Source organism: Enterococcus sp. AZ163 (assembly GCF_050498925.1).
GTDB classification, from domain to species: domain Bacteria; phylum Bacillota; class Bacilli; order Lactobacillales; family Enterococcaceae; genus Enterococcus_A; species Enterococcus_A ferrettii.
Genome location: NZ_JBIPAO010000001.1, coordinates 3,747,423 through 3,805,093, shown reverse-complemented (window position 1 = coordinate 3,805,093; position 57,671 = coordinate 3,747,423). Strand labels below are relative to the sequence as shown.

The window sequence follows — 57,671 nt, the reverse complement described above, 5'->3', positions numbered from 1 at the left end:
AATGTAATGGTTTTTTTGAAATTTTTAACAAATAGCAGAAAGCGTTTTAAACAGTATTGTATCAGACTATGTGACTATTTTTATAGGGAATATACGTTCGTTTTTTAGTCATGTCACTGATACATTGACATCATTCTGTAAAGGTATCTAAAGGAAATCACAAGAAATTTTAGGCTTTTAGTGTATAAGAAAAGTTTAAGTAACGGGCTTTTATCAAAGTTCATCCGGTAAAGCTTTAAACGTTAAATTATTTAAGTAGTTTACTTAAGGATAGTAGGAAATAATTAGTACTTCATAATGTGGCTGAAAAAAGAAAGCGTTTATTTTTTATTGGAGATAGCAAATGGTAGAACAACAATAACTTTACTTATAAAAGACAAATCTATTGTTAGGAGATGATCTGGTAAACACGTTGTATTTTAGATTGTTTAATGGAATTTATCTGCTCTGTACTGTATTTCATTTGATCCTAAATAAATTTTTTAACTATAAAAATTTTTATCGAATAGAAAAGTTTCCGAATTAGTTTTGGGAGGATAGGATCTTTTAGTCAGGCAACTTGTTATACATTCTTTAGAGTAAGTGATGGGGATTTGTCGTTTTAAGTTAGTATCAACACTTTGACAGCAGATAATTTTGAAGCGTGGACGATACACGTCGTATTTAAAGAAAATTATTGGCAGAAAGGATAGTTGCTTTTGCTTTGATGAGTTCTAAGGAAGATCAAATGGTAAGAAGAATATTTAGGCATTGCCCAAAAAGTTTCTAGTATACGAAACTCTATTTTAATGAGTGAAGATAATCATGGTGTTTGTTTAGAAAAGAGAGTGAAAAAAAGAATCTTGAGAAGTCAAGATTCTTTACAGATCATATTTTGAAAGTAAAAAAAAAACCTTGATCTCTCAAGGTTCTTAGAAGAGCCACCTGTCGGGCTTGAACCGACGACCTCCACCTTACCATGGTGGCGCTCTACCAGCTGAGCTAAGGCGGCATCTTATTGAACACAAGATATAGAATACCGAATATATGGTAGGTTGTCAATATTTTTTCTCTTCTTTTTTAAATGAAAGTGAAGATAGAAAGTGGCTAATTTGGGAATAATTTGACACTATCAGGTGTGAGGCTGCTTTTTAAATAGAAAGGAAGCGGGAATGTCTTCACATTCTGTGCTAAAGCCTTATCTGTCAAACTATGTTTAGAAGCAAGTGATGAGATGTGAATACCTATATGTGAGATTTATTGGAAAGTGTGAGGAAGCACTCTCGAGATATACAAAGATCTTTGGTGATTCGTTACAGCATCGATCTCTCTATGAAAATGGTGAGATAATGTATGCTTATACAGAATTAGATGAACTTAATGGAATTAGCTGTTGGGACAGGAAAAATTTGGTGGAAAGCGGCGATAGAATTGCTTTGCGGGTAGATCTTGTGAAACGGCAAAAGGCAGAGGAGATTTTTGATAGGTTGATTCTACTGGAAAGGAATAATAAATGATACGAACTATAAAGAAAGATCCTTGTGACAAGGTCTAATCTGTATAGTTCGTATCATTTTTTTAGTTATAGGTTGTTTAGAATTTCTGTGATTTGTGGATAATTTTCATCTTGCAAAATCTCGTAGCCTAATTTTTGATACAGTCTAACAGCTGGATGGCTCCAAGTTTGGGTGGTTAAGTATGGCTTTTGGTTTGGATGCAGTTCGTAGAGTAGCTCTGTTACACGAATTGCCAGTGCTTTGGCTAAGCCTTTTCCTTGTTCCTCAGGCAGTACAGCTAACCAATGAAGTCGCGGCTTGTGAGTATCATTTGATCGCCAGGCGGTAAAGGTGGCTACTTTTTTTCCTGTAGAATTTTCGATGAACAGCATCCGATGCGGCAGTTCACTGGAGAAAGGCGCAAAGGAGCTGTGGAAATAGTTCAGAGCCTTTTCTGTAGAATCAAATTCGGCTACTGCGGTTTCAATGACTGCCCAAGCTTGCTCATCGCCAGGTTTGTAGAAAACAAAACGATAATTTTCAGGTAGCTGATAGCTGGGCAAGGGTAGGGCATCAAATTCTCGAGTCATGGTAAAAGGAATGTAGGGAACTGATTTGTCTAACATAAAACTCCTCCTAATAATTTTTAATTATCTTTATCCTATCATGTGCATCCATTAGGAACTAGCGGAGGTTGACAATTTATTGCTGGCGGTTGTTTCGTCTGCTTGGACCAGCTGATTAAACAATTGATCGCCTAATTCATTAAAAGAAGTATTTTCGATATGCTTATTTGATAAAAGGATTATAGCGTTTTGTCCATCCTTAGAGTAATTAACAATTGTTTCAAAATTGGCCTTTACCCCCCGGCTATGGTAATGATTGGACATGTTATAAATTCCAGCAGCATATTGTTCATTTGGATAATTTCCCCACAATGTCTCCCGGTCCTGTGTAGCCAGCTTTTCGCCAGAAAGAAGACTGTGGAAATACAAAAATAAATCGCCGGCAGACATAAACACATTACCCGTTCCCAATTCAGAAGCATAGCTGGCTGCTGATTCATTCGTAAAAGTGTCTGTTCCGTTAGTTTCTTGATAGGAACGTGCTTGTTCTTCTGAATGATCCTGAGCAAAGCTAGTATGGCTTAGTTGAAAAGATTTGGTAATCTGCTGATTAAATAGGTCGTAATAATCTTTACCAGTTACTTGTTCGATGATCCCGGTCAGTAAAACGTAATTGATCGGTTGATAGGAATAGACCTTTTCACCGACCTCGGCTTGCAGTATTGCATGAGCCAATATATCTTTTTCGTCTGTAGTAGGCTCAGCTTTGATTTTATCGTTGAGCTTCAAACCAGAGCTCATATTTAGCATATCGCGCAAAGTAATTGTCTCGCTATTTTTGATTTGAGGGTAATATTGACTTAATTTATCCGTCAGCTGCACCTTTCCAGCTTTGACTGCTTCCATTAATAAATAAGCAGTTTGTCCCTTTTCAACTGAACCAATACAATATTGGGTTGAAACTTGATTTTGAAGCTGTTGCTCTTGATTTTTCCAACCATAGGCCTTGTTTAAAATTAAATGTCCATCATGATAGACTAGAACTGTTCCACTGAAATTTCTTTGAACTAACTGCTCCTGCAAGGAATCGGCCAATTTGTCATGAGGTTCGATCGTTTGCTGGGTTTCCACTGCTAAAGTAGTTGTTGGTTTGGTAATCGGTGGATTTGCTGCTTGCGGTACTGGGGCGACTGCCGCTTGGCGAGCAGATAAATATTCTCCACTAAGAAAGCCCACAGCAAGAACCAGGATGGCACCAGCAATGTAAATGGGATATTTTTTTCTTTTTCGACTATGACGATACATTTTGACACGCTCCTGACAAATAAAATGAGTAATAAACATAGAAAGAAATTGGATTAAATCTATTGCCATTCAAAATAAAAATTGGTATCATGAACAGGTATTCTTTTTCCGGCATAGCTCAGTTGGTAGTAGCGCATGACTGTTAATCATGATGTCGTAGGTTCGAGTCCTACTGCCGGAGTTGCTTGAGACAATTCGTAAAGATTGTCTCTTTTTTTTGTGACGAAAATAAGAAGTTTCTTAGATTGTTTTCAAGATTTCTTTCAAAAGAAAGATAAACCTTTTATACTAAATGTGAGGGAGGCGAATAGATGGCAAAACGCGACGCCTATTTTGACAATGCGAAATTATTCTTAATGATCTTAGTGGTTTTTGGACATCTGTTTCAACCATTTATCGAGGATAAAGGAATCTATAGCGATTTGTATTATTTTATCTTTACCTTTCACATGCCCGCATTCATTTTAATTTCAGGCTATTTTGCCAAAGGGCAACCGAAGCCGTTGAAAAAGCTGGTAAAAAAATTATTGTTGCCGTATATCTTTTTTCAGCTATTGTATTCGGCTTATTATACACTGATTGGATTGCAGGAGTCCTTTAGCTTCAGCATAACAACGCCACAATGGTCTCTGTGGTTTTTACTAAGCCTATTCTGCTGGAATTGCATGCTGTATTTATGTCAGCGATTTTCGGTTAAGCAAGTTCTGATCGGCAGTATCCTTGTCGCCTTGGTTGTAGGTTATATACCTTTCTTTGGTCGCTTCTTGGCTGTACAGCGTACCTTGACCTTCTTTCCTTATTTCATGGTAGGATATGCGTTACCTACCAACTGGATCGCAAGAATTAAGACGGCACCAAAAAAATGGGTAGCAATTGCTCTATTTGCAGGAATTTTTGTTTTGATCGAAACCAATGATTTTATTAATAAGTATTGGGTTTTTGGATCAAAGCCTTATGAAGATTATTTGAATCATCCTCTTTTAGGAGGACCGCAGCGCATGCTGTTCTTTCTTTTAGGCCTAATTGGTATTACGGCATTCTTCATGCTAGTGCCAAAAGGTCAGTATTTCTTCTCTAAGTGGGGGAAAAATACGTTGACAGTATACCTGCTTCATGGCTTTTTGGTCAAAGGATTGCGTGCTATTGGTGCCGATGATGTGGAGATGGGTATCTGGGGATTAGCAATTCTGTTTGCTTCCAGCGTTTTGCTAACAGCAGCGTTATCCAGCGAACGATTTGGAAAGTGGATTGAAAAGGGGAAGCAGAAAGTTTTACGTCCGGTTTTAAATTAATTGTCAAGCAAGTCTCTTAAGCGTAAAATGAGCGTGGAGGGGGCTTTTTTTATGACAAAAATTACGCAAGAACAGACTAAACATTATCGTGATAACTTTTTAGCTAATCAAAAACAGGTAGCATTGCAGCGAAGTGTTGTTAAAAACGGCATTAGTGCTTCAGCTGAAAACGTGGCTGCCCATGTAGAAAATACGCCAGTTTTCTCAATTGATCTAGCTACTGGTAAGGTTGCCAATCAAAAACAATCTGGTCGCTGTTGGATGTTTGCAGCGTTGAATACTTTTCGGCATAAGATGCTGCAGCAATTTAAATTGAAGGATTTTGAATTATCACAAAATTATACCTTTTTCTGGGACAAGTATGAAAAAGCCAACTTTTTTTATGAAAATATTTTAGCTACTGCTGATCAGAAAACATCCAGTCGAGAAGTGGCTTTTTTACTACAAACACCACAACAAGATGGTGGACAATGGGATATGATTGTTTCGTTGTTTAAAAAATATGGGGTAGTTCCTAAGACAATTATGCCAGAAAGCAGCAACAGCTCCAATTCAAGAGATTTAAACAAATATTTGAATAAATTGTTGCGCAAGCATGCAGTAGAGCTGCGCAAATTAGCTGCTGAAAAAGATAAAGCGACTATTGAAGCAAAACGTGGAGAAATGTTGCAGGAAGTATATGTTTTGCTAGCAACCGCTCTAGGTACACCACCTGAAGTATTTGATTTTGAATATCGGGATGAGGAGAAAAACTACCATATTGATCAAAAGTTGACACCTCAAAGCTTTTACGATAAATATATCGGAGTGAATTTAGATGACTATGTCAGCATTATCAATGCACCGACAGCTGACAAGCCTTACAATCGCAGTTACACGGTATCGATGCTGGGGAATGTTGTTGGAGGTTCAACAGTAAAATATCTAAATCTTGATATGAATACGTTTAAACAATTAGCTGTAAAACAGTTGGCGAACGGTGAATCGGTTTGGTTTGGTTGTGATGTTGGGCAGTCTTCTACTCGGGATTCTGGGATTATGGCTTTAAATGCCTTTGACGTAGATGATTTGTTTGAAGCTGATTTTACCATGACTAAAGCAGAACGCTTAGATTCTGGTGATAGCTTGATGACTCATGCCATGGTGTTAACCGGTGTGGATATGCTAGATGGCAAAAGTACAAAATGGAAAGTAGAAAACAGTTGGGGAGAAAAAGTAGGGGAAAAGGGCTTTTTCGTCATGAGTGATGACTGGATGGATGAGTACACTTACCAAATTGTTATTCGTAAAGAATATTTAACAACTGAACAATTGGCGGCTTTTGAGGCTGAGCCGATTGTTTTAGCGCCTTGGGATCCAATGGGAGCTCTTGCTTAAAGCAATTCTTTGTAATAGACTCATTCCGTTAGGGTGAGTCTATTTTTTTAAACAAAAATGACTATTCATCGCGTATAATAAAGCATAGGAATGTGAGGAAAAAAGATGAATAGAGTAACGGAATTACTAAAAGAAAAATTTGGCTATGACAGTTTCCGAACGGGTCAGGCAGAAATCATATCAAAAATTTTAAATCATGAGAACGTACTAGGAATTATGCCTACAGGTGGAGGGAAGTCAGTTTGTTATCAACTGCCAGCGTTAGTTTTGGAAGGCTTGACCCTTGTTATCTCACCTTTGATCTCGTTAATGAAGGATCAAGTAGACAGCTTAAATGAAATGGGTATTCCAGCGGCTTTTATTAACAGCTCATTGTCGAATCCAGAGATTCAACAGCGCATTCGTTTGGCCGTGGATGGCAAAATAAAATTGCTGTATGTAGCGCCAGAACGATTGGAATCAGCTTCTTTTCGACAATTGCTTCACTATGTACCAATCGAACTGTTGGCTGTCGATGAAGCTCACTGTATTTCCCAGTGGGGGCATGATTTTCGTCCAAGCTATTTGCGGTTAGCAGAAACAATCGAAGAATTGTCTCAACGACCAACGATTATAGCCTTGACTGCTACAGCTACTGAGCATGTTGCTGATGATATCCTTCAGTTGTTGCAGATTCCGACAGACAATCAAATCAATACTGGTTTTGCTAGGGAAAATCTAACTTTTCAGGTAGTTAAGGATGCTAAGGAAAGCTATTTGATGGAATACTTAAAGCTAAACAAAGGCCAGGCAGGAATTATTTATGCTAGCACTCGTAAAGAAGTAGAGCGATTTTATCATCTGTTGCGAAATCAAAACATCGCAGTGGCCAGCTATCATGGTGGAATGAGCGAACGTGATCGGTCGAAAAACCAGGAGGATTTTCTGTTTGACCGGGTGCAGGTAATGGTGGCTACCAATGCTTTTGGCATGGGAATTAACAAGAGTAATGTTCGCTTTGTCATTCATGGGCAAATTCCTGGCAATTTGGAATCCTATTATCAGGAAGCTGGTCGGGCGGGACGCGATGGTTTACCAAGTGAAGCGATCTTATTTTATGCCCCAAAGGATCTGCAGGTGCAAAAGTTTTTCATTGATCAGTCAGAGGGTAATGAAGAATATAAAAAAAATGAATACAATAAATTACGAGAGATGGATCAGTATGCTCATACGCAAATGTGTTTGCAGCGTTACATTTTACGTTACTTTGGTGAGGACAGTGAAGATTGCGGACGCTGCAGCAACTGTACAGATTCACGAGAAGTGATTGATATTACAACGGATGCACAAAAAGTGCTGTCGTGTGTAAAGCGTATGGGTGAACGCTTTGGTAAAGGGTTAGTAGCTAAGGTTCTGACGGGCTCGAAGGATCAGAAAATTACTCAATGGCAGTTCGAGCAATTGTCCACTTATGGTTTAATGCGGGACTGGAGCCAAAAGGAAGTTACGCAATTGATTGATTATTTGACTGCAGAAGGCTGCTTCACTTTAACAGAAGGTCAGTTTCCGCTATTAACAATTTCACCCTTGGGGATTAATGTACTGCTAGGGAAAAAGCAAGTCACCCGCAAGCAAAATGCGGTGAAAACTTTACAGGTAGATGATGAGCTTTTCGAAGAGCTGCGGAGTTTACGGACCCAGTTGGCTCAAGAACAAAATCTGCCTCCTTACATTATATTTTCCGACAAAACCCTACAGGAGTTGGCAGAGCAACAACCGCAAACCTCTTTGGAAATGCTGCAAATTAAGGGAGTAGGTCAAAGTAAGTTGGATAAGTACGGCACTGCCTTTCTAGAAATTTTAAAAAAACAGCTGCTGGTTCAGAGAAATAGAGAAGTGTAGGTGGATTGGATCTAATGAAGCAAACTCTCTACTTTACTTTCTGTGCTATACTTTAAAGCAAGAAAACGGCTCGGATAGGATTCTTGCTGTTTAGAGTTTGGCTTATTAAAACATTCAACAAGCGAATTTCGCTTGTTATTAATAAAAAAAGGAGGACGTAAAATGGGAGAGAAACTAGCAGTGAAGCGTGCTGAGAACATGCGTGAATTAGGTGGGTATCAAACCAAAGATGGTCGGACCGTTGCCAGGCAAAAATTGGTTCGTTCAGCTACGATCAATTTATTAACTGATGAAGACAAGGTTTACTTGGCTGACTATGGTATCCGAAAAGTAGTTGATTTCCGTTCACCAACAGAACGGGAGGAACAACCGGATCAGCCAATTCCAACGGCTGAAAATATTGCTTTGCCTATTTTTCCGGTTAAGGAGAAGGCAGTTTCAGCTTCCCCGTATGAAGTGATGATGAAGATGCAGCAGGGCTATTCTGCTCACGATCAAATGCTGGAGGTTTATCGTAATTTTGTAACTATGCCGCATATCCACAAGCAGTACAATCAATTTTTCGAAATTTTGTTAAAGAATGAAAAGGCGGATGAAAGTGTGCTGTTCCATTGTACAGCTGGTAAAGATCGGACTGGGTTTGGTGCTGCGATGATGCTAAGTGCTCTAGGTGTAGATCAGGAAACTATTTTTGCCGACTATTTAAAAACCAACCGATTTTTAGAAAAAAAAGTCGAGGAAATTAAACAGCAGGCTAAAAAAGCTGGAGTTTCAGAAGAAATGATGTACGGAATCGACGATATGATGAAGGCCAAATCCGAATACTTGAAGACCAGTTACCAGTTGATCGCTGAACACTATGGCGATATGGATGGCTATTTAAAGAATGGTATCGGACTAGGAAAACAAGACTTAAAAGATTTGCAGCAACTATATCTTGTTTAGGAGTTGAGGAGTGATGGAAAGCTTACTGAATTATTTACAGCTGAAGAATCGCCCGTTGCCCATTGGTGGCGGGGACATCAACCAAGCGTATCGGGTAACAGATGGTACCAAGGATTATTTCTTAAAAGTGCATCCCAATATGACAGAAGCTTTTTTTCAGGCTGAAGTAGAGGGCTTAAAAGAACTGGGAGAAGTAGTTCGTGTTCCGGAAACCTTTGCAACGGGTGTTCATAATCAAACAGCTTATTTGTTGATGGAATGGATCGAACCTGGACAAGGAGACCAAAGTGACATCGGTAAAGCATTAACTGCTATACATGGAAAAAAGCAGGAAACCTTTGGCTATGTAAAAGACAATTATCTAGGGCTGCTGCCTCAGATTAATACTCAAAGCACGAATTGGTGGTCCTTCTATTTTACTAACCGACTGGAAGTTCAAATTGAAATCGCCAAGCAACGAAATCATTGGACAAGTCAACGGGAGAAGACTTATTATGCATTAAAGGAACGGGTGCTTACTCAGTGGAGTAATCTGCAATTCAAACCCTCGTTATTGCATGGAGATTTTTGGAGCGGCAACACCCTTTTTGATATTCAAGGCCAGGCAATCTTTGTTGATCCGGCAGTTTCTTACGGTCATCGTGAATTGGATATTGCAATGGGGCAGCTGTTTGGCGGATTTCGTCAAACATTATTTGATGCCTATCAGGAAGTGTATCCATTGGAGCAAGGATGGCAGGAACGGATTCCCATCTATCAATTATATTATTTATTAGTCCACTTAAATCTGTTCGGCGAAAGCTATGGCGGTGCGGTGGACCGGATTTTAGGAGGAAAGTAATTGGGTAAAAAATATTCAATGCAACATGAAGTTACCTATTATGAATGTGATATCAATCAGACAATGACCTTTCCAGCTATGCTGAGCGTGGTTATCAAATCTTCTTCTGATCAAAGCGATGAACTGGAAAGAGGGACTGAGGCAATCAATCAATTGGGCTTAACCTGGGTAATTACTCAGACAGAAATTTCCATTGAACAGCTGCCTCGTGTAGGAGAAAAAATAACGGTTGTTACCGAACCGACAGCTTTCAACAAGTTTTTTTGCTACCGCAGCTTTTGGATTTATGATGAAGTCGGTACACAGTTGGTAAAAATAGATATGGCTTTTGTTTTGATGAAGATCAAGGAGCGAAAAATGAGCAGTGTTTCTCCAGATCTAATGGCTCCTTATGAAGCACCACAGGTAAAAAAAATCCAGCGTTGGGAGAAAATTGAACCAGTGTCAGATGGTGAAAGTCGATTGTACCATGTTCGTTTTTACGATTTAGACAGCAATCATCATGTAAACAATGCTATGTATTTTAACTGGATGATTGATGTATTGGGCTACGATTTTATGGTGAACCATATACCAGTGGCAGCCAAGGTTAAATTTGATAAGGAAATTTTATATGGCAACGATATTACTAGTGTTTATCAGGTGGATGAAGAGAACGGCAAAACCTTGCATGAAATTCGAGTAGGAGATCAACTGGCTTGCGAAGCCAATATTCAATGGAAAACGAAGTAAAATAGACCTGATGGGATGCTCCGCTGTGTGAAGCGAAGTGATCCTTCAGGTCTATTTGATTATTCCTCCATAAATTGCTTCAGTTGCTCCTGAGATAAGTTAGCATTCATGGCAATCAGCAGCTTGATTCGTGCTTTTTGACTATTGATACCTCGGCAGAAGATGACGCCTTTTTCTGCCAGCTCAATGCCACCGCCACGATAATCGTAGACTGGTTCAGCAATTCCGTTAAAACAACGAGAAACCAAAACAATCGGCATATCCTTATTTAATAGATTTTGCAGTGAAGGTAGCGTAGCAGGTGGCAAATTTCCTGCGCCCAAAGCCTCCACTACAACGCCATCAACTCCCATTGCATGGTCTAGCAGTTCAAAGAAGGTTCCCTGCATACCGGCAAAAGCCTTAATGATTGGAATCATGGCATCAATTGAAGCGACATCGTATCGAGTCGCTGTCGGCAATTCTTGCATAAAGAGGATTTTTGATTTAGTTACCAGACCAACGGGCCCTAAAGTCGGGGTACGAAAGGTGGCAACATTGGTAGTATGGGTTTTCGTTACATAACGGGCACTGTGGATCTCATCGTTCATAACCACTAGCACGCCTTGATTAACTGCATCTTCGCAGGATGCAACCCGAATGGCACTTTGAAAATTGTAAAGACCGTCACTACCTAATTCATTAATAGAGCGCATCGCACCAGTAAGTACGATAGGCATCAGATTTCCAATTGTTACGTCTAGAAAATAAGCGGTTTCCTCTAAGGTGTCGGTTCCATGAGTAATAACTACGCAATCAATTTCTTCGTTGACAGCTTTTTTGATGCGTTCCTTCAAATCAAACATGATTTCAACCGTGATATGAGGAGAAGGAAGATTGGAAAAATCTTCGACTACCAATTCCACATCTTTAGGAACATCCAGCTTCTGGCCGGCTGCCAGCAGGGGGTTCTTTTCATCAGGGCGAACAGCACCATGTTCATCTTCACTCATGGAAATTGTTCCGCCGGTATGTAAAATTAGAATACGTTTCATTTCATTCACCTGCTTTTTTTATTGTATATTAACTGTAGGAGAAAGCCACTTGCCACTAAATGTATCTTAGTATAAGAAAAGCCTTTTTCATTAGAATACTATTTTCTCTCTTTTTTTACTACGATTATTGTATACTATGTAGAAAAGAGTTTGGAGGTCTTTATGATTCGAATTGGATTAACTTCTTTTAATGAACATCAAACGTTGACTGGGAAACCCAGAACAACGCTGTTTGAATATGCAGGATTTTTACCATTGGTTGAGTTGGACACGGCTTATTATGGGTTACCTAGTCGTAAAACTGTCGAAAATTGGCTGTCTCAGGTACCAGATTCCTTTCGATTTGTGGTGAAATTTTATTCTGGTTTTACTTGCCAAGAAAAATGGCAGGATCATTATGGTTCAATCGATGAGATGCAGCAGCATTTCCTGGAAGTCATGAGTCCGCTAATTGAAAGTTCAAAACTATATTGTTTTTTAGCACAATTTCCCGCACAATTTAAATGTACCAAGGAAAATATTGCTTATTTGCAAACCTTGCGTCAGCTGTTTCCAGATTTACCGATTGCTGTAGAATTACGAGACTACAGCTGGTACAGTCCGGAATTCAAAGAAAAAACCTATCAGTTTATGAAAAAGCTGAATTTCAGCTTAACGATGGTGGATGAACCTGAGCTTCCCGATACAATTCCCTTAGATTTAACAGTTACCAATACAGCTTTTAGTTTGTTTCGCTTTCATGGAAGAAATCAAGCCTACTGGAAAAGTCGTGATCCCCAATGGCGTAAAAAGCGGACTTTGTACCGTTATAGTGAAGCCGAGCTTTCGGAGTTAGCTGATGCTGTTAGGAAGGTAGCGGACCATAGTGAGCAGGTTGCCGTCATTTTTAATAATAATTCAGGTGGCGATGCAGCAGAAAATGCTTTAAGATTAAGAGAACTACTAGATATTCAAGATGAAGGACTCAATCCTAGTCAATTAGGGTTATTTTAAAAAAGGAGCGGCCATGATCAAAGCGATTTTTTTTGATATTGATGGAACATTAGTTACTAAACAATCTAAAGCCTTGTACAGTACTCGCCTGGCTATCCAACAAGCCCGCAAAAAGGGAATAATGGTGGGGGTTGCCACTGGCAGAGGTCCCGTTCATTTAGCTGAACGGATAGACTGTCTGACGATGGATATGTTTGTGACCTATAATGGACAGCTGGTCTATCAGGGAGAAGAAGATATCTACCAGCATGCCTTTGAACCAGATGTGTTAAAGGAAATTGTGACCTTTGCTGATCAGGAGCACCGCCAAATTATTTTTGGCGGTCGCCGTCGGGTGGATGGGAGTTATATCATGCGTTTATCTCAGGTTGGTTGGGTAAAACGTGTGGCAACTATGATGCCAAGTTGGTTTCCGGTTCGAACGACTAAAGGATTGTTGCAATCCTTCAGTCCTAACCGCAGTAAAGAACGTTATGCTCGACTAAGTATTTTGCAGGAGCCAATTTATCAATGTGTATTATTTAGTGCTGAATCAGAAACAGAAAAACTGGAACGACGCTTACCGAATGTAACCTTCCAGCGTTCGAACCCCTATTCTGTTGATATTATTCCTAAAGGCGGCTCTAAGCTGTTAGGGATTCAAAAATTTTTGGAAGCCAACAATATTGCTTTTAGTGAAGTAATGGCATTTGGGGATAATCTGAATGATTTGGAAATGTTGAAGGGCGTAGGAATAGGGGTGGCTATGGGGAACGCAGAAGAAGAAACCAAAGCTCATGCTGATTACGTTACCGATACTAATGAGAACGATGGCATTTATAAAGCATTGAAATATTTTGAAATTATTTAGGAGGCAATATGGAGAATCAATTTGATCCTTACGAAATGACGAAAAATTTTCATCATGTGTTTGAACCGCAACCGCCTGAAAAGCCAACGCCTTTTTCATCTGAGCGGGCCGCTTTCCGAGCTGGCTTTAAAATCGAAGAAATCGTCGAATTTGTATACGGTGCAGCCAAAGGCGATCAAGTATTGTTTGATCAAATGATAGGTCAGTTGCACGAGAATATTGAGCAAGCTAAGACAAAGATATTGGATAAGCAGGAACCAGTAACAGATCAGTTGACCGCTGAGGTTGATGCTTTGACAGATTTGCTGTATTTTACTTATGGATCCTTTGCTCTGATTGGGGTAGATCCACAGCCGATTTTTGAGATTGTTCATCAGGCCAACATGGGGAAACTATTCCCTGATGGCAAACCTCACTATCATCCAGATACTCACAAGGTATTGAAACCAGAAAATTGGGAGCAGGATTATGCTCCTGAAAAATTGATTCAAGCTGAATTAGATAAACAAAAACGCCAAGATTTTTAAAAATCTGGCGTTTTTTTAATTTAATCAAAGAAAGTATAGTATAGGGAACGAACTGCTAACCGCTCTTGTTCTCCCTGAATAGCAAAGATAATACTTCGCTCATCGGCGCCTTGGCTGATCATGCGGAGATTAATATTTTTACGAGCTAACGCTGCAGAGCTTTCTGCTGTGATACCGGTATGAAATTTCATTCCTTCCCCTACTAAGGCAATAACGGAAATGCCATGTTCAATTTCAAGGTCATCAGGCTGAATTTTTTCTGTAATCTCCTGAATTAGTAGTTTTTCCAGCTCAGAATTTAACTGAGATTCTCTAAAGATGATTGAAACAGTATCAATTCCTGAAGGCATGTGTTCAAAGCTGATGTTCAGTTCTTCTAAAATTTGTAAAACACGACGGACAAAACCAACTTCGCGGTTCAACAAATATTTATTGATTGTGATACTGCAAAATCCGCGGTCACTGGCAACACCGACAACTCGATTAGGATTTTCTCGATCATAAGATTCTTTGATTAAGGTGCCAACACACGATGGGTTGTTGGTATTTTTAATGACAACAGGAATTTTCGCTTTAAATGATGGCATCAAGGCTTCATCATGGAAGACCGTAAAACCGGCATAAGACAACTCCCGCATTTCTCGATAAGTTAGTTGCTCAATTAAAGCTGGTTCATGAATATACTTAGGAGTTGCTGCAAAAATACCATCAACATCGGTAAAGTTCTCATAGATTTCTGCTTTTACACCTGCGGCGACAATCGAACCAGTAATGTCAGAACCGCCTCTTGAGAAGGTGCATAGTTTGCCATCTTTGGTGTAACCAAAAAAGCCAGGAATCACCAAAATTTCATCTGTATCATGCCATTGATAAATCTTATCATAAGACTCGTCCAAAATACGTGCATTGTGGGGTTCGTCGGTGACGATAATCCCTAATTCTTTTGGATTGACATAGCGAGCTTTCAATCCTTCATTTTGGAAATATGCTGCAATTAGCTGAGCATTTAAGTTTTCACCAGTTGCCAGGAATCTGTCTAAATCATACGGATTTTCTTCATTGAAGTTTTTCTGCAATGCGATTAATTCTGTCGCGAAAGCTTCACAGACGCTTGCGTCTAACCCTAGTTCCTGGGCGTTGCTGCCATAGCGAGCTGCAATTTCCTCAATGAGTGAAGTAGTATCTTGCTTAGTGGATACTTTTTCATAATAAGCAATTAATAAGTCGGTGACCTTCTTATCCTCATCGTGACGCTTACCAGGAGCAGACACCACGACAAAGCGTCTTTTGGGATCGTCTTTAACGATAGTTAAGACTTTTTTTAATTGCTCGGCAGAAGCTACTGAACTCCCTCCGAATTTGATTACTTTCACTCTGATCACCTCTTATTTTAATGTGAATCTAATAATAGCTGAAATTGACACGAACTTCAAGAGCTGTCTCCAAGAGAATCGCTGGAAATCATTTTTTTTGCAAAAAACTTAGTTAATTTCTTCAGTTGGAATAGTCACAGGAAGGAAGGCTTTTTTTCTGTAAGAAAATCCAAGTTTTACGAACTATTTAGTGATGGAACGAATAGTTTGTGCTATAATCTAGGTTAGATGTTTTTGCGAAAAAACGGATGAATAATCGAACTGTAAATAGTGAACGAACTTATTCTAAACGTCGAAAGGAAAATCATACATGGGAAGTAACGTTATCATTGGTATCGTCATTGGGATCATTATTTTAGTGGCAATACTATGTTTGATTGGCTATTTAATGAGAAAGAAGAATCAAGAACGGTTAAAAGAACTAGAGAAACGCAAGGAATCACTGTTTGATCTTCCAGTAGTTGAGGAAGTTGATGAAGTGAAGAAAATGCATCTCGTAGGTCAAAGCCAAAATACTTTTCGTGAATGGAACCAGAAATGGACGGATGTTTCGACTAAATCATTTGCTGAATTGGAAAGTCAGATTTTTGAAGTTGAGAGCCAGAATGAAACGTTTCGTTTCATGAAGGGCAAATCAGCTATCGAAAGTGCTGAACGAACCATGAAAGAAATGGAGGAGGAAGTTGCGGAAATCCGCGAAGGACTAAAAGAGCTGCGTGAAACTGAAGAGCGCAATTCTTTAGCCGTACAGCAAGCACTGGATGTCTTTGAGGAATTGAAAAAGGACTTAAAGGACAATCGCGAAAACTTTGGTCATGCTTTACCAGAGATTGAAAAGCAAGTGAAAAATGTAGAAATTGAATTCACTCAATTTGTTACATTAAATACCTCCGGTGATCCTGTAGAAGCACGAGAAGTACTCGACGATGCGGAAAAACACGTTTACGATGTTCAAGCCATCATGCAAAAAGTTCCAGCTCTTTACGAAGACTTGGAAAAAACCTTCCCGGCACAAGTTGAAGAAGTTGAAAAAACCTACAATAAAATGCTGGATGATAATTATGTCTTGCCCGAAGAAAACTTTGAAGCACGGATTGAACAAGTAAAAAAACGCATGAAGCTTTCTGCAGAAGATTTGGAAAAAGTAGAATTAGATACAGTTGAAGCGGCGAACAAAGAAACCGCCAATTTAATTGACGCCTTGTACGACACGTTAGAAAAAGAGTTCGAAGCGAAACAATACGTTATTACTAATCGCAAAACAGTCAGTGAATACATTCAGCATGCATCACGCAATAATCATCAACTAATGATCGAATTGGACCACACCTCCCAAAGTTATACGTTGAACAACAACGAGTTGGGGCGGGCCCGTGGCTTCCAAACAGAAATTGAAGAATTAGAACGCCGCAATCGCAACATGGAACCCTTGATTGACAAGCATGACGTTCCTTATTCTGAGATTCAAAATTTCTACCAGGATGCTTTCAAAGTTCTAGATGACATTGAAACCAAACAGGTAGAAATTGATAACGACTTGCAAGATTTGCGCAAGGGCGAACGTATTGCTCTTGAACGAATTGATACGTATGAATTCCAGTTACGTAACCTGAAACGTTACGTAGAGCAGCAACGGCTGCCCGGACTTCCTGGTGACTATTTAGAGTTTTTCTTTATCGCAACCGATCGAGTGGAAGAATTGAGTAAGTCATTGAACCGTATTCGAATCAATATGCAAGAAATCAATAAGTTGGTTAGTCTTTGTGATGAAGACATGGAGTTATTGGACCAAAAAACCAATGACTTAGTTGACGCCGCTGCATTAACTGAACAAATGATGCAGTACGCGAATCGATACCGTCATACTCATCCTGAGATAAAAACTGCTATTGAAAACAGTCTAGAACTGTTTAACAAAGATTATCGTTATCAAGATGCGCTAGATGAAATTGGTACAGCATTAGAACGTGTTGAGCCAGGTGCGTTCAAACGTATCGAAGATTTCTACTTTAATAACCGTGAACTTGCTTAGCCAGACGCTTGTCGTCTGGTTTTTTTGTTCTTAAAAAAAGTTAGCGCAAATTAAGATGTGTAAAAAGGTGTCTTTTTGAAAAATAAACAAAAAAATACGACCTGATAAAAGGTCGTATTGTGCTATTTAAAAATGTTAAGCAGGAACAATCCAGCGGCCGAAAATAGGCATAACATACCGATAATGCGTAAGAGTAATACTAAAGAAGAACTCTGTTTCCTTCGAGTACTGACTATGGATTTTTTAGCTGGCAGTAGCAGTGAAATAAGCAATGAGACCAATCCTATCACCACAATAGCAATTAAATGGAAAGGCTCGTTCATAGTGGAGGCAGTTTTTCCTAAAGTTTCTGGCAGACTAGGACGTTTAGCTTCCTTCAAGGGTTGGGTTCGTTCAATAGCCTTATAACTCGTTGCCAACTTTGGCATAGTATCGGCTGCTTGATCTAAGCCTTGATCTAACACCAGTTGATCGTCTTGAATCGACACCACTGGCTGAGCATCCTTTTTAGTCACAGCATAAAAATCTTCTGCCAACTGAATATCTTTGCCATCAATTGTGTGGCTTCCCTTAGGTAAAACTAGCTGATATTCGTATTCTTTAAAGGCCTTTTCAAGGAGGGCATTCCCAAATGGGTGACGGTAATATTCACCATCTTGATCAGACCAATCGCCGACTCCTAAAATAACTTCAATTAAACGAGTATTTCCACGCTTAGCTGTTGCAATATAATTGAAAGCACTGCTTGGACCTGAACCGGTTTTCAAGCCATCGACGCCTTCAATCCCATATTTAGCACCGGGTAAAGAATAATTATAGGTCTCAAAACTTTCTTCATATGGGGTGCCAGTCATCGTGGTAACGTTCGGTTTATTAGTAAATTCCAATACCTCAGGATGGTCATTCACCAAGTAAAAGACCATAGTAGCCAAATCACGGGCTGTAGAAATATTGCTGCCATAAGGATCAAATCCTGCTGGATTGTAAAGACCATCAAAGCTGGCAGCTGAAGCGCCGCTGCAATTATAGAAGGACGTTTGTTTCATTCCGATTTTTTGAGCTTTTGCATTCATGCTGCGAACAAAGGCCCCGGCATCATTTTCAGATATGGCATTTGCTAACATTACAGTGGCTACATTCGAAGATGGAACGGTGACCATCTTTAATAATTCTTTGACCGGATAATCAACACCTGCGACAATTTTACTATTACTAATAGCATAGAGCTGGCTGATAGCCTGATCATTTTCCGTGGCCTTAATAGTAGTATCCAACGTTAATTTACCTTCTTTTATTGCATCAAAAACAAGAAAAACGGTCATCATTTTTGAGATACTGGCAGGTTCTCTGGCCATATCAGGGTTTTCATTCCATAAAATTTGTCCATGTGTACCATCAATCACAATCGAAGCTTTAGGTTTATTAATTTCTAAGGCTTCTGTATATCCAGCCTGCTGTGTAATAGTAAAAATATCTTCTTCAGCAAAGGCTGGTGACGCCAAACTGGCTAAACCAACTAAAACGAGTAATGCTAAAACTTTTTTTATCACAGATTTGCTCCATTCCCTTAATTCTGTTTTTTTCTATTTTAGCATAAGTTGCCGCAACTTTTTTTGATAATTTCTAAAACAAGTAAACTATTTAGTGAAAAGAGTTGTACGCTGTCAGTAATCAGAGGCAAAATACTTGAAATATCTGGATTAAAAGGGGTTAGAATCTTTTTAAATTGGTAAAGTCGCTTGAAGCGCATCACGATTCCCGTTATAATAAGTAGGAATTTTTGAAGGGAAGTTGTAAAATGATTTATTTTGATAATAGTGCGACCACGAATATTTTTCCAGAAGCACTTGATACATATGTAAAAACCAGTCAACGGATTATAGGGAATCCTTCCAGTCTGCATGATCTGGGTACACAGGCGCAACGCCTATTGCAGCAGGCACGAAAGCAAACTGCTGAACTGTTGTCTGTTCAGACGAATGAGATTTATTTTACCAGCGGCGGTACGGAGGGAAACAATTGGGTTATTAAGGGTACTGCTTTAGCTAAAAAGGAATTTGGCAAGCATCTGATTATCTCCGGTGTGGAACATCCTGCTGTTAGTCGAGCAGCTCATCAATTGGAAACATTAGGTTTTGAAGTGAGTGTTGCGCCAGTGAACAAACAAGGTTTCGTTGAGGTTGATCAGCTGTCAGCTTTAATTCGTCCTGATACGATTCTTGTTTCAGTAATGGCGGTGAACAATGAAATGGGGGCTATCCAGCCGATTGGAGCTATCAGTGAGTTGTTGGATTTGTATCCGACAATCCATTTCCATGTGGATGCCGTCCAAGCAATTGGCAAGGTTGATCATTCGATCTGGCTAACTCCGCGAGTAGATTTTGCGACTTTCTCTGCTCATAAATTTCACGGCCCGCGGGGAGTAGGTTTCATTTATTGGAAAAATGGTAGAAAACTTGAGCCGTTGTTAGTCGGTGGTGGACAAGAAAGTGACCAGCGAAGTACTACGGAAAATGTTCCAGGAATTGTGGCTATGAGCAAAGCACTGCGTTTATACTTGGAAAAAATTGCGCAACGTCCCACACACACGGGAACTATTCGCAAGTATTTATTAGAAGCTTTAGCTAGTTATGAAAAGGTGACAATTTTTTCTGGTGATGACCAGTTCGCTCCACATATTCTTTGCTTTGGTGTAAAGGAAATTCGTGGAGAGGTAATGGTTCATGCCTTTGAGGAAAAGCAGATCTACCTTTCGACTACCAGTGCCTGTTCCAGTCGAAAAAAAGTAGAAAGCTCAACGTTGCATGCTATGCGAGTCCCCGAATACCAAGCAACTACAGCTGTACGGGTAAGCTTGGATGAGGCCAATACCATGGCTGAAGCAGAACAGTTTATGATTGTATTCAATCATTTATATGAGAAATTTGCAAAAATGAGTTAAGAGGTACTGCTTAAAAATTAGAATAACGAGGAGAATGATCGTGCAATATACAGAAATTATGGTTCGTTATGGCGAACTTTCCACTAAAGGAAAAAACCGTCGTAGTTTTATTATGCAATTGGCTCAAAATGTTCGGGGTGCGTCAGTTGATTTTCCAGCAATTAAGATTCATGCTGATCGTGATCGGATGCATTTGATTTTAAATGGGGAAGACAGCACACAGATAATTCCTAAATTGACAAAGGTTTTTGGTATCCAGACCTTTTCACCAAGTATCCGAGTAGAAAAAGACACGGTTGCTTTAAAGGCGACCACAGAGGAAATTATGGAAACTATCTATACGGGTAAGGAAACCTTTAAAGTAACTGCTAAACGCAGTGATCATTTCTTTGAATTAGATAGTCATGGTATTCAGCAATTTTTGGGTAAAGTTGTGGTGGACCGTTTTCCGAATATTAAGGTTCAAATGAAACACCCTGATATCAACCTGCGGGTAGAAATTCGTCGAGATGGCGCTTATTTATCCTATGAAACGATTAAGGGCGCGGGTGGTTTACCGGTAGGAAGCAGCGGCAAAGGCATGTTGATGCTTTCTGGAGGGATTGATTCACCAGTTGCTGGGTACTTATCTATGAAGCGAGGCGTAGAGATAGAAGCAGTCCATTTCGCTAGTCCCCCCTATACCAGTGATCAAGCTTTGCAAAAAGCCAAAGAATTAACCGAAAAACTGACTCCTTATGGCGGCAGCATCGAATTTATCGAGGTTCCCTTTACTGAGATTCAAGAAGAGATCAAGCAGCATACACCGCAGGGATATTGGATGACTTTAACTCGCCGGATGATGTTGCGGATCACCGATGCGATTCGTGAACTGCGCAACGGTTTGGTAATTATTAATGGGGAATCATTAGGACAGGTGGCTTCACAAACATTGCACAGCATGGTAGCAATTAACGAAGTAACCAGTACCCCAATTATTCGTCCAGTAGCAACAATGGACAAAACGGAAATTATTGAATTGGCTGAAAAAATTGACACTTTCGAATTAGCGATTCAACCCTTTGAAGATTGCTGCACAATTTTCGCTCCACCACAACCAAAAACTCGTCCTAAAATGGTTAAGGTTTTAGAATTGGAAAAACGCTTGGATATTGATGGGATGATGGCTCGCTGTTTGGAGGGGTTAAAAATCGAAGTCATTTCGGCAGCTCAAAGTGAAATACAAGTTGAGGAATTTGCTGATTTACTATAAACGAAAAAGCAGATGGTTTTTCTCTTTAGAAAAAATCATCTGCTTTTTTTTTAGTTTAATTGATGGACTTCAATTTCTCGTTGGATGTATTCATCAAATGTAGTGGGCTGTCGACCTAACAACCATGACAAGACATTAGCATTGCCAGCAATACCATAATCGCTGTAGGTTTTAGCTAATTCTTGGAAGGTCTTAACAAAATAGCTGTCGTATTTGGCAGTTGAGAAATAGTTAACAATCGTTTCAACTGGGACTTGCTGGCAATCAGCCGAACGACCAGTTAGTTGGTTGAATTTTTCCACCATATCGTTTGGAGACAAAAAGTCGGTTCCAACTAATTCATAGGTGGCATTGGCATGGCCAGGTTCTGATAAAACTTTTGCAGCAACTTCTGCCACATCCACAATGTCAACATAACCTAGTTTGGTAGTCTTAGTGTAGAAGCATTGATAAGCGTTTGAGGCCCAAACCATAGGAATAGAAAAATTATGCATGTAATGCATGGGCTGTAAAATTGTATAATTGAGATTGTCCGACAATCCTTTGTAAACTAAATGTTCTTCGGCCTTTAGTTTTTGAGTATGCTGCGGCAAAGTCGACATGTTAGGATGGGTAACTGTCATCATCACGAATTGCTGTATACCAGCTTGAACTGACGCATCTACAAAGCGATTGGCAATTTCTGCTTCGTCATAAATGAACATTGGCGGAATATAAAGTACTTTATCGCAACCTGATAAAGCCTTTTCCACGTCTGCTAATAATCGACCGTCACCAACAAAAGTTTCTGTGGCACCAATTTCTTTGAGCTCTTCTACTTTAGGATTAATATCGAAAGCCCGAATAGTTACTCCTCTTTTCGCTAATTCGGTGACGACTTGGCGTCCTACGCCTCCTGCTGCTCCTGTTACTAAAATCATTTGTCCATCTCTCCTTTTTAATTTATGAAAACCGTTCTTGAATTTACGCTATAATCAAACTAAGAGGTGAAAAAGCAGAATGAAAATAGAATACCTTCAATCATTTGTAACCTTGTCCAATACGTTAAATTATACGAAGGCTGCTGGAAGTCTGTATATTACTCAACCAACCTTGAGCCGTCACATCCAATTGTTAGAAACAGAGCTTGGTTGTTCATTGGTTGCTCGTAATACACGACAAGTTCAATTAACTGAAGAAGGTCGTATCTTTTTGAACTATGCAACGAACATGATCTTTGATTACAACCGCGCCACTCGGCAATTAAAGGAACTTCGTTATCAACCTGAACATCAATTGACAATTGGCTTCTTGCGAGGTGGAACAGACCATTATCTGCTACCAATGCTTCAGGCTTTTATCAACGATTATCCAGGATTCGAACTGCAACTCCAGGCTGGTACACATGATGAACTGGTGACAGAGCTTAGAGCAGGCAAGTTGGATTTGTGTATGACTATGGCAACTACCCTGATCGGTATCGAAAAAATTAAGCTGCATAAGGTAGGTGACTTAGCACTTGTGTTGGTGGTGCCAGACGATCATTTTTTGGCTCAGCATGAAACGGTGACCTTTGCTGATTTTGCCGAAGAATCCTATTTGTGTGTACAAAAGCAGCAGACTAAAGCTTGGTATGATTACATCATTAGTCTATTTCTTAGCCAAGGGTACTATCCGCTAGTCAATGACAGCTGTTCCAGTGTCAAAACGTTGTTGATGCAAATTGCTTTAGGTAAAGGAATCAGTGTCCTTACAGAAGGCTGCCGAAGCTCAGCACCTTCAAATATCCGATTGATTCCAATTGGAAATGTACCAACAATTCAAATGGTACTTGGCTATCGTGAGGATAATGAAAACCTCAGCCTGGATTTGTTCATCAGTTGGCTAAAGGAATATCTTCGTTAAGTATATGTGCAGATTTGAGGTTAGTGAAATAGAGAAAAGGCTGGATTTATGCAAGATGTGCATAGATGGAATGAATTTTAGATCAAATTTTTTCAACGATAAAAAAGGCTAAGAATTATAGGGAGATGATTCCTAATTATCCTGTTAAGCAAGAAAGATTCTGTTCTTTCTTGCTTTTTGCATTGTAACGAAGCAATATTCATGTTAGAATAAATATGTGAAAAAATTAACAAAGGAGACCTTCCATGGATCATTTAATTGAAAAACCCAAACTGTCAAAGGCTACGACAAAACGCTTGTCTTTGTATTTACGCAGCTTAAAGGAATTACAAAAAGAAGGCGTACAGCGAATCAAATCCTCGGAATTTAGCCAATTGACCCATGTAGGCTCCGCAACGATCCGTCGGGATTTTTCGCAGCTAGGAGAATTAGGGCGAAGTGGGTATGGCTATGACGTAAATTATTTGATCAGCGTCTTCAGCAGCATACTTGATACGATTGAAGAAAAAAGAATTGCGTTAATTGGTTGTGGAAATCTAGGTCAGGCTTTAGTAAACAACAACTTTCGCCGTAATGATAATCTGAATATTGTTTGCGCATTTGATAACGATCCTGAGAAAATTGGTTTAATCTTTAATGGTGTCGAGGTTTATTCTATGGATCGCTTAGATGGCGTTTTGAAAAAGAAAAAAGTAACGGTAGCAATTTCAACTGTGCCTAGTCATCAATCTCAGGCAGCTGTGGAAAAAATTGTAAACAATGGAGTCACAGCGATTTTAAGCTTTGCTCCAGATCCAATTAAAGTGCCAGAGGGAGTTACTGTTCACTATATTGATCTAACAACTGAGCTGCAGACTTTAATTTATTTTGACGAGTTGGCTCAATAACAATGGGGTAGGGCTTTACAACTAGGCGGCTTCATTGTACAATGACTCATACAAAGATCAAGAGGAGTACGATTTTTTCCTGTTATAGAGAGAGAATGATTGGTGGAACATTCTTACAGCAGAAATCGGAAGGTAGCTTGGGAGTATTGCTTTTTGAAAAAGTAGGAAAGCACGAGTCATGACCGTTAGTTCATGTTTGAGCGGCAGAAAAATTTCTGCAATTTAGGTGGTACCGCGTAGATTACGTCCTAAAACACACACGTGTTTTAGGACTTTTTTTCGTTTTACTGCTTATATACATACCATTAAGGAGGAAACAACATGTCTGAAAATTTAGCAACAAAATTTAACCCGCAAGAAGTTGAAGCAGGGCGTTATCAAAAATGGCTAGACGAAGATTTGTTCAAACCATCAGAAGACCAATCGGCTAAACCGTATTCAATCGTCATCCCACCTCCCAATGTAACCGGAAAACTACATTTGGGTCATGCTTGGGATACTACCTTGCAAGATATGATTATTCGTCAAAAACGAATGCAAGGTTACGATACGCTATGGTTGCCAGGAATGGATCACGCCGGAATTGCTACGCAAGCTAAAGTAGAAGAAAAGTTGCGTGAGCAAGGAATTTCCCGCTATGACTTAGGCCGTGAGAAATTTGTGGATCAGGTTTGGGAATGGAAAGAAGAATATGCTGGACACATCCGTGAGCAATGGAGCAAATTAGGTTTGTCCTTAGACTATAAACGGGAACGATTTACTTTAGATGAAGGACTCTCCGATGCGGTTCGTAAAGTATTTGTTTCTCTATACGAAAAAGAGCTGATTTACCGTGGGGAATACATTATCAATTGGGACCCGCAAGCGAAAACGGCCTTGTCAGATATCGAAGTAATCCACAAAGATGTTGAGGGAGCCTTCTATCATTTATCTTATCCATTGGCTGATGGCAGCGGTGCACTTGAGTTAGCAACTACTCGTCCTGAAACCATGTTGGGAGATACGGCAGTGGCAGTTCACCCAGAGGATGAACGTTATCAGGATTTCATTGGTAAAACTGTTATTCTACCTTTGATGGATAAAGAAATACCAGTTATTGCCGATGAGTACGTAGATCGTGAGTTTGGAACTGGTGTGGTAAAGATTACCCCCGCCCATGATCCTAATGACTTTGAAGTAGGAAATCGTCATGACTTGCCACGAGTAAATGTTATGAATGAAGATGGCAGTATGAATGACTTGGCTGGCAAATACACGGGCATGGATCGTTTCACAGCACGTAAAGCGATTGTCAGTGATCTGAAAGAAATGGGTCGATTGATCAAAATCGAAAAAATGGTTCACAGCGTGGGTCACTCTGAACGGACCGGCGTCGTAGTTGAACCTCGTTTATCTACTCAATGGTTTGTCAAGATGAAACCATTGGCTGATCAGGCGATTCAAAATCAAAATACCGATGATGCGGTGAATTTCTTTCCACCACGTTTTAATCAAACCTTCCTAAGCTGGATGGATAATGTTCATGATTGGGTAATTTCTCGTCAATTGTGGTGGGGGCATCGTATACCAGCTTGGTATAACAAGCAAACGGGTGAAATGTATGTTGGGATGGAAGCCCCTGCCGATGCTGAAAATTGGGAACAAGATCCAGATGTTTTGGATACTTGGTTTAGCTCTGCATTATGGCCGTTTTCAACTATGGGTTGGCCGGATACGGATAGTGCAGATTTCAAACGTTATTTCCCAACGAATACACTGGTAACTGGATATGACATTATTTTCTTCTGGGTAAGCCGGATGATTTTCCAAAGTCTGGAATTTACGAATGAACGACCATTTGAAAATGTCTTGATTCACGGACTGATTCGAGACGAACAAGGCCGTAAGATGAGTAAATCACTTGGTAACGGAATTGACCCGATGGATGTGATTGATCAATATGGTGCTGATGCGTTACGCTGGTTCTTATCAACTGGCTCTGCTCCCGGCCAAGATGTTCGTTTTAGTTATGAGAAAATGGATGCAGCTTGGAATTTTATTAACAAAATTTGGAATGCTTCTCGTTTTGTCATCATGAACATTGAAGACTTTACTATTGATAATATTGATTTGACTGGTGAAAAGACCGTAGCTGATCGCTGGATTTTAACGCGTCTAAACGAAACCATTGAAAAAGTAACTAAGTTGTTTGATCAATTTGAATTTGGTGAAGCTGGTCGTCAGTTGTATAACTTTATGTGGGATGATTTCTGTGACTGGTACATTGAGATGAGTAAGGAAATTTTATATGGTGAAGACGAAGCTGCTAAGAAGACTACAAAGAGTATTTTGATTCATGTATTGGATCAAACATTGCGTCTATTACATCCAATTATGCCGTTTGTAACAGAAACTATTTGGGAGAAATTACCTCATGAAGGTGATTCGATAGTAGTTGCTGCCTACCCAACGGTTGAGGCGGAGTACAACGACGAAAATGCAGCCAAAGGCATGGAAGTGTTGAAGGAATTGATTCGCTCAGTTCGAAACATTCGAGCGGAAGTGAACACACCACTATCTAAGCCAATCACTTTGTTAATCAAAACAAGTGATCTGGCAGTAAATGCTTTCTTATTGGAAAATACTAGCTATATTGAGCGCTTCTGTAATCCCGATGAATTGGTGATTGATAGTGAGATCACTGCACCAGATTTGGCGATGTCCGCAGTATTAACTGGTGCTGAAATTTATTTGCCATTGGCTGGCCTAATCAATATTGAAGAAGAAATTCAACGATTGGAAAAAGAATTGGCTAAATGGACTGGCGAAGTGAAACGAGTTCAAGGAAAACTTGCGAACGAACGTTTCGTTGCCAACGCACCAGAAAAAGTTGTTGAAGAAGAACGTGCTAAAGAAAAAGATTATCTAGAAAAGCAAACAGCCGTTAGTGAGCGAATTGAAAGCTTGCGAACCATTCAATAGGATTAAATGACTAGTCGAAGGACTAGTCATTTTTTCAATGGAAAGAAACTGCAAGTATTTTATAAGTATCTATCTTAGTGTTACAGTATATGTGGTGACCAGCTTCAAAACTGAACGAGTTTGCGAAGCCTTTCTTATTAACCAATATAAAACTCTGTTATACTAGTATCGAGGTGATCATCAGTGACAATTGAAGAGACAATCGACTGGATTCACAGTCGCAAGAAATTTGGTTCTCGCCCTGGATTGGAACGAGTTCAAGCATTATTAGATAAAGCCGGGAATCCTGAAAAGCAGGTTCCGGTCATTCACATAGCTGGTACTAATGGTAAAGGCTCTACTGTTGCATACTTGCGAAGTATGTTGGCAGCGGCAGGATTGACAGTTGGAAGTTTCACTTCGCCATACATCGAAGAATTTAATGAGCGAATTGCCATCAATGGTGAACCGATCGCCGATGATGAGCTGATTACTTGGGTGGAGCGTTTTCAGCCTTTAGTAGCAAATCTGGATGAACAGCCTGAAATCAACGGTATTACTGAATTTGAGGTTTTGACAGCTATGGCCTTAGATTATTTTCTTGATCAGCAGGTAGATGTGGCAATTGTTGAGGTTGGCTTAGGTGGGCTGCTGGATTCGACCAATGTTGTTGAACCAATCTTAACGGCTATTACCACTATTGGCTATGATCATACCGATATTTTAGGAGAAACCTTACCGGAAATTGCTCATCAGAAAGCTGGGATTATAAAAAATAAAATTCCAGTTGTTACTGGGAATATTCCAACAGAAGCTTTGACTGTAATCAAGGACAAGGCTGAATCTGAGCAGGCAGCGATCTATCAATATGACAAAGATTACCAGGTGAAATATTTGCAGCCAGATGGCAATTGGGGTGAGCGTTTTGACTTTACCTCAGAGAGCGGCCGCTTAAGTAAATTAAAGATCAGCCTACTAGGCCGCCATCAAATTGAAAATGCTGGAATTGCCATCATGCTTTACCAATTATATTGTCAGAAAAAGCACTTGCCCGTTGAAGAAAAAGCAATACGCAGTGGATTACTGGCTGCTCAATGGCCAGCACGAATGGAGAAAATCAGTGATGAACCGTTGATTATCTTAGATGGCGCTCATAACGATCATGCCGTCAAACGTTTGGTGGATAATATGAGGCGCGAATTTAGCCAATATACTATCCATATTCTATTTTCAGCCTTAGAAACGAAAGATGTAGACAGTATGCTGAAGGATTTACATAAAATCCCGCATGCACATATGTATATAACCACCTTTGATTATCCTAAAGCTCTGAATCTTAGTCAGTATGATGATCAGGAGACCGAACAGTTTTCGATTGTATCTTTATGGCAATTTGGCCTAGCGGAGATTTTGGAATCAATGGATGCTGAAGATTTACTATTAGTTACCGGTTCTTTGTACTTTGTTTCTGAGGTACGTCAATTATTATTAAATGTGGGAGGAAGCGATGAAAGAAATTAAGGGAGTAATTTTTGATATGGATGGCTTGATTTTTGATACGGAAGCGATCTATTATCAAGCACAACAGCAGGCGGCAGATCATTACGGGATTCCTTTTGACAAGGATTTGTATCGGGAATACATTGGGATTGCGGATGAGGAGGCTTGGGAAAGTCTGCATCAGCGTTTTGCGGAACATGGTAGGGAAACTGTGCAAAAGTTTATCGATGACAGCTGGGGGGATGCGCATAAAATTTTTCATTCCGGGGAAGTTGATTTAAAGCCAGGAGTATTGGAACTGTTGCAATTTTTGGAAGATCAGGAAATCCCCAAGATAGTGGCTTCTAGTAATGTACGTCCTGTAATTGAAATTTTACTGGAGCATGCCGGAATTCGAAATCAGTTTCAAGAAATTGTTTCGGCAGAAGATGTGAAGCTAGCTAAGCCAAATCCAGAGATTTTTAATATCGCTCGTCAGCATTTAGGAACTATTGCTGAGGAAACATTGGTGTTGGAAGATGCACAGCACGGCGTACAAGCGGCAATCAGTGCAGGTATTCCTGTAATTATGGTCCCGGATATGATCCAACCAGCAGAGGAATTATCGAAGCAAACAGCAGCAGTTTTATCAAGTTTACATGAAGTAATCGACTATATACAAAAATAAATTTGACTCCTTTGCGTATCTTATATAAAAGATGCAAAGGAGTTTTTACATGGAGAAATCATTATTATTGAAAGAATTACCGGCCAGTTCTTGGCCGCGGGAGCGTTTGTTGAAGGAAGGTGAAAAGCATTTGACAGATCAGGAGCTGCTGGCGATTATTCTAAGAAATGGTTCACGTTCTCAGCATGTCATGGATTTGGCCGGTTTGATTTTGATGGAGGTTCCTAATTTATACGACCTTAAACAATTATCCATTGAAGAGTTGATGAGCTTCAAAGGAATTGGTAAAACTAAAGCGATTGAATTAAAAGCGGTAATTGAGTTTGGTGCACGTATTCATCGGTCCACTCAACCAAAACTAGGACGGGTAAGTTCTAGTTTTGCTTTAGGCAATCATTTAGTCGAAGAATTGAAAGGATTACAACAGGAGCATTTGATTGCGATGTTTTTGAATACGAAAAATGAAATCATTCAGCAGAAAACGATTTTTGTCGGATCGTTAAACCAATCGATTGCACATCCAAGGGAAATTTTCCGTGAAGCTGTTCGAGTAAGTGCTGCTCGGATTGCTTTGGCTCATAATCATCCTAGTGGAAATCCTCAACCCTCCCGAAATGATCTAGATTTTACTGCACGAGTGAGAAAATGTGGAGAGATGATGGGAATTGAAGTATTGGACCATATCATTGTTGGCGAAAATGAGTATATCAGCTTACGAGAAGAAAATTACTGGGAGTAGTCAAATGGGAACCCTTGCATATTTTGCAGAACAAGTGGTAAACTATTTATGTAATTTTGTTTGTTGGAGTTGAACACTCGTCTCACCTCTGTCGTACGAGCAATGTTACAATTCATTAGGTGCTTTTCGCACGAGGAGGAAAAGATTCATGGAAAATGGAACAGTAAAATGGTTTAACGCAGAAAAAGGGTTTGGCTTCGTCACTCGCGAAGATGGTAGCGATGTATTCGTACATTTCTCAGCTATCCAAGGTGATGGATTTAAAACTCTAGAAGAAGGTCAAGCAGTAACTTTTGATGTTGAAGAAAGTGATCGCGGACCTCAAGCAACAAATGTAGTTAAACAATAATTCTGAATCCGAAAAGTCCTAAACTGCTGTTTAGGACTTTTTTGATAGTTCAACTATTTATTCATTTAACAAGGCTTGAAATTCATCGGTTACTTGATGATTTTCAGGAGTAGCGATAGCCAATACAGCTTTTCCGAGAACATATTGCCAGTAAACATTAAACAGATGTTCAGCGTATGGCTGTTGGAGCTGGTTGAAACTTTTCAGTGTGATCTCTTTAGACAACTGAAGAGTTGTGTTGTCCTGTAGAAAAAATCGATGAAACTCTTCAGGATAATCAGTAGAGTAGCTGATAATTGATCTAGTCAGTTGACTAAGTGTATGCGGTTCTTGATCTTCAAGAAAATCTTGATATTTATTCAATGTGCGTCTAACCATGAAAGCCCTCAAACTGGAAAGGTTCTCAAATTCACGATAGATTGGCTGTGGGGAACACTGCAGTCTTTCAGCGATGTTGCCAACGCGAAATTTTCCAAATCCTTCATCAATAATTAAGTTGTAGGTCTCTTCAATTATTTTTTCACGTTTTATTTTTGGTGTTCTCACCATAATTATCTTCCCCTAAATTGATTTAAAGACTCGCTACTCTTTTAAAATAACGAAAGTATTTAAATTATAGTTTTTCTAATCCTTATTGTGCAAATTATTCATACATTTGTCAATTGAAATTCCTAAATAAAGTATTCAAAATATCGTAAGAATATCGTTAGAATTAAGTATTTAGACTAATTTACCAAATATTTTATTTTTTTGAAAGAAAAATACTCAAAAAGGATAAAAACCAAAAAAAACATCTGCCCTTAAAAAGAGCAGATGCTTTAGATTTATTGGTCTGGGGTCATAATCATTGGAATGATCATTGGGTGACGCTCTGTTTGGTCAAACAGGAATGGCTGCAAAGCTGAAACCATTGCATCTTTGAGTTTAGATTCATTGCAGGCTTTGTCATTTAAAGCTTCCCGCAAAGCATGGAATAAAATGCGTTGGCCTTCACTAATCATGTCACCAGATTCACGCATGTATACAAAACCTCGTGACAAGATATCCGGACCAGCTAGGACTTCTTTTTTTGCAATATCGATAGTAGCAACTGCTAAGACCAAACCTTCTTCTGAAAGAATACGGCGATCACGTAATACAACATTTCCTATATCACCGATGCCGCTTCCATCTACGTAAACATCATGGGCATTAAAATGACCAGCTGGACGAGCGCTGTCAGCAGTCAGTGCCAGCATATCACCATTTTCCATGATGAAGCAATTTTCCTCTGGAACGCCAGTGTCTTGGGCTAAACCAGCATGAATTTTCAGCATGCGAAATTCTCCGTGAATTGGAACAAAATATTTAGGCTTCATTAAGCGCAACATTAATTTTTGTTCTTGCTGACTTCCGTGTCCGGAAGTATGAATATTATTCACTTTACCATGGATGACATTTGCACCTGCTTCAGACAGCAGGTTAATCAAATGATTTACACTGGTAGTATTACCAGGGATAGGTGAGCTGGAAAAAATCACCGTATCATCTGGCTGAATTTGAATTTGACGGTGAGTTCCGTTGGCAATGCGTGACAAAGCTGCCATTGGTTCACCTTGAGACCCGGTACACAGAATCATTAATTCGTTGGCAGGAATTCGATTGATCTCATGTGCATCAACAAAAGTTTCATCAGGAACAGTGATATAGCCTAAGTTGCGGCCATTAACAATCGCGTTCTCCATACTGCGGCCAAAGACAGCAATTTTACGTCCAGTTGCAACAGCTGCTTCAGCTGCTTGCTGCAGTCGAGAAATATTGGAAGCAAAGGTAGCAAAAATGATGCGGCCATCCACTTTTTCTACAATTCGCTGGATGGACATGCCAATTGTTTTTTCTGATTTAGTGAAGGTGGGAACTTCTGCATTTGTACTGTCAGACAATAAACAAAGAACGCCTTCTTCACCTAATTTTGCCATTTTGTGCAAATCGGCAGGTTGCCCTACAGGTGTGAAGTCAAATTTGAAATCGCCTGTTTCTACGATATTGCCAGAAGGTGTTTTAACTACCACACCTAAAGGATCAGGAATACTATGGGTTGTACGGAAGAAACTGACCGATGTCTTACGGAAACGAATAACTGTATCTTCATCAATTTCGTGAAGTTCAGCATCCCGCAACAGGCCATGCTCATCTAATTTGTTTTTAATTAGTGCAAGAGCTAATGCACCTGCATAGACTGGTATATTGGCTTGCTTCAGTAAATAGGGTACGCCCCCAATGTGGTCTTCGTGACCGTGGGTAATAACAACTGCTTTTACCTTATTGATATTTTGAATGACGTAACTGTAATCGGGAATCACGTAATCAATTCCTAAAAGATCATCTTCTGGGAACTTGATCCCAGCGTCGATGATGATAATTTCATCTTGGAACTGAACCCCATACATATTTTTCCCGATCTCGCCTAGTCCGCCAATGGCAAAAACGCCAGTTTCGTTGTTTTTCAGCGAGAGTTTCATATTAAAACTCCGTTAGCTTAAAGTCGGCATTTTCTTTTTCATAATTTAAGTGATTGCCGTCCAAAGCTTGAATATATTCAACGTTATATGGGGTATTGTCACGCATCAAGTTATGAACAGCTTCTTCACTCTCCGCCTCTACATAAAGAGAAAGAGTTTGCTCACGTTTTGGGTTACGCTCTTTGTTTTCTTGGTAATAAACTTTATAAATCATTACATAATCTCCTTTATCTGCTCTCGCAGTTTTTTCCACAACAAAATGAGGGGGCTGAGCCACCTGAAAATTTATGCTCGAATGTTAGTCAATCTAACATTGCGAGAGGAAGCCTCGACTTTGCTTCCTGAGCTTACAAGCATTTTCACCGTACGTTGTGTTGTGAGTACAACAATTATATGTAGTTTATCATAGAATAAGAGAGAAGTATAGAAACTAGGTAGCGGAAATCTCTTGTAGTTGAAAAATTTCAGAAAACTAAAGAAAAAGAGAAAAGAAATTCATGAGAAGTACGGGCAAACCATTTTAATTTATGCTATATTGGAGACATTACGGTATAGAAAGAGGCGAGATGAAATGAAGTTAATGTGGCGTTACACACTACGCTATAAAAAGCTTTTATTCTTTGATTTTATTAGTGTTTTTGGGTTTATTCTAATTGAGTTAGGATTGCCTACCATTTTGGCAATGATGATTGATCAGGGAATAAGCAATCAAGATTTTGATTATATCAAAAGAATGGGAATATTGATGGTTGTAATTACGGTAATTGGGATCATCATGAGCATATCACTGCGCTACTTTAGCTCGCAGATCACTTCGCGCATGGTAGCAGCTATTCGTGATGACTTGTATGCGAAGGTGCAGACATTTTCTCATACTGAGTATGAAAGCATTGGAGTCTCCTCTTTAATTACTAGAACCACCAATGACGCCTATCAAATCATGCTCTTTATGCAGAATATTTTAACGGCTGGGTTTATGACACCGATGATGTTTGGCATGAGCTTGTACTTGATTATTCGGACAAGTCCTAGTTTGGGAATTTATGTGCTGGGATCACTACCGGTCTTATTGTTGGCAGTTATATTGATTGCCAAATATTCGGAGCCTTTATCCAGCAAGCAGCAAAAGAATTTGGATAATATTAACAGTATTTTGCGGGAAAATCTTTCAGGTTTACGAGTTATCCGAGCTTTCGTAAACGAAAAATTTGAAGAAATGCGTTTTCGTAAGGTAAATAATGCATATACTGATAGCTCTAAGAGCCTATTTCATTTAATGGCGGTTGCTCAGCCAGGATTTTTCTTCCTATTTAATGTAGTGATGGTTTTGATTATTTGGAATGGAACTATTCAGATTGATAGTGGACAATTGGAAGTGGGAACGTTGATTGCCTTTATCGAATATATTTTTCATGCCTTGTTTTCATTCATGATGTTTGCGACTGTGTTTATGATGTATCCAAGGGCTAACGTTTCTGCGTTGCGGATTCAAGAAGTTTTTGACCGCGACCCTGAAATAAAAGATAATCCCGAAGGCATTGAAATGCCAGAACAAAAGGGCTACGTAGAATTTAAAAACGTGACCTTTGCTTATCCAGGACACTCTGAAAGTCCAGTTATTCGTAACGTCAGTTTTACTGCAAGTCCAGGAGAAACAGTCGCATTTATTGGTAGTACCGGTTCTGGGAAATCAACCTTGATTCAGTTGATCCCACGATTTTATGATGTAACTGAAGGACAGGTATTGGTAGACGGCGAAGATGTTCGGGCATACAAATTGAAGGATTTACGTGAAAAAATCGGTTATATCCCTCAAAAAGCCCAACTATTTACCGGAACGATTGCTGAAAATATGCGCTACGGTAAGGAAGATGCTACTCCAGCTGAAATGCGCGAAGCGGCGGACATTGCTCAAGCAACAGATTTTATTTCACAAAAGCCAGATGGCTATGATGAAATATTATCCGAAGGCGGAAGCAACTTCTCTGGTGGTCAAAAACAACGTTTAGCTATTGCTCGTGCGGTAATTCGTCGTCCAGAAATTTATATTTTTGATGACAGCTTTTCAGCTTTGGATTATCAAACAGATGCTAAACTACGTGCTCGTCTGAAAAAAGAAACGACGAAATCAACAGTGATGATTGTAGCCCAACGTGTAGGAACAATTATGCATGCTGACAAAATTATTGTTTTAAATGAAGGTGACGTAGTCGGTATTGGCACACACCGTGAATTACTTGAAACTTGTCCAATTTATTATGATATTGCAGCATCACAATTATCAGAGGAGGAATTAGCATGAAAAAAACCCTCTCTTCTTTAAAACGACTGATGCACTATGTAAATCCTTACAAAGGAACTTTCGTATTAACACTGATTTTAACAATAGTTACTTTAGTCATGAATACCTTAATGCCTTATATATCAGGACTGCCGACAACTGAAATTACTCGGAATATCCAACAAAATGAAGCAATTAACTTTGATTATGTTCTTAAATGTTTAGTTGCTATTTTAATTGTAGGGGTAGTCTACAGCGGTGCGCAATTGGGCAGCGGCTGGCTGATGGCTAACGTTGTCCAATCAGCTATGCGAGATTTACGGGAAGACATTGAAACGAAAATTAATCGTTTGCCAGTTTCTTATTTTGATCGTAATCAGCAGGGGAATATCCTCTCTCGTATCACTAACGATGTAGATGCTGTCAGTAATGCAATGCAGCAGGCGATCATCAAATTGGTCAATGCAGTATTGGGTATTATCTTTGCAGTTAGTATGATGTTTTATATTAACCCAATGATGGCGGTTATCTCGATGGTTATGATTCCTGCCTCATTGTGGATTTCAAAAAAAATTGTTCATATCTCTCAAAAGGACTTCCAGTCGATGCAAAATGCTTTGGGGGATATGAATGGTTATGTGCAAGAAAACATGACAGGCTTTAGTGTATTGAAATTGTATGGCCGTGAAGAAGAAACCTTGGAAGGGTTTAAAAAAGTCAATCATACTTTACGGCGTTATGGTTTCCGGGCGGCCTTTGTTTCTAGTTTGATGCAGCCGTTAGTTCAATTAACTGCTTATGCGACTTATATTGTTATTGCCGTATTAGGAAGCTGGAATGTTATTGCAGGTGTGATTTTGGTAGGTCAACTGCAAGCTTTTATCCAATATATTTGGCAAGTAAGTCAGCCAATGGGTGAAATTACCCAGCTGTCATCAATGATTCAAAGTGCCTCAGCTTCAGCAAAACGAGTATTTGAGATTTTGGATGAAGCAGAAGAAAGAGAAAACAAAGTAGATGAGCAACTTCCTGAACCAGTTCATGGCAATGTTGTCTTTGACCACGTGAAGTTCAGTTATGATTCGAAAAAACCATTGATTGAAGACTTGAGCTTTGAAGTCAAAGCTGGGGAGACTGTAGCAATTGTTGGGCCTACAGGTGCCGGCAAGACGACGCTAATCAATCTTTTAATGCGCTTTTACGATATTGACAGCGGAGGGATTCTGATTGATGGAGTAAACACCCAAGATATGAATCGTTCAGATGTTCGGTCACTTTTTGGCATGGTACTGCAAGATGCTTGGCTGTATGAAGGATCAATTGCTGATAATATTCGTTTTGGACGTTTAGAAGCTACTGATTATGAAGTGGTCGATGCTGCTAAAACGGCGAATGTAGATCACTTTATTCGTACAATGCCTGGTGGATATGAAATGACTATTAACTCTGAAGGTGACAATGTCTCCTTAGGACAGAAGCAATTACTAACCATTGCTCGGGCGGTTATCTCTGATCCGAAAATCTTGATTCTTGATGAGGCAACCAGTTCAGTGGACACTCGATTGGAAGGCTTGATTCAAAAGGCAATGGATCGCGTGATGCAGGGCAGAACCAGCTTCGTAATTGCTCACCGATTGTCAACAATCCGCGATGCAGATTTGATTTTAGTTATGAAAAACGGCTCGATTATCGAACACGGAACACATAATAGTTTACTAGAAAAAGGCGGCTTTTATGAGCAGTTGTACAATAGTCAATTTGCTGAAGATGCTGAATAAATAAAAAAGTGGCTCGAAATGTCAATTGGCGTTTCGAGTCACTTTTTTATAGCTCTATCAAGTAAACCAGGGAGAAATTTTGCCAATAATAGAAAACGGATTTGAACTCGACCCTTTTTTATGTTTATCTTATATAGAAGAGCATTTGACAGGTGTTTCGTAAGCGAATACACTGAACTTATTCTAGGAAGAGGGTTTGTATATGAAATTTTGCACGTTTCGCCAGAAAGATGTAGAGCAAGTCGGCATAGTTTCGTCAGACAATCGGGCTGTTTATGCGTTAAAGGAATTAAACACCACTATCAATAAAATGGAAGAATTGATTGAAAACTATACGGCTTTAAAAGAAGAAATTTTAACAAATCGTGATCAATTGACACCAATTCCTTTAGACCAAGTGGAGTTACTCGCACCAATTCCTCATCCAAAGCATGATGTACTTTGTGTCGGCTTAAATTATCAGCTGCATGCCTTGGAGTCTGCTAAATTTGCTGGTAGAGAATATCAAAAACCAGAGCATCCGGTATATTTTTCTAAACGTGTGAATCAAGCGGTAGGCCCAAATGGTAGGATTCCTGCTCATGCAAACATTACAGAAAAATTGGATTATGAAGTAGAATTGGCAGTAATTATGGGCAAAACATGTTCCAAATTAGCACCAGAAGAAGTGTTTGATGCAATTTTTGGCTATACTATCGCCAATGATGTCTCTGCTAGAGATATTCAAATGGCTTACGGTCAATATACGTTTGGAAAAGGATTAGACGGTTTTGCACCAATGGGTCCCTGGATTGCTACCAAAGATGAATTTCCTGAGCCACCTCATTTGAATTTGAAAACGTACGTTAATGGAGAGTTGCGACAAGATAGCAATACCTCTGATTTAATATTTGATTTACCTTATATGATCAGTGAATTATCACAGGGTATGACCCTAGAGACAGGGGATATTTTAATGACCGGAACACCAGCGGGAGTTGGGATGGGCTTTATTCCGCCTAGATTTTTAAAGGCTGGAGATGAAGTAATTTGTGAAGTTGAAGGCATCGGACAATTAAGAAATACTGTTGGATAAGAAAGAGGTATAAAAAATGACACAATTTATAGCAGGCAGTGCTGATATATACGGGGATGTTACGATTGGCAAAGGTTCAACAATCTGGTTTCAGTCAGTGATTAGAGGAGACAGCAACTCGATAAAAATTGGCGAGATCACTAACATTCAAGATGGTACAGTTGTCCATGTGGACCATGATGCATCAGTTGTTATTGGGGATTACGTGACCGTGGGACATGGCTGTATTATACATGGATGCACAATTCATTCAGGAGCCTTGATCGGTATGGGAAGTACCGTCCTAAATTACGCAGAAATTGGGGAAAATAGTCTAATTGGTGCCGGATCATTAGTTACTGAACACACAATAATTCCACCAAATTCCTTAGCTTTTGGTTCACCAGCGCGTGTAGTTCGTGAGCTAACACCTGAGGAAATTGATAAAAATCGTCAAAATGCTCTGCACTATCAAGAACAGGGAAATGCTTATTTAGCACGACAGTTCTCTGCTTATTCAGGTGACATGTAATGAATGAGGATGGATTTCTTCAATTGTACTGCGAACTGCAAAAAATCTTTTCTGAAGAAGATTTGCAGGAGTTATTAATCTATCCTGATGATCAGCAACGTTTTTTAGTTTTCCATGAGAAGGGCATGTATGTATTAGAGAATACAGTCAAAAAACCTTTTCGCTATTATCCAACTAGTTTGTTGAAGCCTTGCAGTGTCTATTCCTGCGGGGGGAGCTTTCAATTGGTCATCGAGACAATTGGCGGACATACATTTAAACTCCTATTTGAAGAGCAGTCTAAAGCTTATCAGGTAATGATTGCCTTAATGGAAATTATGATCTGATGGACACTTTAATGTATCTTTTTTTGAATAATTGATATAATTAAAAAAAAGGAGAGAGCTGACTATGAAGGGCAATCAAATAAACGGGGAAGCCGTTACGGCAGAAATGCTAGAAGCTGATGGTTATAAGAAGTATCATGGTGAAGATATTGATATCTACTACAACAAAGATATTTGCGCACATATTGGCAATTGTGTACGAGGTAATCCAGACGTATTTGAGGTTGGCCGACGACCTTGGATCATTCCTGATAATGGTAGTGCAGAGAATGCCGCTTACGTGGTGGAAACTTGTCCAAGTGGTGCATTAAAGTTTATTCGAAAGGAAGCTTAAGCATGGAAATAAAAGAAGAAAAAAATCGCTTAGTTTTACTAAATGAAGAAGGTCAAGAAGCAGGCGAAATGACTTGGTCTGATGCAGGAGAAGAGATTATGATTATTGATCATACCTTTGTTGATCCTGCCTATCGTGGTCAAAAATTAGCTGAGAGTTTAGTACGCAAAGGTGTTGAAATTGCGCGTCGTGAGCATAAGGAAATTATCCCTTTATGCCCATTTGCTAAACGTGAATTTGAGCTGAAAAGCGAATACAGTGATGTATTAAGAAAATAAACAAAAAGCGACTCCCCCTAGTCAAACGCTCAGAATTGTGCTAAAGTAATTCTGAGATAGTTTGGGATAAAGGAGGAGCTTTTTTGTACAATATTATTTTAGGTGTGATTTTGGTATTATCAGTCATTATTATCATTACGATCATGATGCAACCAAGCAAACAAAATAGTGCGGCAAGTGCATTTACTGGAGGAGCCGATCAGTTATTCGGTAAACAAAAGGCACGTGGTTTTGAAGCAGTAATGCAGCGGACTACAGCTGTTTTAGGTGCAGTTTGGATGATACTTTTATTCGTTTTGATGTTTTTATCAAGCAAATAAAGCAAAAACCTCTCGCTAAGGAGAGGTTTTTTTATTTGATGGAACCCAAATAGTTACTCATTTGTTGAAACAAGTTCGATTTTTTCAATCGAATTTCCCGGTAATTGTGGCGGGATAGACATTGTCATAATAGGCAGTCCCTTCAGAGTGCACTGAATGCGGCTCCCTTCTGACAGTTGTTCAGGGGTCAATTCTCCGAGGTTGTCAGTAGACACATGTATAATCACTCCATCATTTTCAAAGGCGGGAACGATGGAATCAGGATCACTGACCGCTTCGACTGAGCGAAGAACAACACTCACCATAGAAGGATCGGACTCTGTTGTAAATGAAGAAGTAATTTCACCTGTAAACACTGTTTTCATAGCAATCGCCTCCGTGGATGATGATGTTTGCTCCGTTGCTTGAGTATGTTTCTGTTCAGATTGCTTATTGCTGCAAGCTGTTAATGAAAGCAAAGCAAGCAGAAGGATAAGGTGTTTCATATAGTGCTCCTCCAAATCTCTCTTTAAGATTAGTCAATTATACGAGAAAAGATTTCAAATTTACAATAATATATCTTTTAATATAGGGAGAAATTTTTCAGTAATATAGCGTTTTTATTCACTGAATCGTAAAAATAAAGTATCATCAAAGGTGTGTTAGAATGAATCGAGGAGTTGAGTGATATGATCCAAATGAGAGCGCCAAAAACTATTTTTTTGCCCCACGGATCCAAAGCTGTTCTCTTACTGCATGCGTATTCTGGAAGCCCCAATGATGTTCGTATGTTGGCTCGCGCATTGGAAAAGCTGGACTATACGGTTTATGCACCTATGTATGCGGGACATGGAACGACAGATCCATTAGATATTTTACAACAACCCCCTGAAATCTGGTGGCAGGAAACCAAAGCGGCAACAGCTTTTCTACAAGATAAGGGCTATGCTAAGATTGCTGTTTTTGGTCTTTCGATGGGTGGAGTGTTTGCCTCTCGGTTGCTAACTGAAAATCAGGCTGGGATAATCGGTGGTGGCTTTTTCTGCTCACCCATTGCACCAGTAAAAACCACAGTAGTAGAGAGCTTTTTAGCTTATGCTGAGCAACTTCTAGAGGATAATGAACCTGCAGATACAGCGGAACGTTTAAGAGAATATCAACCGTTAGTAACAAGACAGTTGGCAAAAATCGAAGAACAGGGGAGTCTAGCATATCAAAGACTATCAGAGGTTCAACAGCCATTTTTTATGGCCCAAGCTGGACAGGATCAAATGATTGAGCCAGAAGGGGTATTTAAAACAGCTGAAGAATTGAAACAAGCCCGTTTTCAATTAAATTGGTACCCTGAGAGCGGTCATGTAATCACTGTTGGTCCAGAACGAAGACAATTAGAGCAAGATGTGGCTGATTTTTTGGCCGTTCTTGATTGGAGAGAATGAAATGACAAGAAAAACAATTAAGGAAGAAATTATGAACTTTTTGCATGAAGCAAAGAAAAAGAGCTTCTCAGTGGAAGAGCTAGCTCAACACATGGGCATGCAAAAAAGTAGTGACTATAAATTACTTGTTCAAACAATTGCGCAAATGGAGCGAGAAAAAAGTATCGAATTTAATAACAAGGGGAAAATTAAACTGCCATTTGTACCTGCAATGGTTGAGGGGACTTTTCGGATGAATGAACGAGGCTTTGGTTTTGTAACCATTGATCCGGAAGAGCCCGACGTGTATATTTCCAGCGATGCGACTAATTATGCGATGAATGGCGATACGGTTATGATTGATATCGTGAAGAACGCTGATCCATTTGGTGATCGTGGTGCAGAAGGTCGAGTGGTCTCAATTAAGAAGAGGGCCATCCAGCAAGTGGTGGGTGAATTTACCGCTTACACACCAGCTGAGAGAGAGGAAACTGATCTTTATGGTGTCGTAACACCGAAAGATAAGAAAAATGCGCCATTCAAGGTATTTGTAGCCGCTGAAGGGATTCAGCCTGTGGATGGAAGCATCGTCGTTGTAGAAGTAACTCATTATCCTGAAAAAGGTTATGCCTCCAGTTTGGAAGGATTAGTAAAGAAAGTAGTTGGACATAAAAATGATCCTGGAATGGATATTTTATCAGTAGTAGTTGCTCAAGGTATACCTACCAGTTTTCCTGACGAAGTTCTGGAAGAAACTGACCAAGTACCTGACCAAATTAGGGATGAAGATCTTACTGGCCGTCGTGATTTGAGGAATCAAACGATTGTAACGATTGATGGAGCTGATGCTAAAGATTTGGATGATGCAGTAACGGTTCGCAAACTAACCAATGGAAATTACTTCTTAGGCGTTCATATTGCGGATGTTTCATATTATGTCACTGAAGACAGCCAATTGGATCGTGAGGCTTTTGAGCGTGGAACCAGTGTCTATTTAACAGATCGAGTGATTCCTATGATTCCTCAGCGCTTATCTAATGGTATTTGTTCCTTGAATCCGCAAGTGCCCAGGCTGGCGATGAGCTGCGAAATGGAAATTGATAGAAACGGTAAGATTGTCTCTCACGAGATTTTTCCAAGTGTCATTCAAACAGCGGAAAGAATGACCTATTCTGCTGTAAATGGAATACTGGAAGAGGAAGATGCGGAGTTAATTAAACGCTATGAACCTTTGGTACCTATGTTTACTCTAATGAAGGAATTGCACGGAATTTTAGAAGCTCGCCGTGTTAATCGTGGGGCAATAAATTTTGAAGATCGCGAAGCCAAAATTTTAGTGAACGAAGAAGGCGCGCCATTAGCAATTGAGATACGTTCTCGTGGCGTAGGTGAAAGGCTGATTGAATCATTTATGCTAGCAGCCAATGAAACTATTGCGGAACACTACAATCAATTGAAGCTACCATTTATTTATCGGATTCACGAACAGCCGAAGGAAGAAAAAATGCAGCGTTTCTTTGACTTTGCTGCAGCACTGGGTATTTTAGTTAAAGGTACGAAGGAGAGTATTACCCCTAAAGACTTGCAGCAGGTAATTTCAGATGTAGAGGAAAAACCAGAGTCAGCAGTTATCAATACAATGTTGTTAAGAAGTATGCAACAGGCACGTTATTCTGAGGATAATTATGGACATTATGGACTGGCTGCAGAATATTACACGCATTTTACCTCTCCGATTCGCCGTTATCCAGACTTAATCGTCCATCGGCTAATTCGTACCTATGAGAAGAATCAAAGCGAACAGGTTAAGGAAAAATGGGCAGACGCCTTGCCGGAAATTGCTAAACACAGCTCAGACATGGAGCGTCGTGCAGTTGATGCCGAGCGGGAAGTAGATAGCTTGAAGAAAGCAGAATATATGGCTGATAAAGTTGGGGAAGAATTCGATGGAATCATCAGCTCTATTACTAAATTCGGTATTTTTGTTGAATTACCGAATACGATTGAAGGATTAATTCACTTAAATGAGTTAAAACAGGACTATTTCCATTTTATTGAGAATCAATTAGCATTGGTTGGGGAACGAACTCGCCAAACCTTTAAAATTGGTCAAAAGGTAAAAATTAAAGTAACGAAGGCTGAACCAGAAACACGGGAGATTGACTTTGAACTTCTAGAAGCGGAAGAAATTCCTGCTTTGGAGCCACCAACCCGGAATCGTCGCCGTGAACGTAAAGAAAAGACTTCTAATAAGAAAAATAATAGAGAGAAAAACCAACCACGCAAGAATAAGAAAAAACCAAAAGGGAAAAAGCCTTTTTACAAAACCGTAGCTAAGAAGAAAAAAGGCGGCAGAAAGAAGGGGTAGTATGCCAAAAGGTGAAGGAAAATTAATTGCACAAAACAAGAAAGCTCGTCATGATTATACGATCATTGATACCGTTGAAGCAGGTATCGTTTTACAAGGAACTGAGATTAAATCAATTCGTAATAGTCGAATCAATTTAAAGGATGGGTTTGCTCGTGTGCGTAATGGGGAGATGTATCTATACAACGTGCATATTAGCCCTTACGAACAAGGCAATATCTTTAACCATGATCCTCTGAGAACTAGAAAGCTACTTTTGCATAAGAAACAAATTGATCGGCTAGTAGGCGAAACGAAGAATACTGGGGTAACCATCGTGCCATTAAAAGTGTATTTAAAGGATGGCTATGCTAAGGTGTTATTAGGCTTAGCAAAAGGAAAGCATCAGTATGACAAACGAGAAGCGTTGAAACGAAAAGATGTAGACCGACAGATTAGCCGTACACTGAAAAATTATAGCCGCTAAATAAATATCCTTTTTCGCATATTTGATAAGAATTTCTTTACTTAATTATGAATTTTGATACGATTAGTAATTATCATAATAGCTCTATTACGGGCTAAAATGCTTGGTGTTATCACTTTTTTTCGTGAGTCTCTTTCTATTAAAAAAAGAAATAGATTTTATTCGTTTTTTTTCATGAAAATCCTTTGAAATTTACGGACGATGGTGGTAACATACGGTAGTATTTTGCCTGGTATGCCAAATACGACGAATACGAGCATCAGGTTACTGGGAAAAGAGGTGAAATGGATTGGATGAAAAATCTTGGGTTTTTCATATTGGTCCAATATGGTTTGACGGGACTGTAACAACAATGATTCTGTTGACTTGCTTGATTGTTTTTCTTCTAGTGTTCTTTTTTACGAGAAAGCTTTCAATGAAGCCAACAGGCAAACAAAATGCTATTGAGTGGTTGGTCGATTTTACCTCAGGAATAGTTGGCGACAATATGCCGCGAAAAGAAGTGAATAATTTCAGTCTTTTATCTTTTACACTATTTCTATTCATTTTTGTTGCCAACCAGATTGGTTTGGTTACAAAGATCGTTACACCAAATGAGGTATCTTTATGGAAGAGTCCAACGGCTGACCCCTTTGTAACAATGGGATTGGCAATGATGGTATTAGTATTATCGAACCTCCTAGCATCAGAACGCTTTGGCCTTCGCGGGTATGTTAAGAATTCGTTCTTATCGCCGATGCCAATGCTGTTGCCGATCAAAATTATGGAAGAGTTCACGAATGTAATTACGTTGGGACTACGTCTTTACGGAAACATTTATGCCGGCGAAGTATTACTGACATTGATTGCCAGCATGATAACAAGTCTAGGCTGGATCGCTATTCCAATTGCTATTCCATTGGAAATGATCTGGATTGCATTCTCATTATTTATTGGCAGTATCCAAGCATTTGTCTTTACCACTCTATCTATGGTGTACATTAGTCACCAGATAGAAGTAGAAGAATAATCAAGAAAACAAACATTTTAGGAGGATTTTTAATTATGAACTTTATCGGTGCGGGAATCGCAATTTTAGGAGCAGCAATTGGTGCTGGTTATGGTAACGGAAAAGTTATTTCAAAAGCAATCGAGTCTATGGCACGTCAACCAGAAATGTCAGGTCAAATTCGCTCAACTATGTTTATTGGTGTTGGTTTGATCGAAGCTGTGCCTATCTTGGGTGTCGTATTAGCTATGCTAATGGTCTTCAACAGCTAATAGTAACGAATTTCGTTGCTATTTTTTGTCTAAAAGCAAGATGTTACTTACCAGAAAGGAAGACCGAGTATGCTGAATCTAGTTATCGCTGAAGCTCCCAACACTACGCTCGGTAACTTAATTGTCGTTACAGGATCATTTTTGATCCTTTTACTTCTATTAAAGAAATTTGCTTGGAAGAGCGTTATCGAGATTTTAAAGAAACGGGAAGAAAAGATCGCCAATGATTTAGATTCTGCTGAACAATCACGCATTAAAGCAGCGCAATTAGCGGAAGAACGTGAAACACAATTGCAAAGCTCTCGCAGTGACGCAGCAGACATCATCAAGAATGCCAAAGAAAACGGTGAATTAAGCCGTCAAAACATCATCAAGGATGCGAAAGAAGAAGTAACTCTTTTGAAGGATCGCACAAAAGTCGAGATTCAAGAGGAACGCGAAAATGCCTTAACGTCTGTTAAAGATGATGTGGCAGACCTTTCCTTGCAAATCGCTGAGAAACTTTTGAATAAAGAATTATCTGGCGATGCGCATCAAAAGTTAATCAATGAGTACATTGATAGACTAGGAACAACTAAGCATGAAGCTTGATAAATACACAGTTGGTAAACGTTATGGCAAAGCTTTGTTTGAGCTGGCGGTCGAAAAACAGGCTACCAATGACATTTACAACGATTTATTGACGATTCGTCAAATTTTTAAAGAAGTACCGGATTTAGGTAACATCCTATCCGATGTACGCTTAACTGGTGATGAAAAAGAAGCGATTATGCAAAAATTTGCCCAAGGTTTTGAAGGAATTATTAATAACTTCTTATGGGTTGTTTATGACTATAATCGAATCGATGATCTTTTGTTTATGATCGACGAATATGAGCGTCGCTACGACAGTTTAAATCAAGTTGCTTTAGGAACGATTACCACAGCAGTGCCGCTCTCTGAAGAGAAACAACGAGAAATTGAAGCAAAAGTCGCTGATATTTTTGGCTACAAGAAGGCCAATCTAACCCCCTTAATTGATTCAACGATTATGGGCGGTGTCATTGTGGAAGCCGATCATCGAGTGATCGACGGCAGCCTCGCCAGCCAATTAAATGGCCTACGAGCAGCACTTAGCAAAAAGTAAGAAGAGGTGAAATGAATGGCCATCAAAGCAGAAGAAATCAGTGCATTGATCAAAGAACAGATCGAGAACTATGATAACAAACTGTCTGTGGAAGAAATTGGCACAGTCACATACGTAGGGGACGGGATCGCTCGTGCCCACGGACTAGAAAATGCAATGAGCGGCGAGTTGTTAGAATTCTCTAACGGCTCTTACGGAATGGCCCAAAACTTAGAAAGCAATGATGTCGGTATTATTGTTTTAGGAGAGTTTGAAACCATTCGTGAAGGCGACAAGGTAAAACGTACCGGAAAAATCATGGAAGTCCCTGTTGGGGATAATATGATCGGCCGAGTAGTAAATCCTTTAGGCCAACCAGTCGATGGGCTAGGTCCAATCGAAACAAGTAAAACACGTCCAGTTGAAACATTAGCGCCAGGCGTTATGCAACGTAAATCAGTTAGTGAACCAATGCAAACCGGTTTAAAAGCAATTGATGCATTAGTTCCAATTGGCCGTGGTCAACGAGAACTGATTATCGGTGACCGTAAAACTGGTAAAACTTCTATTGCAATTGACACAATTATTAATCAAAAGGGACAAGACCTAATTTGTATTTACGTAGCAATTGGTCAAAAAGAATCAACTGTCCGTTCACAAGTTGAAACGTTGCGTAAATTTGGCGCATTGGATTATACAATTGTAGTAACGGCAGGGGCTTCTCAACCAGCACCATTACTATATATTGCTCCTTACGCTGGAACGGCAATGGGCGAAGAATTCATGTATAACGGTAAGCACGTATTAGTTGTTTTTGACGATCTGTCAAAACAAGCAGTAGCTTATCGTGAATTGTCTTTACTATTGCGTCGTCCTCCAGGTCGTGAAGCTTATCCAGGGGATGTTTTCTATTTGCATTCACGCCTATTAGAGCGTGCAGCAAAATTATCTGATGAATTGGGCGGCGGTTCTTTAACTGCTTTACCATTTGTTGAAACACAAGCGGGAGATATTTCCGCCTATATTCCAACTAACGTTATCTCAATTACTGACGGACAGATTTTCTTGGAAAACGATTTGTTTTATTCAGGAATTCGTCCAGCTGTAGATGCGGGTTTATCTGTTTCCCGGGTGGGTGGTTCTGCACAAATCAAGGCAATGAAAAAAGTTGCTGGTACATTACGTTTAGATTTGGCCAGTTTCCGTGAATTAGAAGCCTTTACTCAGTTTGGATCAGACTTGGATGCTGCAACACAAGCTAAATTGAATCGCGGACGTCGGACTGTTGAAGTACTAAAACAACGTTTGCATGATCCGCTGCCAGTGGAAAAACAAGTGGTGATTCTTTATGCACTGACTCATGGTTTCTTAGACAGTATTCCAGTGAACAATATTTTAGATTTTGAAGCACAATTGTTTGAATACATGGATGCGAATCATCAAGACTTATTTGATACTATTCGTACAACGAAAGATTTGCCTGATACAGATCAGTTGGATCAAGCAATTCAAGCATTTAAAGATATTTTTGATGCAGCAAATACTAAACAAAACCCAGCATAATCGAGGTGAAATAGCTATATGGCATCCTTAAATGAAATCAAAACGCGAATAGCGTCAACTAAAAAGACCAGCCAGATCACTAATGCGATGCAAATGGTATCAGCTGCAAAATTAACTAAATCGGAAGCCTATTCTGCCCGTTTTCAGATTTATGCCTCAAAAGTGCGGGAAGTACTGACTCACTTAACAGCTAGCGAATTGGAAGAAATTGCAACAGCCGACCATGAAATCAATGGTATCAATTACCATAGTATGTTGATTAACCGTCCTGTTAAGAAGACTGGCTATATTGTAATCACTTCTGATGGCGGTCTTGTAGGCGGCTATAACAGTTCTATTTTGAAACAGACCATGACTATGCTGGAAGATGACCACGATTCACAAGATGAGTATGTCTTGTTAGCAATCGGTGGTACAGGTGCGGACTTTTTCAAGACTCGTGGGGTGAAACTGGCCTACGAATTGAGAAACTTATCTGACCAACCCAGCTTTGACGAAGTTCGTAAGATTGTTTCTATGACAACTAGCATGTATGAGAATGAAGTGTTTGATGAGTTATATGTTTGTTATAACCATCATGTGAATTCGTTGTCTAGTCAATTTCGAGTAGAAAAAATGCTGCCAATATCCGATTTAGATCCGGATGAAGCAGAAACTTATACACAAGAATATATTTTCGAACCTTCTAAAGAAGCGATATTGGATCAATTATTGCCACAATATGCTGAAAGTTTGATTTATGGAGCGATTGTCGATGCCAAGACAGCGGAACATGCTGCAGGTATGACAGCGATGAAGACGGCGACTGATAATGCCAAATCAATTATTGGTGATTTGACTATTTCATACAACCGTGCACGTCAAGCGGCGATCACTCAAGAAATAACGGAAATTGTTGGCGGGGCTTCCGCGTTAGAATAATTTCGAGATTGGAGGAAAAAACATGAGTTCAGGCAAGATTGTTCAAGTAATTGGTCCCGTTGTTGACGTGGAGTTTTCTTTAGACCAATCCTTACCAGATATCAACAATGCGTTGATCGTATACAAAAATGACAAAAGTAAAGTCGTACTTGAAGCGGCATTAGAACTCGGCGATGGTGTAATTCGGACCATTGCAATGGAATCTACAGATGGTTTGCAACGAGGCATGGAAGTTGTGGATACAGAAAAGCCAATCTCAGTCCCAGTTGGAACCGAAACATTAGGACGGGTATTCAATGTCTTAGGGGAAACAATCGACAACGGAACACCATTTCCTGAAAATACTGAAAAAAGCGGTATCCATAAAAAGGCGCCAGCTTTTGATGAATTAAGCACTAGCAATGAAATCCTAGAAACAGGGATCAAGGTTATTGATTTACTGGCACCCTACCTTAAGGGTGGTAAAGTGGGTCTTTTTGGTGGTGCCGGTGTAGGAAAAACAGTGTTAATTCAAGAGCTGATCCACAACATTGCGCAAGAACACGGCGGAATTTCTGTGTTTACCGGAGTTGGTGAACGAACTCGTGAAGGTAACGACTTATACTTTGAAATGAAGGAATCAGGCGTTATAGAGAAAACAGCCATGGTTTTTGGTCAAATGAATGAGCCACCAGGTGCTCGGATGAGAGTTGCATTAACTGGTTTAACCTTAGCTGAATATTTCCGTGATGAGCAAGGACAAGATGTTCTATTGTTCATTGACAATATTTTCCGCTTTACTCAAGCTGGTTCAGAAGTATCTGCCTTATTGGGGCGGATGCCATCGGCTGTTGGTTATCAGCCAACCTTAGCGACTGAAATGGGACAATTGCAAGAACGGATTACCTCGACTAAAAAAGGATCAATTACATCTATCCAAGCAATTTATGTTCCAGCGGATGACTATACGGATCCAGCTCCAGCTACTGCCTTTGCCCATTTGGATGCGACAACCAACTTGGAACGTAAACTAACCGAGCAAGGGATCTATCCTGCGGTGGATCCATTGGCATCATCTTCTAGTGCTTTAGCACCTGAAATTGTTGGCGATGTTCACTATCAAGTGGCGACTGAAGTCCAACGTGTCTTACAGCGTTATCGTGAATTACAGGATATTATTGCGATTTTAGGGATGGATGAATTGTCAGACCAAGAAAAAGTAATTGTTTCTCGCGCACGTCGAATTCAATTCTTCTTGTCACAAAACTTTAATGTTGCTGAACAGTTTACGGGACAACCAGGATCATACGTTCCAGTTGAAGAAACTGTTAAGGGATTTAAGGAGATTTTGGAAGGCAAGTACGATGATCTTCCAGAAGATGCCTTTCGTAACGTAGGGAAAATCGAAGAAGTAGTCGAAAAAGCAAAATCTTTAGGCTACTAGAAAGAGGTGCCCTATGGAAAATAAAGAAGTGCTTAATGTAAACGTAGTGACGCCTAACGGGCTTATTTACGACCACCATGCAACAATTGTAGTGGCTAAGACTGTCTCAGGTGAACTGGGAATTTTACCAAAACATGCACCGATTATTGCGCCATTGTCGATTGATGAAGTACGTATTCGTAGAACAGACGCAGACACTCATGTGGACTGGATTGCGGTCAATGGTGGTATTTTAGAAGTTCGGGACAACCAGGTAACCATTATTGCCGATTCGGCAGAGCGTGAACGTGATATTGATGTCTCACGTGCCGAACGTGCTAGACAGCGTGCTGAACAACGTATACAGGAAGCAAAAGCACAGCAAGACAGTGATCAGCTTAGTCGAGCTGAGGTTGCTTTGCACAGAGCAATGAATCGAATTAAAGTATCAAAGCATACGTAAAAAAAGTGCAGATTCTAAAGTTGGAATCTGCGCTTTTTTGATTTTGGTTGCGTTACATAGATATGACAAAAAATGAGAAGAATGAATTTCTATTTTCTAAAAGTTTTTTTAAAGTCTTATAGAGCTTTAAACCATTCTACTTTCTTAAAAACTATGATATAATCCGTTTGTTGATTTTTTTGAAAGGAAGAAAAAGATGCAAGTATATGGTATGGATGCAATCATTCGAATTGTTTCACATTTTGCTTTTATTTACTTGGCCTTTTGGGCATTGCGTTCGATAAGGACAGAAAAGCTGTTTAAAGCATTCCATGAAACACAGATCCGAATGGTCATCATGATGGCATCTGTAGCACTGGGTTTTATATTCAGCACTTTCTTTTTAGAAATTATCATCTTATGTAAAAATATCTTTTTAAGTTATCAATAATACTAACTAAGTACATACAAATGTGTGAATCGGTTATAGCGATTTTTTTGGAGGGAACGTAATGGAAGAGATCATCGTTCGAGGTGGCAGAAAATTAAACGGTACAGTAGAGATCGAAGGTGCGAAAAATGCGGTATTGCCTATCTTAGCTGCAAGCTTATTGGCTGAAGAAGGAATAACAAAATTAAGCAATGTACCGATATTATCTGATGTATTTACGATGAATCAAGTGATTAGTTACTTAAATACAGAAGTAGAATTAGACGAAACAGCAAAAGAAATTACAATAAATGCAACAAAACAATTGGAAGTTGAAGCTCCCTATGAATATGTAAGTAAAATGCGAGCTTCGATTGTTGTTATGGGTCCTTTATTAGCCCGTAATGGACATGCCAAGGTTGCTCTGCCAGGTGGTTGCGCTATTGGCAAACGTCCGATTGACTTGCATTTGAAAGGATTTCAAGCTTTAGGTGCGAAGATTATTCAAAAAAATGGTTATATTGAAGCAATTGCTGATGAGTTAACAGGCAGCAATATTTATTTGGATTTTCCAAGTGTTGGTGCAACACAAAACATCATGATGGCTGCTGTTAAGGCTAAAGGAACGACTGTCATCGAGAACGTGGCTCGCGAACCTGAAATTGTTGATTTAGCGAACTTTTTAAATAAAATGGGTGCTCGTGTCTATGGTGCGGGTACAGAAACAATGCGTATCGAAGGTGTGACTCATTTGCATGCAGTAACACACCCAATTGTACAAGATCGAATCGAAGCGGGTACGTTCATGGTAGCTGCAGCTATGACTGAAGGGAATATTCTCATTGAAGAAGCCATCTCTGAACACAATCGTCCGTTAATCTCAAAATTAATGGAGATGGGTGCAGTAATCACAGAGGAAGAAAATGGCTTGCGTATTGTTGGACCTAAGAACATCAAAGCTACTGATGTGAAGACAATGCCTCATCCTGGCTTCCCTACAGATATGCAAGCACAAATGACTGCTATTCAAACAGTCGCTGACGGCATCAGTACAACGGTTGAAACAGTATTCGAAAATCGGTTCCAGCATTTAGAAGAAATGCGTCGAATGAATGTCGATGTAAAAATCGATAATAACGTAGCAATTATTAAAGGCAATACCAAACTACAGGGAGCGGAAGTGTACGCGACTGATTTGCGCGCAGCAGCAGCCTTAATTTTAGCTGGCTTGCGTTCTGAAGGTATCACACGTGTGCGCAATTTGAAATACTTGGATCGTGGCTACTATAAATTCCATCAAAAATTACAATTACTTGGTGCAGACGTTGACCGAGTAGATAGCGAAACTGGTGAAACTGTAGTACAATCTGCTGTTTTTTCTTAAGGAGTGAAGACTTATGAGTTCAAGTGATCATATTTTACGTAGTCTAATAAAGATTGTCGGTATTTTGTTGGCAGGTGTTATCCTGTTTATTGTCGGCAGTATGATCGGCTATGGAGTCATGGGCGGTGGAAACCCTTTTGGTGTATTACTTCCAGGTGTTTGGCGTCACATTTTAGATTTTGTTCAATAAAGGGCCTAGCATAGGCCCTTTTTTACTTTTTGAAAGGAAACTTCAGAATGATTAAGAATGGATTGATTTTGCTTGTACGAGGCTATCAGCGCTTTATATCACCTTTATTTCAACCATCCTGCCGCTATTACCCTTCGTGCTCCAGTTACATGATTCAAGCCTTGAAGGTTCATGGAGCGATTAAGGGGCTTTTAATGGGGATTTCTCGTATTCTAAGATGCAATCCATTTGCCCGGGGTGGAATTGATTATGTACCAGTAAATTTTTCTCTACGTAAAAATTTATTAGATGAAGAGCCGCCCAATTATGACGAGAAAAAGAAATGATTCGTTTTCTAAGTTAACTTGAGGAATGTTCTAAAGGATTACTGCTGACTGACCACGAAAAGAAAGGTTGGCGATCCTTGTATGACGGACAGTTTCATTTTTGTTGCTTAAAGTATCCAATATCTAATCAGCAATACTTTTCTACAAAAAAATCATCAGTATATTAGATAGAAGAAAAAATTGTAGTTGCGGTAGTTTATCGGAATAAAGATAGTATACAAACTTTGTTTGCCCAACTTTTCATGTAAGTAAAACAACTTTAGAAATTTGAAGGATATTGATTAGGACAGGTGAGACATCGGAGCATTAGTAAAGGTTGAAGGTCACAAAAGTGGATTGCAAGTCAGATCATTTTATAAGGCAGCAGCAGGAACTGGTTTTTGAAGTGATAAACGAGAAAGCGAACTAAATAATTTTAGAAAAATCTGTACATTTGAAAATCACGTGTACAGGTTTCTTTTTTTATTCTTGGACATTTGTAAGCGGTATGAATTATTCAATATTCGCGAATTATTAAAATATTCAGAAAATTTAATTGACAGTGAGAAAGAAATCCGATATATTGATACTTATCTTACCGTTCTATCATTATTTTATTAGGGGGAAATAGGATGAAAAAAAGTGTATTTGTTGCGTTAGCAGCAGGATTGTTCTTGTTTGGCGCATGCGGCTCACCTTCAGCAAATTCTAATGGAGACAGCGGTGGCGGCAGTAGTGCTGACAGCGATACAATTAAGATTGGTGGAAATTTCGAATTATCAGGCGCGACAGCAGCTTACGGCGAAGCTGAAAAAGAAGCGGTTGAATTAGCAATCGAACAAATTAATGCGGATGGCGGAATTTTAGGCAAAGAAGTTGAATTTGTTTCTAAAGACAATAAATCAGACAACAATGAAGCAGCTTCGGTTGCAGCAAACTTAACAACTAAGGATAACGTAGTAGCAGTTGTAGGACCCGCTACTTCTGGTGCAGTAAAAGCAACCCTACCAAACTTAACAAAATCTGAAATTCCAGCAGTAACACCTTCTGGAACCGATGATGCGATTACTGTGCAAGGAGACAAAGTACAGCCATATATCTTCCGTGCCTGCTTCCAAGACAGCTTCCAAGGGGTTGTATTAGCGAAATATGCACAGGAAAATATGAATGCACAAAAAGCAGTTATCTTTGGTGACAACGCTAGTGATTATGCTGATGGTTTAACTAAAGCTTTCAAGAAAACTTATAAAGGTGAAATTGTTGCTGAAGAAAAATTCTCAGCTGGCGACAAAGATTACCAAGCAATGTTGACAAAAGTTAAGGACAAAGATTTTGATGTCATCTTCATTCCCGGTTATTACACAGAAGCTGGTTTGATTATCAAGCAAGCACGTGAAATGGGAATTGACAAACCAATTATTGGTGCAGATGGATTTGGTGATGAGAAATTAGTTGAAACAGCCGGTGCCAGCAACGTATCTAACGTTTACTACACTGGACACTTCTCAACTGAAGCTCCAGCGACTGACAAGGTTCAACCATTTATTGAAGCCTTCAATAAAAAATATGGACGTCAGCCATCTTCATTCAATGCTTTAGGTTATGATGCTGTTTACATGATCAAACAAGCAATTGAAGATCAAAATGAAGCTTCACCAGCTGCAATTACTGAAGGATTGGCAAACTTGAAAGACTTTGAAGGAGTAACGGGAAAAATCACAATGGATAAAGAACATAATCCTGTGAAATCAGCCGTAGTTCTTGGTCTAACAGATGGAAAAGAATCTTCTGCTGAAACTGTAAATCCTTAATTGTTTAAGCAGGCAAGGCAAGACAAGCATGCTTGTCTTGCCTTTATTATTTGAAAAGAGAGTGATTAGATGGAAATATTCATCCAGCAATTAGTAAACGGCCTGTTCCTAGGCAGTATTTATGCACTGATGGCTTTAGGATATACCATGGTTTATGGAATTATCAAACTGATTAATTTCGCCCATGGGGATATTTATATGATTGGGTCGTTTATCGGCTATTTTTTGATTAACCAATTTAATATGGGATTCTTTCCAGCACTGATTTTATCTATGCTTGGAAGTGCAGTACTGGGAATCGTAATTGAATTTCTAGCTTATCGACCATTAAGAAATTCAACGCGTATTGCCGCATTGATTACGGCAATTGGGGTGTCTTATTTACTGCAGAACACCATGATTTATTTCTTTAGTTCAACAACGAGACCTTTCCCGCAAGTTATTCCGTTGCAGACTTATCATATCGGATTTTTGCAGGTATCGAATATTCAATTATTAATTTTGGGCATTTCCTTATTGTTAATGATCTTATTGAATTTAATTGTACAAAAGACCAAAATGGGTAAAGCAATGCGGGCTGTGAGCGTTGATGCTGATGCAGCACAATTAATGGGGATTAATGTTAACCGGACGATCTCATTTACTTTTGCCTTAGGTTCAGCTTTAGCAGCTGCTGGCGGGATGATGATCGGTCTTTACTATAACTCAATTGACCCAATGATGGGCTACATTCCAGGTCTTAAATCATTTATAGCTGCAGTATTAGGTGGTATTGGACTGATCCCTGGTGCAGCAATCGGAGGGTTTGTGATCGGTTTGATTGAAACCTTAACAACAGCACTTGGTTTTTCTGATTTTAAAGATGCTGTTGTATACGCAGTATTGATTTTGATTTTGTTGGTACGTCCTGCCGGAATTTTAGGCAAGAACATCAAAGAGAAAGTGTAGGTGAATCAAAATGAAAAAGAATTTAAAATACAATTTGATTTGGCTCGCTTTGATCATTATTGGCTACTTAGCTTTATACATTAGTTATTCGGCTGGAATGATCAATTTGTTTTTAGATAATATCATTGTTCAAATTGGAATTAATGTTATTTTAGCTGTAGGATTAAATTTAATCATCGGTTTTGCTGGACAGTTTTCTTTAGGTCATGCTGGATTTATGGCAATCGGCGCTTATGCTGCTGCTTTAATATCAATGAGTAATCCAACCTATGCTGGATTCTTTTTGGGAATGGCTGTAGGGGTTGTCTTAGCTGGTGTCGTAGCGGTCGTTGTGGGAATTCCAACCTTGCGTCTAAGCGGAGATTATTTGGCGATTGCTACATTAGGTGTTGCGGAAATTATCCGTATTTTGATTATTAATATGAAAGACATCACTAATGGGCCTTCAGGTATCTTTGGTATCTTACCATTTGTTGACTGGCAGATGGTTTACGGTTTTATGGCAGTAACAACATTGATTGTCGTCAACTACATTCATTCTGGTGCTGGTCGAGCAACTACGGCCATTCGTGAGGATGAAATTGCGGCAGAATCAATGGGGGTAAACACCACTAAATATAAAGTAATTGCTTTTGCGATTGGTGCAATGACGGCCAGCGTAGCTGGAGCGCTTTATGCTGGGTACTTGCAGTCAATTGCGCCCAAAGATTTCGCCTTTACGAAATCCATCGATATTCTCATTATGGTTGTATTAGGTGGTATTGGTAGTGTTACCGGCAGTTTTATCGCAGCGATTTTACTTGGAGTTATCAATATGTACTTGCAGGATTTTGGTGCACTTCGTATGATTATTTACGCATTGGCTCTGATTATTCTGATGATCTTCAAACCTGGTGGCTTATTAGGTACAAAAGAGTTGTCGGTGAAGAAAATTTTCAACAAGTTTAAAAAAGGAGATGACCAAAATGCCTCTATTGGAAATTAAAGATTTGACAAAAAATTTCGGCGGGCTGGCGGCTGTCTCTAATGTAAATATGCAATTGGACAATAATCAGCTGATCGGCTTGATTGGACCAAATGGTGCAGGAAAAACCACGCTGTTCAACTTGATCACGGGCGTTTATGAACCAAGTGAAGGTGATGTGCTGTTAGAAGATAACGGCCAGGCTGTGCGCTTGAATGGCAAGAAACCATACAAAATTGCCGATTTAGGATTGGGCCGTACCTTTCAGAATATTCGTCTTTTCAAAGATTTAACGGTATTAGATAATGTATTAATTGCCATGAACAGTAAAAATCCAGAAGGTTTTGTTTCTAGCATCTTCCGTTTACCCAGCTTCTACAAAAAAGAAGACAGCTTAAAACAAGAAGCTATGAAATTGTTAGCAATTTTCGATCTGCAGGGCAAAGCAGATAACTTAGCTAAGAATTTGCCTTATGGGGAGCAGCGGCGTTTGGAGATTGTTCGTGCCTTAGCTACCCATCCTAAAATTCTTTTTTTGGATGAGCCGGCAGCTGGTATGAATCCTCAGGAAACAGCTGAACTAACTGAATTAATTCGTAAAGTTCAAAAAGAGTTTCAAATTACAATTCTTTTGATTGAACACGATATGAGCTTAGTTATGGAAGTATGCGAACGTATTTATGTTTTAGAATATGGGCGAGTACTGGCTGAAGGAACACCGGATGAAATTAAATCCAATCCAGAGGTAATCAAAGCCTATCTGGGAGGTGACCTATAATGCTGAAAATTGAAAAACTTTCTGTACATTATGGTGTAATTCAAGCAGTTCGTGACGTGAATTTTGAAGTAAATGAAGGTGAAATTGTTTCATTAATCGGAGCCAATGGTGCAGGTAAAACAACTATTTTGCGGACAATTTCCGGCTTGAT

57 protein-coding genes, 2 tRNA genes and 1 other annotated feature (1 of these 60 only partly in view) are annotated in these 57,671 nt (G+C 39.4%); of the genes, 48 read left to right on the top strand and 11 right to left on the bottom strand.

The genetic code is table 11. From position 1 onward, the window contains the following. Window positions 1-918: 918 nt before the first annotated feature. The 3 genes from IGI46_RS18345 to IGI46_RS18335 all read right to left on the bottom strand — a co-directional run bounded on the left by IGI46_RS18345 (window position 919) and on the right by IGI46_RS18335 (window position 3,346). Window positions 919-991, bottom strand: a tRNA-Thr gene (locus tag IGI46_RS18345). A gap of 570 nt (window positions 992-1,561) precedes the next feature. After that, window positions 1,562-2,101 (bottom strand): GNAT family N-acetyltransferase, encoded by a 540-nt coding sequence (locus IGI46_RS18340; protein WP_429964329.1) that lies wholly within the window; start codon window positions 2,099-2,101, stop codon window positions 1,562-1,564. Window positions 2,102-2,152: 51 nt separating this feature from the next. Beyond that, complete coding sequence (locus tag IGI46_RS18335) at window positions 2,153-3,346, bottom strand: serine hydrolase domain-containing protein (RefSeq protein WP_429973935.1); 1,194 nt, start codon at window positions 3,344-3,346, stop codon at window positions 2,153-2,155. A 107-nt stretch (window positions 3,347-3,453) separates the two neighbouring features. Between IGI46_RS18335 and IGI46_RS18330 the strand changes: the two genes are divergently transcribed. From IGI46_RS18330 to IGI46_RS18300, 7 genes are all read left to right on the top strand, one after another. Next, window positions 3,454-3,527: transfer RNA gene (locus IGI46_RS18330), tRNA-Asn, on the top strand. Window positions 3,528-3,657: 130 nt separating this feature from the next. Continuing rightward, window positions 3,658-4,638: an acyltransferase family protein gene (locus IGI46_RS18325; RefSeq protein ID WP_429964327.1), complete on the top strand. Its 981-nt coding sequence runs from the start codon at window positions 3,658-3,660 to the stop codon at window positions 4,636-4,638. Between the two features lie 51 nt (window positions 4,639-4,689). Next, entirely contained in the window at window positions 4,690-6,015 is a 1,326-nt protein-coding gene (locus IGI46_RS18320; protein WP_429973934.1) for an aminopeptidase C, read from the top strand. A 105-nt stretch (window positions 6,016-6,120) separates the two neighbouring features. Continuing rightward, a complete protein-coding gene (gene recQ / locus IGI46_RS18315; protein ID WP_429964325.1) occupies window positions 6,121-7,896 on the top strand; it encodes a DNA helicase RecQ in 1,776 nt (591 codons plus the stop codon). Between the two features lie 162 nt (window positions 7,897-8,058). Next, window positions 8,059-8,841 carry a tyrosine-protein phosphatase gene (locus IGI46_RS18310; protein WP_429964324.1) on the top strand — a complete coding sequence of 261 codons (783 nt, stop codon included), beginning with the start codon at window positions 8,059-8,061 and terminating at the stop codon, window positions 8,839-8,841. Between the two features lie 13 nt (window positions 8,842-8,854). After that, a complete protein-coding gene (locus IGI46_RS18305; protein WP_429964323.1) occupies window positions 8,855-9,682 on the top strand; it encodes a fructosamine kinase family protein in 828 nt (275 codons plus the stop codon). Next, on the top strand, window positions 9,683-10,414 hold the full coding sequence (locus IGI46_RS18300) for an acyl-[acyl-carrier-protein] thioesterase (protein WP_207700939.1): 732 nt from the start codon (window positions 9,683-9,685) through the stop codon (window positions 10,412-10,414). It abuts the gene before it with no gap. Window positions 10,415-10,473: 59 nt separating this feature from the next. Here the strand turns inward: IGI46_RS18300 and IGI46_RS18295 are convergent, their stop codons facing one another. Then, window positions 10,474-11,448 carry an asparaginase gene (locus IGI46_RS18295; protein WP_429964322.1) on the bottom strand — a complete coding sequence of 325 codons (975 nt, stop codon included), beginning with the start codon at window positions 11,446-11,448 and terminating at the stop codon, window positions 10,474-10,476. Between the two features lie 162 nt (window positions 11,449-11,610). Here IGI46_RS18295 and IGI46_RS18290 point away from each other — a divergent pair, with 162 nt between their 5' ends. From IGI46_RS18290 to IGI46_RS18280, 3 genes are read left to right on the top strand one after another with little or no spacing between them, the layout of a single operon-like run. Then, complete coding sequence (locus tag IGI46_RS18290; protein WP_207700941.1) at window positions 11,611-12,441, top strand: DUF72 domain-containing protein; 831 nt, start codon at window positions 11,611-11,613, stop codon at window positions 12,439-12,441. A 13-nt stretch (window positions 12,442-12,454) separates the two neighbouring features. Continuing rightward, window positions 12,455-13,291 carry an HAD-IIB family hydrolase gene (locus IGI46_RS18285; RefSeq protein WP_429973933.1) on the top strand — a complete coding sequence of 279 codons (837 nt, stop codon included), beginning with the start codon at window positions 12,455-12,457 and terminating at the stop codon, window positions 13,289-13,291. A gap of 8 nt (window positions 13,292-13,299) precedes the next feature. Further along, window positions 13,300-13,818: an HAD family hydrolase gene (locus IGI46_RS18280; protein WP_429964320.1), complete on the top strand. Its 519-nt coding sequence runs from the start codon at window positions 13,300-13,302 to the stop codon at window positions 13,816-13,818. Window positions 13,819-13,838: 20 nt separating this feature from the next. Here the strand turns inward: IGI46_RS18280 and IGI46_RS18275 are convergent, their stop codons facing one another. Then, the gene (locus IGI46_RS18275) at window positions 13,839-15,191 is read right to left on the bottom strand and encodes an aspartate kinase (protein ID WP_207700944.1); all 1,353 of its coding nucleotides are present in this window, start codon (window positions 15,189-15,191) and stop codon (window positions 13,839-13,841) included. A 310-nt stretch (window positions 15,192-15,501) separates the two neighbouring features. On the opposite strand from IGI46_RS18275, the gene IGI46_RS18270 reads away from it, so the two are divergent. Further along, window positions 15,502-17,223, top strand: coding sequence for a septation ring formation regulator EzrA (locus IGI46_RS18270; protein WP_207700945.1), 1,722 nt, complete (start codon window positions 15,502-15,504; stop codon window positions 17,221-17,223). A gap of 122 nt (window positions 17,224-17,345) precedes the next feature. On the opposite strand, the gene IGI46_RS18265 is transcribed toward IGI46_RS18270, so the two are convergent. Continuing rightward, entirely contained in the window at window positions 17,346-18,773 is a 1,428-nt protein-coding gene (locus IGI46_RS18265) for a DUF1958 domain-containing protein (RefSeq protein ID WP_429964319.1), read from the bottom strand. A 248-nt stretch (window positions 18,774-19,021) separates the two neighbouring features. Between IGI46_RS18265 and IGI46_RS18260 the strand changes: the two genes are divergently transcribed. After that, a complete protein-coding gene (locus tag IGI46_RS18260) occupies window positions 19,022-20,164 on the top strand; it encodes a cysteine desulfurase family protein (RefSeq protein ID WP_429964318.1) in 1,143 nt (380 codons plus the stop codon). A 40-nt stretch (window positions 20,165-20,204) separates the two neighbouring features. After that, window positions 20,205-21,416 carry a tRNA uracil 4-sulfurtransferase ThiI gene (gene thiI / locus IGI46_RS18255; RefSeq protein WP_429973932.1) on the top strand — a complete coding sequence of 404 codons (1,212 nt, stop codon included), beginning with the start codon at window positions 20,205-20,207 and terminating at the stop codon, window positions 21,414-21,416. Between the two features lie 50 nt (window positions 21,417-21,466). Here the strand turns inward: thiI and IGI46_RS18250 are convergent, their stop codons facing one another. Continuing rightward, complete coding sequence (locus tag IGI46_RS18250) at window positions 21,467-22,336, bottom strand: SDR family oxidoreductase (RefSeq protein WP_429973931.1); 870 nt, start codon at window positions 22,334-22,336, stop codon at window positions 21,467-21,469. A gap of 79 nt (window positions 22,337-22,415) precedes the next feature. Between IGI46_RS18250 and IGI46_RS18245 the strand changes: the two genes are divergently transcribed. The 7 genes from IGI46_RS18245 to IGI46_RS18215 all read left to right on the top strand — a co-directional run bounded on the left by IGI46_RS18245 (window position 22,416) and on the right by IGI46_RS18215 (window position 30,382). Next, window positions 22,416-23,300 (top strand): LysR family transcriptional regulator, encoded by an 885-nt coding sequence (locus IGI46_RS18245; RefSeq protein WP_429964315.1) that lies wholly within the window; start codon window positions 22,416-22,418, stop codon window positions 23,298-23,300. 245 nt (window positions 23,301-23,545) lie between these two features. Next, window positions 23,546-24,187 (top strand): redox-sensing transcriptional repressor Rex, encoded by a 642-nt coding sequence (locus IGI46_RS18240; RefSeq protein WP_429973930.1) that lies wholly within the window; start codon window positions 23,546-23,548, stop codon window positions 24,185-24,187. Between the two features lie 44 nt (window positions 24,188-24,231). After that, window positions 24,232-24,441: a binding site (T-box leader), on the top strand. Window positions 24,442-24,508: 67 nt separating this feature from the next. Continuing rightward, the gene (locus tag IGI46_RS18235) at window positions 24,509-27,148 is read left to right on the top strand and encodes a valine--tRNA ligase (protein ID WP_429964314.1); all 2,640 of its coding nucleotides are present in this window, start codon (window positions 24,509-24,511) and stop codon (window positions 27,146-27,148) included. Window positions 27,149-27,331: 183 nt separating this feature from the next. Then, window positions 27,332-28,648, top strand: coding sequence for a bifunctional folylpolyglutamate synthase/dihydrofolate synthase (locus IGI46_RS18230; RefSeq protein ID WP_429964313.1), 1,317 nt, complete (start codon window positions 27,332-27,334; stop codon window positions 28,646-28,648). Continuing rightward, window positions 28,635-29,294: an HAD family hydrolase gene (locus tag IGI46_RS18225; RefSeq protein ID WP_429964312.1), complete on the top strand. Its 660-nt coding sequence runs from the start codon at window positions 28,635-28,637 to the stop codon at window positions 29,292-29,294. The genes IGI46_RS18230 and IGI46_RS18225 overlap by 14 nt, the downstream gene beginning before the upstream one ends. A 49-nt stretch (window positions 29,295-29,343) precedes the next feature. After that, on the top strand, window positions 29,344-30,033 hold the full coding sequence (gene radC, locus IGI46_RS18220) for a RadC family protein (protein ID WP_207700955.1): 690 nt from the start codon (window positions 29,344-29,346) through the stop codon (window positions 30,031-30,033). Window positions 30,034-30,181: 148 nt separating this feature from the next. Next, window positions 30,182-30,382 (top strand): cold-shock protein, encoded by a 201-nt coding sequence (locus tag IGI46_RS18215; RefSeq protein WP_207674701.1) that lies wholly within the window; start codon window positions 30,182-30,184, stop codon window positions 30,380-30,382. A gap of 57 nt (window positions 30,383-30,439) precedes the next feature. On the opposite strand, the gene IGI46_RS18210 is transcribed toward IGI46_RS18215, so the two are convergent. The 3 genes from IGI46_RS18210 to IGI46_RS18200 form a co-directional block, all read right to left on the bottom strand. Continuing rightward, window positions 30,440-30,931: a TetR/AcrR family transcriptional regulator gene (locus IGI46_RS18210; RefSeq protein ID WP_429973929.1), complete on the bottom strand. Its 492-nt coding sequence runs from the start codon at window positions 30,929-30,931 to the stop codon at window positions 30,440-30,442. 275 nt (window positions 30,932-31,206) lie between these two features. Then, window positions 31,207-32,883: a ribonuclease J1 gene (gene rnjA, locus IGI46_RS18205; RefSeq protein ID WP_207700957.1), complete on the bottom strand. Its 1,677-nt coding sequence runs from the start codon at window positions 32,881-32,883 to the stop codon at window positions 31,207-31,209. A gap of 1 nt (window position 32,884) precedes the next feature. Continuing rightward, window positions 32,885-33,097 carry a DNA-directed RNA polymerase subunit epsilon gene (locus tag IGI46_RS18200; RefSeq protein ID WP_207700958.1) on the bottom strand — a complete coding sequence of 71 codons (213 nt, stop codon included), beginning with the start codon at window positions 33,095-33,097 and terminating at the stop codon, window positions 32,885-32,887. A gap of 357 nt (window positions 33,098-33,454) precedes the next feature. Here IGI46_RS18200 and IGI46_RS18195 point away from each other — a divergent pair, with 357 nt between their 5' ends. From IGI46_RS18195 to secG, 8 genes are all read left to right on the top strand, one after another. Then, window positions 33,455-35,185, top strand: a complete 1,731-nt coding sequence (locus tag IGI46_RS18195) for an ABC transporter ATP-binding protein (protein WP_207700959.1) — start codon at window positions 33,455-33,457, stop codon at window positions 35,183-35,185. Continuing rightward, on the top strand, window positions 35,182-36,942 hold the full coding sequence (locus tag IGI46_RS18190; protein ID WP_429964311.1) for an ABC transporter ATP-binding protein: 1,761 nt from the start codon (window positions 35,182-35,184) through the stop codon (window positions 36,940-36,942). The genes IGI46_RS18195 and IGI46_RS18190 overlap by 4 nt, the downstream gene beginning before the upstream one ends. A gap of 202 nt (window positions 36,943-37,144) precedes the next feature. Continuing rightward, window positions 37,145-38,017 carry a fumarylacetoacetate hydrolase family protein gene (locus tag IGI46_RS18185; protein WP_429973928.1) on the top strand — a complete coding sequence of 291 codons (873 nt, stop codon included), beginning with the start codon at window positions 37,145-37,147 and terminating at the stop codon, window positions 38,015-38,017. 16 nt (window positions 38,018-38,033) lie between these two features. After that, entirely contained in the window at window positions 38,034-38,528 is a 495-nt protein-coding gene (locus tag IGI46_RS18180; RefSeq protein ID WP_429964309.1) for a gamma carbonic anhydrase family protein, read from the top strand. Then, on the top strand, window positions 38,528-38,854 hold the full coding sequence (locus IGI46_RS18175) for a hypothetical protein (RefSeq protein ID WP_207700963.1): 327 nt from the start codon (window positions 38,528-38,530) through the stop codon (window positions 38,852-38,854). Before IGI46_RS18180 ends, IGI46_RS18175 begins: the two co-directional genes overlap by 1 nt. 64 nt (window positions 38,855-38,918) lie before the next feature. Next, window positions 38,919-39,188 (top strand): (4Fe-4S)-binding protein, encoded by a 270-nt coding sequence (locus IGI46_RS18170; RefSeq protein ID WP_207700964.1) that lies wholly within the window; start codon window positions 38,919-38,921, stop codon window positions 39,186-39,188. Between the two features lie 2 nt (window positions 39,189-39,190). Beyond that, window positions 39,191-39,466: a GNAT family N-acetyltransferase gene (locus tag IGI46_RS18165; RefSeq protein WP_429964308.1), complete on the top strand. Its 276-nt coding sequence runs from the start codon at window positions 39,191-39,193 to the stop codon at window positions 39,464-39,466. Between the two features lie 83 nt (window positions 39,467-39,549). Then, window positions 39,550-39,786 carry a preprotein translocase subunit SecG gene (gene secG / locus IGI46_RS18160; RefSeq protein WP_207700966.1) on the top strand — a complete coding sequence of 79 codons (237 nt, stop codon included), beginning with the start codon at window positions 39,550-39,552 and terminating at the stop codon, window positions 39,784-39,786. 53 nt (window positions 39,787-39,839) lie between these two features. On the opposite strand, the gene IGI46_RS18155 is transcribed toward secG, so the two are convergent. Beyond that, the gene (locus IGI46_RS18155; protein WP_429964307.1) at window positions 39,840-40,271 is read right to left on the bottom strand and encodes a hypothetical protein; all 432 of its coding nucleotides are present in this window, start codon (window positions 40,269-40,271) and stop codon (window positions 39,840-39,842) included. A gap of 183 nt (window positions 40,272-40,454) precedes the next feature. On the opposite strand from IGI46_RS18155, the gene IGI46_RS18150 reads away from it, so the two are divergent. From IGI46_RS18150 to IGI46_RS18055, 20 genes are all read left to right on the top strand, one after another. Continuing rightward, window positions 40,455-41,204 (top strand): alpha/beta hydrolase, encoded by a 750-nt coding sequence (locus IGI46_RS18150; RefSeq protein WP_429964306.1) that lies wholly within the window; start codon window positions 40,455-40,457, stop codon window positions 41,202-41,204. A gap of 1 nt (window position 41,205) precedes the next feature. Next, entirely contained in the window at window positions 41,206-43,551 is a 2,346-nt protein-coding gene (rnr, locus tag IGI46_RS18145) for a ribonuclease R (RefSeq protein ID WP_429964305.1), read from the top strand. A gap of 1 nt (window position 43,552) precedes the next feature. Next, a complete protein-coding gene (gene smpB / locus IGI46_RS18140) occupies window positions 43,553-44,017 on the top strand; it encodes an SsrA-binding protein SmpB (protein WP_207700970.1) in 465 nt (154 codons plus the stop codon). Window positions 44,018-44,306: 289 nt separating this feature from the next. After that, a complete protein-coding gene (atpB, locus tag IGI46_RS18135) occupies window positions 44,307-45,026 on the top strand; it encodes a F0F1 ATP synthase subunit A (protein WP_429964304.1) in 720 nt (239 codons plus the stop codon). Between the two features lie 35 nt (window positions 45,027-45,061). Continuing rightward, complete coding sequence (atpE, locus tag IGI46_RS18130; RefSeq protein ID WP_207700972.1) at window positions 45,062-45,277, top strand: ATP synthase F0 subunit C; 216 nt, start codon at window positions 45,062-45,064, stop codon at window positions 45,275-45,277. 69 nt (window positions 45,278-45,346) lie between these two features. Beyond that, on the top strand, window positions 45,347-45,868 hold the full coding sequence (gene atpF, locus IGI46_RS18125) for a F0F1 ATP synthase subunit B (RefSeq protein ID WP_207700973.1): 522 nt from the start codon (window positions 45,347-45,349) through the stop codon (window positions 45,866-45,868). Beyond that, window positions 45,858-46,403: an ATP synthase F1 subunit delta gene (gene atpH / locus IGI46_RS18120; RefSeq protein WP_429964303.1), complete on the top strand. Its 546-nt coding sequence runs from the start codon at window positions 45,858-45,860 to the stop codon at window positions 46,401-46,403. Before atpF ends, atpH begins: the two co-directional genes overlap by 11 nt. A gap of 15 nt (window positions 46,404-46,418) precedes the next feature. Next, entirely contained in the window at window positions 46,419-47,945 is a 1,527-nt protein-coding gene (gene atpA / locus IGI46_RS18115; RefSeq protein WP_207700975.1) for a F0F1 ATP synthase subunit alpha, read from the top strand. 18 nt (window positions 47,946-47,963) lie between these two features. Then, a complete protein-coding gene (locus IGI46_RS18110) occupies window positions 47,964-48,866 on the top strand; it encodes a F0F1 ATP synthase subunit gamma (protein WP_207700976.1) in 903 nt (300 codons plus the stop codon). Window positions 48,867-48,888: 22 nt separating this feature from the next. After that, window positions 48,889-50,289 carry a F0F1 ATP synthase subunit beta gene (gene atpD / locus IGI46_RS18105; protein WP_207700977.1) on the top strand — a complete coding sequence of 467 codons (1,401 nt, stop codon included), beginning with the start codon at window positions 48,889-48,891 and terminating at the stop codon, window positions 50,287-50,289. A gap of 13 nt (window positions 50,290-50,302) precedes the next feature. Continuing rightward, window positions 50,303-50,731 (top strand): F0F1 ATP synthase subunit epsilon, encoded by a 429-nt coding sequence (locus tag IGI46_RS18100; RefSeq protein ID WP_207700978.1) that lies wholly within the window; start codon window positions 50,303-50,305, stop codon window positions 50,729-50,731. A gap of 196 nt (window positions 50,732-50,927) precedes the next feature. Then, entirely contained in the window at window positions 50,928-51,161 is a 234-nt protein-coding gene (locus tag IGI46_RS18095) for a DUF1146 family protein (RefSeq protein ID WP_207700979.1), read from the top strand. Between the two features lie 61 nt (window positions 51,162-51,222). Continuing rightward, on the top strand, window positions 51,223-52,524 hold the full coding sequence (gene murA, locus IGI46_RS18090) for a UDP-N-acetylglucosamine 1-carboxyvinyltransferase (RefSeq protein ID WP_429964302.1): 1,302 nt from the start codon (window positions 51,223-51,225) through the stop codon (window positions 52,522-52,524). Window positions 52,525-52,537: 13 nt separating this feature from the next. Then, window positions 52,538-52,714: a DNA-directed RNA polymerase subunit beta gene (locus IGI46_RS18085; protein ID WP_207700981.1), complete on the top strand. Its 177-nt coding sequence runs from the start codon at window positions 52,538-52,540 to the stop codon at window positions 52,712-52,714. A 47-nt stretch (window positions 52,715-52,761) separates the two neighbouring features. After that, the gene (gene yidD, locus IGI46_RS18080; protein ID WP_429964301.1) at window positions 52,762-53,040 is read left to right on the top strand and encodes a membrane protein insertion efficiency factor YidD; all 279 of its coding nucleotides are present in this window, start codon (window positions 52,762-52,764) and stop codon (window positions 53,038-53,040) included. 611 nt (window positions 53,041-53,651) lie between these two features. Continuing rightward, window positions 53,652-54,830 (top strand): ABC transporter substrate-binding protein, encoded by a 1,179-nt coding sequence (locus IGI46_RS18075; protein WP_207700983.1) that lies wholly within the window; start codon window positions 53,652-53,654, stop codon window positions 54,828-54,830. 69 nt (window positions 54,831-54,899) lie between these two features. Then, the gene (locus IGI46_RS18070) at window positions 54,900-55,778 is read left to right on the top strand and encodes a branched-chain amino acid ABC transporter permease (RefSeq protein ID WP_207700984.1); all 879 of its coding nucleotides are present in this window, start codon (window positions 54,900-54,902) and stop codon (window positions 55,776-55,778) included. 10 nt (window positions 55,779-55,788) lie between these two features. Next, window positions 55,789-56,763: a branched-chain amino acid ABC transporter permease gene (locus IGI46_RS18065; RefSeq protein ID WP_429964300.1), complete on the top strand. Its 975-nt coding sequence runs from the start codon at window positions 55,789-55,791 to the stop codon at window positions 56,761-56,763. Beyond that, window positions 56,744-57,520 (top strand): ABC transporter ATP-binding protein, encoded by a 777-nt coding sequence (locus IGI46_RS18060; RefSeq protein WP_429964299.1) that lies wholly within the window; start codon window positions 56,744-56,746, stop codon window positions 57,518-57,520. The genes IGI46_RS18065 and IGI46_RS18060 overlap by 20 nt, the downstream gene beginning before the upstream one ends. Then, window positions 57,520-57,671 carry the 5' end (the start) of an ABC transporter ATP-binding protein gene (locus IGI46_RS18055; RefSeq protein ID WP_429964298.1) on the top strand. It continues 550 nt past the right edge of the window, so the window shows 152 of its 702 coding nt (coding positions 1-152); its start codon is at window positions 57,520-57,522; its stop codon lies off the right edge, out of view. The genes IGI46_RS18060 and IGI46_RS18055 overlap by 1 nt, the downstream gene beginning before the upstream one ends.

Bases quoted from the DNA above. Each gene is read 5' to 3' on its own strand.
- IGI46_RS18340 (WP_429964329.1), bottom strand. From the start codon at position 2,101: ATGTTAGACAAATCAGTTCCCTACATTCCTTTTACCATGACTCGAGAA.
- IGI46_RS18335 (WP_429973935.1), bottom strand. From the start codon at position 3,346: ATGTATCGTCATAGTCGAAAAAGAAAAAAATATCCCATTTACATTGCT.
- IGI46_RS18325 (WP_429964327.1), top strand. From the start codon at position 3,658: ATGGCAAAACGCGACGCCTATTTTGACAATGCGAAATTATTCTTAATG.
- IGI46_RS18320 (WP_429973934.1), top strand. From the start codon at position 4,690: ATGACAAAAATTACGCAAGAACAGACTAAACATTATCGTGATAACTTT.
- recQ (WP_429964325.1), top strand. From the start codon at position 6,121: ATGAATAGAGTAACGGAATTACTAAAAGAAAAATTTGGCTATGACAGT.
- IGI46_RS18310 (WP_429964324.1), top strand. From the start codon at position 8,059: ATGGGAGAGAAACTAGCAGTGAAGCGTGCTGAGAACATGCGTGAATTA.
- IGI46_RS18305 (WP_429964323.1), top strand. From the start codon at position 8,855: ATGGAAAGCTTACTGAATTATTTACAGCTGAAGAATCGCCCGTTGCCC.
- IGI46_RS18295 (WP_429964322.1), bottom strand. From the start codon at position 11,448: ATGAAACGTATTCTAATTTTACATACCGGCGGAACAATTTCCATGAGT.
- IGI46_RS18290 (WP_207700941.1), top strand. From the start codon at position 11,611: ATGATTCGAATTGGATTAACTTCTTTTAATGAACATCAAACGTTGACT.
- IGI46_RS18285 (WP_429973933.1), top strand. From the start codon at position 12,455: ATGATCAAAGCGATTTTTTTTGATATTGATGGAACATTAGTTACTAAA.
- IGI46_RS18280 (WP_429964320.1), top strand. From the start codon at position 13,300: ATGGAGAATCAATTTGATCCTTACGAAATGACGAAAAATTTTCATCAT.
- IGI46_RS18270 (WP_207700945.1), top strand. From the start codon at position 15,502: ATGGGAAGTAACGTTATCATTGGTATCGTCATTGGGATCATTATTTTA.
- IGI46_RS18260 (WP_429964318.1), top strand. From the start codon at position 19,022: ATGATTTATTTTGATAATAGTGCGACCACGAATATTTTTCCAGAAGCA.
- IGI46_RS18250 (WP_429973931.1), bottom strand. From the start codon at position 22,336: ATGATTTTAGTAACAGGAGCAGCAGGAGGCGTAGGACGCCAAGTCGTC.
- IGI46_RS18245 (WP_429964315.1), top strand. From the start codon at position 22,416: ATGAAAATAGAATACCTTCAATCATTTGTAACCTTGTCCAATACGTTA.
- IGI46_RS18240 (WP_429973930.1), top strand. From the start codon at position 23,546: ATGGATCATTTAATTGAAAAACCCAAACTGTCAAAGGCTACGACAAAA.
- IGI46_RS18235 (WP_429964314.1), top strand. From the start codon at position 24,509: ATGTCTGAAAATTTAGCAACAAAATTTAACCCGCAAGAAGTTGAAGCA.
- IGI46_RS18225 (WP_429964312.1), top strand. From the start codon at position 28,635: ATGAAAGAAATTAAGGGAGTAATTTTTGATATGGATGGCTTGATTTTT.
- radC (WP_207700955.1), top strand. From the start codon at position 29,344: ATGGAGAAATCATTATTATTGAAAGAATTACCGGCCAGTTCTTGGCCG.
- IGI46_RS18215 (WP_207674701.1), top strand. From the start codon at position 30,182: ATGGAAAATGGAACAGTAAAATGGTTTAACGCAGAAAAAGGGTTTGGC.
- IGI46_RS18210 (WP_429973929.1), bottom strand. From the start codon at position 30,931: ATGGTGAGAACACCAAAAATAAAACGTGAAAAAATAATTGAAGAGACC.
- rnjA (WP_207700957.1), bottom strand. From the start codon at position 32,883: ATGAAACTCTCGCTGAAAAACAACGAAACTGGCGTTTTTGCCATTGGC.
- IGI46_RS18200 (WP_207700958.1), bottom strand. From the start codon at position 33,097: ATGATTTATAAAGTTTATTACCAAGAAAACAAAGAGCGTAACCCAAAA.
- IGI46_RS18195 (WP_207700959.1), top strand. From the start codon at position 33,455: ATGAAGTTAATGTGGCGTTACACACTACGCTATAAAAAGCTTTTATTC.
- IGI46_RS18190 (WP_429964311.1), top strand. From the start codon at position 35,182: ATGAAAAAAACCCTCTCTTCTTTAAAACGACTGATGCACTATGTAAAT.
- IGI46_RS18185 (WP_429973928.1), top strand. From the start codon at position 37,145: ATGAAATTTTGCACGTTTCGCCAGAAAGATGTAGAGCAAGTCGGCATA.
- IGI46_RS18180 (WP_429964309.1), top strand. From the start codon at position 38,034: ATGACACAATTTATAGCAGGCAGTGCTGATATATACGGGGATGTTACG.
- IGI46_RS18175 (WP_207700963.1), top strand. From the start codon at position 38,528: ATGAATGAGGATGGATTTCTTCAATTGTACTGCGAACTGCAAAAAATC.
- IGI46_RS18170 (WP_207700964.1), top strand. From the start codon at position 38,919: ATGAAGGGCAATCAAATAAACGGGGAAGCCGTTACGGCAGAAATGCTA.
- IGI46_RS18165 (WP_429964308.1), top strand. From the start codon at position 39,191: ATGGAAATAAAAGAAGAAAAAAATCGCTTAGTTTTACTAAATGAAGAA.
- IGI46_RS18155 (WP_429964307.1), bottom strand. From the start codon at position 40,271: ATGAAACACCTTATCCTTCTGCTTGCTTTGCTTTCATTAACAGCTTGC.
- IGI46_RS18150 (WP_429964306.1), top strand. From the start codon at position 40,455: ATGATCCAAATGAGAGCGCCAAAAACTATTTTTTTGCCCCACGGATCC.
- rnr (WP_429964305.1), top strand. From the start codon at position 41,206: ATGACAAGAAAAACAATTAAGGAAGAAATTATGAACTTTTTGCATGAA.
- smpB (WP_207700970.1), top strand. From the start codon at position 43,553: ATGCCAAAAGGTGAAGGAAAATTAATTGCACAAAACAAGAAAGCTCGT.
- atpE (WP_207700972.1), top strand. From the start codon at position 45,062: ATGAACTTTATCGGTGCGGGAATCGCAATTTTAGGAGCAGCAATTGGT.
- atpF (WP_207700973.1), top strand. From the start codon at position 45,347: ATGCTGAATCTAGTTATCGCTGAAGCTCCCAACACTACGCTCGGTAAC.
- atpH (WP_429964303.1), top strand. From the start codon at position 45,858: ATGAAGCTTGATAAATACACAGTTGGTAAACGTTATGGCAAAGCTTTG.
- atpA (WP_207700975.1), top strand. From the start codon at position 46,419: ATGGCCATCAAAGCAGAAGAAATCAGTGCATTGATCAAAGAACAGATC.
- IGI46_RS18110 (WP_207700976.1), top strand. From the start codon at position 47,964: ATGGCATCCTTAAATGAAATCAAAACGCGAATAGCGTCAACTAAAAAG.
- atpD (WP_207700977.1), top strand. From the start codon at position 48,889: ATGAGTTCAGGCAAGATTGTTCAAGTAATTGGTCCCGTTGTTGACGTG.
- IGI46_RS18100 (WP_207700978.1), top strand. From the start codon at position 50,303: ATGGAAAATAAAGAAGTGCTTAATGTAAACGTAGTGACGCCTAACGGG.
- IGI46_RS18095 (WP_207700979.1), top strand. From the start codon at position 50,928: ATGCAAGTATATGGTATGGATGCAATCATTCGAATTGTTTCACATTTT.
- murA (WP_429964302.1), top strand. From the start codon at position 51,223: ATGGAAGAGATCATCGTTCGAGGTGGCAGAAAATTAAACGGTACAGTA.
- IGI46_RS18085 (WP_207700981.1), top strand. From the start codon at position 52,538: ATGAGTTCAAGTGATCATATTTTACGTAGTCTAATAAAGATTGTCGGT.
- yidD (WP_429964301.1), top strand. From the start codon at position 52,762: ATGATTAAGAATGGATTGATTTTGCTTGTACGAGGCTATCAGCGCTTT.
- IGI46_RS18075 (WP_207700983.1), top strand. From the start codon at position 53,652: ATGAAAAAAAGTGTATTTGTTGCGTTAGCAGCAGGATTGTTCTTGTTT.
- IGI46_RS18070 (WP_207700984.1), top strand. From the start codon at position 54,900: ATGGAAATATTCATCCAGCAATTAGTAAACGGCCTGTTCCTAGGCAGT.
- IGI46_RS18065 (WP_429964300.1), top strand. From the start codon at position 55,789: ATGAAAAAGAATTTAAAATACAATTTGATTTGGCTCGCTTTGATCATT.
- IGI46_RS18060 (WP_429964299.1), top strand. From the start codon at position 56,744: ATGCCTCTATTGGAAATTAAAGATTTGACAAAAAATTTCGGCGGGCTG.